The sequence below is a fragment of the Pseudomonas putida genome (assembly GCF_028682635.1).
Lineage (GTDB): Bacteria > Pseudomonadota > Gammaproteobacteria > Pseudomonadales > Pseudomonadaceae > Aquipseudomonas > Aquipseudomonas putida_AE.
In genome coordinates, this window is record NZ_JANHLK010000040.1 from 1 (window position 1) to 41,543 (window position 41,543).

At 62.2% G+C, this 41,543-nt stretch carries 34 protein-coding genes and 3 pseudogenes; 24 read left to right on the forward strand and 13 right to left on the reverse strand.

Annotated elements, in window-relative coordinates:
- Window positions 1-240 precede the first annotated feature (240 nt).
- The 4 genes from NPS56_RS28735 to NPS56_RS28750 all read right to left on the reverse strand — a co-directional run bounded on the left by NPS56_RS28735 (window position 241) and on the right by NPS56_RS28750 (window position 5,458).
- On the reverse strand, window positions 241-1,296 hold the full coding sequence (locus NPS56_RS28735; RefSeq protein WP_274077783.1) for an alpha/beta fold hydrolase: 1,056 nt from the start codon (window positions 1,294-1,296) through the stop codon (window positions 241-243).
- Between the two features lie 167 nt (window positions 1,297-1,463).
- Window positions 1,464-2,729, reverse strand: coding sequence for an MFS transporter (locus NPS56_RS28740; RefSeq protein WP_274077784.1), 1,266 nt, complete (start codon window positions 2,727-2,729; stop codon window positions 1,464-1,466).
- A 38-nt stretch (window positions 2,730-2,767) separates the two neighbouring features.
- Window positions 2,768-3,838 (reverse strand): sugar phosphate isomerase/epimerase family protein, encoded by a 1,071-nt coding sequence (locus tag NPS56_RS28745; RefSeq protein ID WP_274077785.1) that lies wholly within the window; start codon window positions 3,836-3,838, stop codon window positions 2,768-2,770.
- Window positions 3,839-3,949: 111 nt separating this feature from the next.
- On the reverse strand, window positions 3,950-5,458 hold the full coding sequence (locus NPS56_RS28750) for a PLP-dependent aminotransferase family protein (protein ID WP_274077786.1): 1,509 nt from the start codon (window positions 5,456-5,458) through the stop codon (window positions 3,950-3,952).
- A 234-nt stretch (window positions 5,459-5,692) separates the two neighbouring features.
- Between NPS56_RS28750 and NPS56_RS28755 the strand changes: the two genes are divergently transcribed.
- The 7 genes from NPS56_RS28755 to NPS56_RS28785 all read left to right on the forward strand — a co-directional run bounded on the left by NPS56_RS28755 (window position 5,693) and on the right by NPS56_RS28785 (window position 12,078).
- Window positions 5,693-6,673, forward strand: coding sequence for a quinone oxidoreductase family protein (locus NPS56_RS28755; protein ID WP_274077787.1), 981 nt, complete (start codon window positions 5,693-5,695; stop codon window positions 6,671-6,673).
- A 13-nt stretch (window positions 6,674-6,686) separates the two neighbouring features.
- Window positions 6,687-7,535 (forward strand): TauD/TfdA dioxygenase family protein, encoded by an 849-nt coding sequence (locus NPS56_RS28760; RefSeq protein ID WP_274077788.1) that lies wholly within the window; start codon window positions 6,687-6,689, stop codon window positions 7,533-7,535.
- Window positions 7,536-7,622: 87 nt separating this feature from the next.
- Window positions 7,623-8,675: a 3-keto-5-aminohexanoate cleavage protein gene (locus NPS56_RS28765; protein ID WP_274077789.1), complete on the forward strand. Its 1,053-nt coding sequence runs from the start codon at window positions 7,623-7,625 to the stop codon at window positions 8,673-8,675.
- Window positions 8,676-8,763: 88 nt separating this feature from the next.
- Entirely contained in the window at window positions 8,764-10,089 is a 1,326-nt protein-coding gene (locus NPS56_RS28770; protein ID WP_274077790.1) for an MFS transporter, read from the forward strand.
- Entirely contained in the window at window positions 10,086-10,748 is a 663-nt protein-coding gene (locus tag NPS56_RS28775; protein ID WP_274077791.1) for a DsbA family oxidoreductase, read from the forward strand. The genes NPS56_RS28770 and NPS56_RS28775 overlap by 4 nt, the downstream gene beginning before the upstream one ends.
- The gene (locus NPS56_RS28780; RefSeq protein WP_274077792.1) at window positions 10,745-11,071 is read left to right on the forward strand and encodes a Rieske (2Fe-2S) protein; all 327 of its coding nucleotides are present in this window, start codon (window positions 10,745-10,747) and stop codon (window positions 11,069-11,071) included. Before NPS56_RS28775 ends, NPS56_RS28780 begins: the two co-directional genes overlap by 4 nt.
- Window positions 11,068-12,078 (forward strand): YeiH family protein, encoded by a 1,011-nt coding sequence (locus NPS56_RS28785; protein ID WP_274077793.1) that lies wholly within the window; start codon window positions 11,068-11,070, stop codon window positions 12,076-12,078. Before NPS56_RS28780 ends, NPS56_RS28785 begins: the two co-directional genes overlap by 4 nt.
- Window positions 12,079-13,419: 1,341 nt before the next feature.
- Here NPS56_RS28785 and NPS56_RS28790 read toward each other — a convergent pair.
- A complete protein-coding gene (locus tag NPS56_RS28790; protein ID WP_274077794.1) occupies window positions 13,420-14,463 on the reverse strand; it encodes an AraC family transcriptional regulator in 1,044 nt (347 codons plus the stop codon).
- 353 nt (window positions 14,464-14,816) lie between these two features.
- Here NPS56_RS28790 and NPS56_RS28795 point away from each other — a divergent pair, with 353 nt between their 5' ends.
- The 7 genes from NPS56_RS28795 (at window position 14,817) to NPS56_RS28825 (ending at window position 26,172) form a co-directional block, all read left to right on the forward strand.
- Window positions 14,817-15,383: an RBBP9/YdeN family alpha/beta hydrolase gene (locus NPS56_RS28795; RefSeq protein ID WP_274077795.1), complete on the forward strand. Its 567-nt coding sequence runs from the start codon at window positions 14,817-14,819 to the stop codon at window positions 15,381-15,383.
- A 123-nt stretch (window positions 15,384-15,506) separates the two neighbouring features.
- Window positions 15,507-17,510: a DUF1302 domain-containing protein gene (locus NPS56_RS28800; RefSeq protein ID WP_274077796.1), complete on the forward strand. Its 2,004-nt coding sequence runs from the start codon at window positions 15,507-15,509 to the stop codon at window positions 17,508-17,510.
- Window positions 17,511-17,551: 41 nt separating this feature from the next.
- Entirely contained in the window at window positions 17,552-18,910 is a 1,359-nt protein-coding gene (locus NPS56_RS28805; protein WP_274077797.1) for a DUF1329 domain-containing protein, read from the forward strand.
- Window positions 18,911-19,091: 181 nt separating this feature from the next.
- Complete coding sequence (locus tag NPS56_RS28810; RefSeq protein ID WP_274077798.1) at window positions 19,092-20,168, forward strand: WD40/YVTN/BNR-like repeat-containing protein; 1,077 nt, start codon at window positions 19,092-19,094, stop codon at window positions 20,166-20,168.
- Between the two features lie 31 nt (window positions 20,169-20,199).
- On the forward strand, window positions 20,200-22,719 hold the full coding sequence (locus tag NPS56_RS28815; protein WP_274077799.1) for an efflux RND transporter permease subunit: 2,520 nt from the start codon (window positions 20,200-20,202) through the stop codon (window positions 22,717-22,719).
- Window positions 22,720-22,725: 6 nt separating this feature from the next.
- Window positions 22,726-24,504 (forward strand): acyl-CoA dehydrogenase C-terminal domain-containing protein, encoded by a 1,779-nt coding sequence (locus tag NPS56_RS28820; RefSeq protein ID WP_274077800.1) that lies wholly within the window; start codon window positions 22,726-22,728, stop codon window positions 24,502-24,504.
- 24 nt (window positions 24,505-24,528) lie between these two features.
- Window positions 24,529-26,172 (forward strand): fatty acid--CoA ligase, encoded by a 1,644-nt coding sequence (locus tag NPS56_RS28825; RefSeq protein ID WP_274077801.1) that lies wholly within the window; start codon window positions 24,529-24,531, stop codon window positions 26,170-26,172.
- A gap of 218 nt (window positions 26,173-26,390) precedes the next feature.
- Here the strand turns inward: NPS56_RS28825 and msrA are convergent, their stop codons facing one another.
- Genes msrA through NPS56_RS28840 form a run of 3 tightly spaced genes read right to left on the reverse strand, consistent with a single transcriptional unit; the run spans window position 26,391 to window position 28,044 of the window.
- A complete protein-coding gene (gene msrA / locus NPS56_RS28830) occupies window positions 26,391-26,897 on the reverse strand; it encodes a peptide-methionine (S)-S-oxide reductase MsrA (RefSeq protein ID WP_274077802.1) in 507 nt (168 codons plus the stop codon).
- Between the two features lie 53 nt (window positions 26,898-26,950).
- Window positions 26,951-27,439, reverse strand: coding sequence for a copper chaperone PCu(A)C (locus NPS56_RS28835; protein WP_274077803.1), 489 nt, complete (start codon window positions 27,437-27,439; stop codon window positions 26,951-26,953).
- A complete protein-coding gene (locus tag NPS56_RS28840; protein WP_046818741.1) occupies window positions 27,439-28,044 on the reverse strand; it encodes an SCO family protein in 606 nt (201 codons plus the stop codon). The genes NPS56_RS28835 and NPS56_RS28840 overlap by 1 nt, the downstream gene beginning before the upstream one ends.
- Before the next feature lie 242 nt (window positions 28,045-28,286).
- Between NPS56_RS28840 and NPS56_RS28845 the strand changes: the two genes are divergently transcribed.
- The gene (locus tag NPS56_RS28845) at window positions 28,287-28,487 is read left to right on the forward strand and encodes a YbdD/YjiX family protein (protein ID WP_274077804.1); all 201 of its coding nucleotides are present in this window, start codon (window positions 28,287-28,289) and stop codon (window positions 28,485-28,487) included.
- A 508-nt stretch (window positions 28,488-28,995) separates the two neighbouring features.
- On the opposite strand, the pseudogene NPS56_RS31465 reads toward NPS56_RS28845, so the two are convergent.
- Window positions 28,996-29,067: pseudogene (locus NPS56_RS31465) on the reverse strand (DUF6124 family protein); the annotation flags it as partial.
- Between the two features lie 421 nt (window positions 29,068-29,488).
- On the opposite strand from NPS56_RS31465, the gene nirB reads away from it, so the two are divergent.
- The 3 genes from nirB to NPS56_RS28860 are packed head-to-tail and all read left to right on the forward strand — an operon-like array spanning window position 29,489 to window position 32,890.
- The gene (nirB, locus tag NPS56_RS28850; RefSeq protein ID WP_274077805.1) at window positions 29,489-32,050 is read left to right on the forward strand and encodes a nitrite reductase large subunit NirB; all 2,562 of its coding nucleotides are present in this window, start codon (window positions 29,489-29,491) and stop codon (window positions 32,048-32,050) included.
- Window positions 32,050-32,424 (forward strand): nitrite reductase small subunit NirD, encoded by a 375-nt coding sequence (gene nirD / locus NPS56_RS28855; RefSeq protein ID WP_274077806.1) that lies wholly within the window; start codon window positions 32,050-32,052, stop codon window positions 32,422-32,424. Before nirB ends, nirD begins: the two co-directional genes overlap by 1 nt.
- Before the next feature lie 25 nt (window positions 32,425-32,449).
- Window positions 32,450-32,890 (forward strand): CBS domain-containing protein, encoded by a 441-nt coding sequence (locus tag NPS56_RS28860; RefSeq protein ID WP_274077807.1) that lies wholly within the window; start codon window positions 32,450-32,452, stop codon window positions 32,888-32,890.
- Between the two features lie 88 nt (window positions 32,891-32,978).
- On the opposite strand, the gene NPS56_RS28865 is transcribed toward NPS56_RS28860, so the two are convergent.
- Complete coding sequence (locus NPS56_RS28865; RefSeq protein WP_274077808.1) at window positions 32,979-33,410, reverse strand: nuclear transport factor 2 family protein; 432 nt, start codon at window positions 33,408-33,410, stop codon at window positions 32,979-32,981.
- A 171-nt stretch (window positions 33,411-33,581) separates the two neighbouring features.
- Here NPS56_RS28865 and NPS56_RS28870 point away from each other — a divergent pair, with 171 nt between their 5' ends.
- The 3 genes and pseudogenes from NPS56_RS28870 to NPS56_RS31475 all read left to right on the forward strand — a co-directional run bounded on the left by NPS56_RS28870 (window position 33,582) and on the right by NPS56_RS31475 (window position 35,966).
- The gene (locus tag NPS56_RS28870) at window positions 33,582-34,256 is read left to right on the forward strand and encodes a DUF2238 domain-containing protein (protein WP_274077809.1); all 675 of its coding nucleotides are present in this window, start codon (window positions 33,582-33,584) and stop codon (window positions 34,254-34,256) included.
- Between the two features lie 39 nt (window positions 34,257-34,295).
- Window positions 34,296-35,108, forward strand: a pseudogene (locus NPS56_RS31470) (MCP four helix bundle domain-containing protein); the annotation flags it as partial.
- Window positions 35,109-35,240: 132 nt separating this feature from the next.
- Entirely contained in the window at window positions 35,241-35,966 is a 726-nt protein-coding gene (locus tag NPS56_RS31475) for a methyl-accepting chemotaxis protein (protein WP_406592618.1), read from the forward strand.
- Between the two features lie 122 nt (window positions 35,967-36,088).
- Here NPS56_RS31475 and ilvD read toward each other — a convergent pair whose 3' ends face one another.
- Entirely contained in the window at window positions 36,089-37,771 is a 1,683-nt protein-coding gene (gene ilvD, locus NPS56_RS28880) for a dihydroxy-acid dehydratase (protein WP_274077811.1), read from the reverse strand.
- Between the two features lie 363 nt (window positions 37,772-38,134).
- Between ilvD and mqo the strand changes: the two genes are divergently transcribed.
- Window positions 38,135-39,778, forward strand: coding sequence for a malate dehydrogenase (quinone) (gene mqo, locus NPS56_RS28885; protein WP_274077812.1), 1,644 nt, complete (start codon window positions 38,135-38,137; stop codon window positions 39,776-39,778).
- Between the two features lie 69 nt (window positions 39,779-39,847).
- Window positions 39,848-39,982 (forward strand): annotated as a pseudogene (locus NPS56_RS28890) (outer membrane lipoprotein carrier protein LolA); the annotation flags it as partial.
- 244 nt (window positions 39,983-40,226) lie between these two features.
- Here the strand turns inward: NPS56_RS28890 and NPS56_RS28895 are convergent.
- Window positions 40,227-40,679, reverse strand: a complete 453-nt coding sequence (locus tag NPS56_RS28895; RefSeq protein ID WP_274077813.1) for a hypothetical protein — start codon at window positions 40,677-40,679, stop codon at window positions 40,227-40,229.
- A 19-nt stretch (window positions 40,680-40,698) separates the two neighbouring features.
- Here NPS56_RS28895 and NPS56_RS28900 point away from each other — a divergent pair, with 19 nt between their 5' ends.
- Window positions 40,699-40,884 (forward strand): hypothetical protein, encoded by a 186-nt coding sequence (locus NPS56_RS28900; RefSeq protein WP_274077814.1) that lies wholly within the window; start codon window positions 40,699-40,701, stop codon window positions 40,882-40,884.
- Between the two features lie 16 nt (window positions 40,885-40,900).
- Here NPS56_RS28900 and NPS56_RS28905 read toward each other — a convergent pair whose 3' ends face one another.
- A complete protein-coding gene (locus NPS56_RS28905) occupies window positions 40,901-41,395 on the reverse strand; it encodes a PaaI family thioesterase (protein ID WP_274077815.1) in 495 nt (164 codons plus the stop codon).
- Window positions 41,396-41,543 lie beyond the last annotated feature (148 nt).

Here is a 41,543-nt window from a genome sequence, read left to right on the forward strand (position 1 = left end):
ACCTGCGCAAAACCTGTAGGAGCTGGCTTGCCAGCGATGGCGGCATCACGGCCACCATCGCATCGCCGGCAAGCCGGCTCCTACGGATTTGCGTGACGCCACCAATTCAACTTACCTGCGCAAAACCTGTAGGAGCTGGCTTGCCAGCGATGGCGGCATCACGGCCACCATCGCATCGCTGGCAAGCCAGGTCCTACAGTGATTGGGTACAGCCGCGAGAAATGGGGCGGCTGTCAGGCCTCAAAGATGATCCGCATCGATCACCGCCTTGGCGAACGCCTGCGGATCTTCCTGTGGCAAGTTGTGGCCGATGCCGCCGCTGATCAGGCGGAACTGGTATTTGCCGGTAAAGCGCTTGGCGTAATCCTCGGGGGCCGGGTGCGGGGCGCCGTTGGCGTCGCCTTCCAGGGTGATGGTCGGCACACTGATGGAAGGTGCCGTGGCCAGTTTCTGCTCCAGTGCTTCGTATTGGCTTTCGCCCTGGACCAGGCCCAGGCGCCAGCGATAGTTGAACACGGTGATGTCGACATGGTCGGGGTTGTCCAGCGCCTTGGCGCTGCGGTCGAAGGTGGCGTCGTCGAAGGCCCATTTTGGCGAGGCCAGTTGCCAGATCAGCTTGGCGAAGTCATGGGTGTTTTTCTCGTAGCCGGCGCGGCCGCGGTCGGTGGCGAAGTAGAACTGGTACCACCACTGCAGTTCGGCCTTGGGCGGCAGCGGGTTCTTGCCGGCGGCCTGGTTACCGATCAGATAGCCGCTGACCGACACCAGGGCCTTGACCCGTTCCGGCCACAGCGCCGAAACGATGTCGGCGGAACGCGCGCCCCAATCATAACCACCGAGCACGGCTTGCTTGATCTTCAGGGCGTCCATGAAATCGATGACGTCGCTGGCCAGCGCGGCCGGTTGGCCATTGCGCAAGGTCTTGTCGGAGAGGAAGTGCGTATCGCCGTAGCCGCGCGCATAGGGCATCAACACGCGATAACCCTTGGCCGCCAACAAGGGCGCGACTTCGTCATAGCTGTGGATGTCGTACGGCCAGCCGTGCAGCAGAATCACCACCGGGCCGTCGGCCGGGCCCGTTTCGGCGTACGCCACGCTGAGCAGGCCCGCGTTGACATGCTTGAGCGGACCGAACGGCGAGGGCGCCGCCTGCGTGGTGCCGGCAGGGGGGGCGGCAGGGGATGTCTGCGCGTGAGCTACACCCAGAACGCCCAACAGACTCAGGGCGAGGATCGACGAGCCGACCAGGCGGCGGCGAGGGTTACCGGTTCTGTCGTTGTGCTGTGCCTTCTTCATGTGATGTCTCCTGTTCAAGCCGCTGGCCAGGGGATCGGGCCGATCCCCTTTAAACCCTGCCTGCATTTGAACGCGAAGACGTATCTGGCCTGTGTCGAAGAGCGGGGCCGGTGTCAGCCCCTGTATCCCGCTGCTGTCCAGATACACAGTGATACACAGCGTCAGGATCAAGCCTGTGCTGCACTCACCTTGCCCGTGACGGTGGCGTTTCTGCGCACCGATTGATACAGCAGGCTGGACACCAGGAAGCCCACGATCGCCAACCCGCTCATCAGGCTGAACACATAGTTATAGCCTTGCTGGCCGGGGAAGTGGTCGAGGATGGCGCCGTAGATCACGTAGGCGAACATGCCCGGGGCATAGCCGATCAGGCAGCCGATGCCGAAGGCCGAGCCGGTGATGTGCTGGGGAATGCCGACTTCACCCATGGGCGCCCAGAACACGCCGCGCATGGAAAACACGATCAGCGCGAAGGACAGGGTGGCGGCCATGCCGGCATAGATGAAGCTCGGGCTTTTCGGAATCAACAGGATCACGGCCATCAGCGGCAGCAGCGCCAGGAACGCCCACTTCAGGTAGCGGCTGGTGCTCTTGAACTGTTTGTCGGCGATGAAACCGCCGGCAGGGCCGCCGAGGATCTTCAGGAAGTACTGGTTGATGATGCCGTAGGCGCCCACCAGGGCCACGGGCAGGCCGTACATTTCCTTGAGGTAGGGAATGAAATAGGTCAGGCCGCAGTAGACGATGTAGACCATGAACACATTGAGGCTGACCAGCCAGATGCCCGGCACCTTGATGGCTTCGAACAGGTTGGCCAGGCCGTTGCCGGGCTTGGCGGTCGACTGGGTGGCGCCGCTCTTGAGCAGGAACCAGGTCAGGGTGCCGGCCAGGATGTCGATCACCGAGTAGAACAGGATCGCCGACTTCAGGCCGGCTTCGCCCGAGCCCATGGCGATGAACACACCCAACGCGCAGAAGGCCACCAGGGTATCGACGACACCACGCCCGCCTTCGAGCAGGCCGAACAGCCGACCCTGTTCCTGATCGTCACCGAGGTTGCGGATGGCCTTGAGCAGCGACGGCCAGAAGAGGCAGTCGGCGCACACCGCCAGCAGGCTGAACACGATCAGCAGGTTGCTGAAGGGAGGAAAGGTCGCCAGGTACAGCCCCAGGCCGCCGGTGCCGATCAGGCCGAGGGGGATCAGCTTGCGGGTGTCGTAGCGATCGGCGAGCAGGCCGCCGACCACGAACAGCGCGGTGGCGATGATCGCGTTGGCGCTGAGCAACATGCCGATTTCAGTGTGGCTCAGGCCCATGAATTCCTGCATGGGCACATAAAAGGCGTCCTTGAGGTTGGCCAGTTTGTAGATGGTGCCGCCACCGAGGATGAGGATCAGGAATCGCAGCCATTTGGCCTTGTTTTGCATTGTCATTATTGTTCTCCGGGCGTAATCGGTTCGTAGCGTCGGGTTCAGGCGTTGCAGGTATCGGCGAGGGTGAGTTCGGCCAGGGTGCGCAACTCGGCCAGCACACCGCGGACATAGGCGACCTGGTTGTTCGCCCAGCGGTGTTCGTCGGCAAGCATTCGTTCGAGCGAGAAGCCTTCAGGCAGCGGTGTATCACTCATTTCCCGGTAGGCAATGAACGGGTCGGCCGCCTCAAGGGTCTGGCGGAACGCCGGGGCCACGTAGTGGTTTTCCTGCTCGAGGATGAAGGCGATGACCTGCGGGCTGGTGTCGCCCAGCATTAGCAGCTCGAACAGCAGGCGGGCACTGGGCAGGTCGTCTTCGGCGCTGCCCTGCAGGACGCCGTAATGGCCGAAGCCGTTTTGCTCGGGGACCACGCGCACGCCCTTGAGGTGCGCCTGGCGGATGTGCGGCGCCAGGTTGCGCAGCGCCTGCAGGGGTTGTTCGCAGGCATTGATCATGTTGCCGAAGTCGAACAGGGCATGCAGGCGAGGGTGGTTGAGGCGGGTCAGCAGTTGCGCGATCTCGGCGCTCTTGAGCTCTTCATGCTGCTCGAAGTCGAAGTACAGGTCGTGCTTGTCGGCCTGCTGCGCGAGGTAGTGCAGGTCGGTTTCGATCACGTCCATCACTTGCGACAGCGTGCCCTCGTAGCGCGAGTAGACGCGGATGTTGCGCACGCCCAGGGCGAGGGCGATGGCGATCACCTGGTCGACGTCCTTTTTCCGCGTGCTGCTGATTTCCAGATGCACATCCAGGCCCAGGGCCCTGGCCTTGGCGGCAAATACCTGCAATTGCGCGGGCGTCATCTGGCTCAGGCTGTTCTGCTCGCCGTCGAGCAAGTGCAGGCTCAGGCCTTGCAGTTCGTGGCGATAGGCGAAGTCGAGCAGGTCGGCGGGGGTGACACGGCCGTGGGTGAGGTTGGTCAGCAGCGGGTAGGCGTGGGCGAACAGGCGCAGTTGCCTCAGGCGGTCGAGCAACCGGCGGGCCAGTGCGTCGGTCAGCACGGGAGCGGTGCCGTCCTCGACCACGTTGTGGCCGAGCAGGGCGTTGAAGCGTTCCTGGATCTTATTGTTCATTCGAGTCGTTCCTGGTTCAGACGCTGGGTCTTGCGACGCAGCCTTTATCGCGCCAGTCAGGAACTCTCGATAGATCCATTATCAGTTAATTGATAAGACCACTTGCGGGCTTCAAGTGGCCTGCGTCAGGCACCCCATTGCGTCCAGCGCCCGGGCCAGCGCCGCGACGCGTTCCCGGGCCTGGTGTTCAGGGGTGCCGGCAAAACCGATCAGCAGGGCCGGCGGCAGCACGTGCCCGATGCAGTAGTCGGAGAGGGCGTAGGTGTGGATGTTGTGCCGGGCCAGTTGCTTGGCAATGGCGTCGTCGTCGAGCGCCGGGGGGAGCCAGGCGATCAGGTGCATGCCGGCGTCCACCGGGGTGATCCTGAAGAATCCGCCGAGCTGTTGTTGCAACTGCTCGACCAGGGCCTGCTGGCGAGCCTGGTACAGTGTGCGCAGGCGACGGATGTGCCCCAGGAAGTGGCCTTCGACCATGAAGTCCGCTGTGGTCGCCTGCAGCAGGGTGGGCGGGCTGCGATCCATCACCGCGCGCAAGGTGCAGAAGGGTTCGACCAAGGCCTGGGGCAAGATCACGTAGCCCAGGCGCAGCGACGGGAACAGCACCTTGCTGAAGGTCCCGACGTAGATCACCCGCGCCATCTGGTCCATGGCATAGAGCGCGGGCAGCAGGCGGCCGCTGTAGCGCAGTTCGCTGTCGCAATCGTCCTCGATGATCCAGCTTTGCTGGCGTGCCGCCCAATCGATCAGGGCCTGGCGTCGCGCATAGCTGAGGGTCACGCCCAGGGGATGCTGGCGCGAGGGGGTGGTGAACACCAGGCGCGCATCGGGGCATTGGGCCAGCCCTTGCTGGACATCGATGCCCTGTTCATCGACGCGCAGCGGCACCACCTGCGCGCCCTGGGCCTGCAAGGCGATGCGCGCGGCGATGTGCCCCGGGTCTTCCATCCACACGCTGTCCTGCGGATTGAGCAGCAGCATGCCCAGCAGGTTGAAGGCTTGCTGTGCACCGGAAACGATCACCACTTGCCCGGCGTCGCAGTCGATGCCCCGGGCGTCGAAGACGTACTCGGCGATGGCTGTGCGCAAGGCCTGCAAGCCTTGCAGCTCGCCATAACCGAGCATGGCCTTGCTCGGCTTGAGCAGGTGGCGGTTCATCAGGCGCCGCCAGATCGCTTGCGGGAAGGCGTCGTAGGTGCTGTGGCTGGGCAGGAATGAGGTCGGGGTCGAAGGGTCCCAATCGGCATAGGACACCCCGCGAAAATGATCGCTGCGCAGCGACAGCATCGACTGGCTCAGGTCGGACAGGCGAGGCGGCTGGCGCGCCTGCCCGTCGTCGACCATCGTGCGCTGTTCCCACTCGGTGCCGACGTAGGTGCCGGCCCCGGTGCGCGAGGCCAGGAAGCCTTCGGCGATCAACTGATCGAAGGCATTGAGGATGGTGATCCGCGACAGAGCCAGCTCCTTGCTCAGGGTGCGCGTCGACGGCAGGCGCACGCCGCCCTGGATGCGGCCGCCGAGGATCTGCTTGCGAATCTGCAAGTAAAGCTGGCGGTACAAGGGGATGGCGCTGGCACGGTCCAGCTCGATGGCCGACAGCAACAAACCTGCGGGGGATTTCATGACGCGCTCGTCTGGACGGAGTGTGGGTGGTCCCGCGCCGGCTGGCGCCGAGGTGTGCAGGGTAGCGAGCGGCAGCGGATAAGTCATCCACCGCCGGGAACGCCACGGCGGGCACTGTCATGAAATGAAAAGCCATTGTCGTCTGATGAGAAGCGGCTGTTTGGGCGTCATCCTACAGTCCAATCAGCGCAAATCGACGCAGCAGCCAATATTGCAGACTGGAGAACAAGAAAAATGGCCAAAGCCGTACGCTTCTACGAAACCGGTGGTCCCGACGTCCTTCGTTATGAGGATGTCGAAGTCGGCGACCCCGGTCCTGGTCAGGTACGTCTGCGTCATGTAGCGGTCGGCCTGAACTATGCCGACACCTACTTTCGCAACGGCACCTACCCGATCCCGATGCCCAACGGCATGGGCGTCGAGGCGTCCGGTGTGGTCCAGGCCATCGGCGAAGGCGTGACCAACGTCCAGGTGGGGGACCGCGTCACCTATACCGGTTTCCTCAACACCCTCGGCGCCTACAGCACCGAACGACTGATCGCGGCCGCGCCGCTGATCAAGCTGCCGGAAACCATCAGTTTCGAAACCGCCGCGGCCATGACCATGCGCGGCCTGACGTCGTCGTACCTGATGCGCCGCATCTACGACTTCAAGGAAGGCGACAGCATCCTGCTGCACGCCGCCGCCGGTGGCGTTGGCCTGATCGTTTCGCAGTGGGCCAAGTTGCTCGGCCTGAACGTGATCGGCACGGTGTCGACCGAGCAAAAGGCTGAAATCGCCCGTGCCCACGGTTGCGACCATACTATCAATTACAGCCATGAAGACGTCGCCGCTCGCGTTCGCGAATTGACCGACGGCGTGGGCGTCAACGTGGTGTTCGACAGCGTTGGCAAGAACACCTTCATGGGTTCGCTGGATTCGTTGAAACCCCGTGGCCTGATGGTCTGCGTGGGTACCGCATCCGGGCCTATCCCGGCGTTCGATCCGGTGATGCTGGCGATGAAAGGTTCGCTGTTCCTGACCCGTCCGGCCCTGGCCAACTACATCAGCGATCCTGCGGAAAAAGCCGCCCTGGCCGGTGAGTTGTTCGACCACGTCGGCAGCGGCCGCATCAAGATCGAGATCAACCAGCACTACGCGTTGCAGGACGCGGTGCAGGCGCATCGCGATCTTGAGTCGCGCAAGACTACCGGCTCGTCGATTTTCGTCATTTAAGGAGCTGCCAGCCATGAAAGTCGAACAATTGACCTGCAGCATCGGTGCCGAACTGATCGGCGTGAACCTCGCCGACGCGGTGCATGACGACGGTCTGTTTGCCGAGATTCGTGCCCAGTTGCTCAAGCACCGAGTGGTGTTCCTGCGCGACCAGGACATCAGCCGCGCCGACCACGTGGCCTTCGCCCGCCGCTTCGGCGAGCTGGAAGACCACCCGGTGGCCGGCAGCGATCCGGAGCATCCGGGGCTGGTGCGCATCTACAAGAATCCTGACCAGCCGATGGACCGCTACGAAAACGCCTGGCACACCGATGCGACCTGGCGCGAAGTTCCGCCGATGGGTGCCGTGCTGCGTTGTGTTGAATGCCCGCCAGTGGGCGGCGACACCATGTGGACCAACATGGTCCAGGCCTATGCGAACCTGCCGGAAGACGTAAAGCTCAAGATCGCCGACCTGCGTGCCCGCCACAGCATCGAAGCGAGCTTCGGCGCGGCCATGCCGATCGAAAAGCGCCTGGGACTCAAGGCGATGTACCCGGACGCCGAGCACCCGGTGGTGCGCACCCATCCGGAAACCGGCGAGAAGGTGCTGTTCGTCAACGCCTTCACCACTCATTTCAGCAACTATCACACCCCTGAACGGGTGCGCTTCGGCCAGGACGCCAACCCTGGCGCCGGCGAGTTGCTGCGCTACCTGATCAGCCAGGCGTACATCCCTGAGTATCAAGTGCGCTGGCGCTGGAAGCCCAACAGCATCGCCATCTGGGACAACCGCAGTACCCAGCATTACGCCGTCATGGACTACCCGCCGTGCCATCGCAAGATGGAGCGCGCCGGGATCATCGGCGACAAGACTTTCTGATCCAACCCTTCTGCATACGCACTCGTAGACACGTCTGCCCGGCCACGACCCGGGCGGACGGGACAATCATAAGAACTGGAGTAAACCATGCAATTCTTCGACGATTCCCTGCACCCCGAAAACATGGAAAAGGTGGTCATCACCGTGGCCCCGTACGGCCCGGAATGGATGCCTGAAGACTTCCCGGAAGACATCCCGCTGACCATGGACGAGCAAGTCCAGAAAGCGGTTGAATGCTATGAAGCCGGTGCCACGGTTTTGCACCTGCACGTGCGTGAACTGGATGGCAAGGGCTCCAAGCGCCTGTCCAAGTTCAACGAGCTGATCGCCGGTGTGCGCGAAGCCGTGCCGGACATGATCATCCAGGTCGGCGGCTCGATTTCCTTCGCCCCGGAAAGCGACGGTGAAGCGGCCAAGTGGCTGTCCGACGACACTCGCCACATGCTGGCCGAGCTGACGCCGAAACCGGACCAGGTCACGGTGGCCATCAACACCACCCAGATGAACATCATGGAGCTGCTGTATCCGGAATACCTGGAAGGCACCTCCCTGGCCAACCCGATGGTCCAGGCCGCCTACAGCGAAATGACCGTACCGGCAGGTCCAGCCTGGGTTGCCGAGCACCTCAAGCGCCTTATGGACAACGGCATCCAGCCGCACTTCCAGCTGACCGGCATCCATGCCTACGAAACCCTGGAGCGCCTGGTGCGCAAGGGCATCTACAAGGGCCCGCTGAACCTGACCTGGATCGGCATCGGCGGTGGTTTCGACGGTCCGAACCCGTTCAACTTCTTCAACTTCATCCACCGTGTTCCGGATGGTTGCACCCTGACCTCCGAGTCGCTGCTCAAGAACGTGCTGCCGTTCAACACCATGGCCATGTCCATGGGGCTGCACCCGCGCGTGGGCAACGAAGACACTATCATTGATCACAAGGGCGAGCGTTTCGGCTCGGTTGCGCAGATCAAGCAAACCGTACGCATCGCCCACGAACTGGGTCGCGAAATCGCCACCGGCAAAGAAGCCCGTGAGATCTATCGCATCGGTGTGCAGTACGACAGCATCGAAGACACCCTGCTGGCCAACGGAATGTCCCCCAACCGCAAGGCTGGGCAAAAAGGTGTGCCGCAACGCGGCTGACCCGTGGCGCGCACGAGGGGCCGTGACCGCTCGTGCGCACTGCAAAACGCTTGATAACAAAAATAAATAAAAGCTTTGAGGAGGCTGCATGGCCTTTCACCCAATCGCCGACGATGACGACGCTGGTTGCGTCAACGTTGCGCGTAAATATGCCTGGATTGTCTTTGCACTGACGTTCGGCCTGTTGATTTCCGATTACATGTCACGCCAGGTGCTCAATGCGGTGTTCCCGCTGCTCAAGAGCGAGTGGTCCCTGAGTGACGGCCAACTGGGTTTGCTCAGTGGCATTGTCGCCCTGATGGTCGGCCTGCTGACGTTCCCGCTGTCGCTGATGGCCGACCGCTTCGGCCGGGTCAAGAGCCTGGCGCTGATGGCGATGCTGTGGAGCGTGGCAACCCTGGGTTGCGCGTTGGCCCAGGATTACCAGCAGATGTTCATCGCCCGGTTCATGGTGGGCGTTGGCGAGGCGGCCTACGGCAGCGTCGGCATCGCGGTAGTGATTTCGGTGTTTCCGAAACACATGCGCGCCACCCTGGCCAGTGCCTTCATGGCGGGCGGGATGTTCGGCTCGGTGTTGGGCATGGCCTTGGGCGGTGCGATCGCGGCCAAGCTCGGCTGGCGCTGGTCGTTCGCCGGCATGGCGCTGTTCGGGCTGCTGCTGGCGATGCTTTACCCGATCATCGTCAAGGAAGCGAAGATTGCACCCAAGCGCGCAGCCCAGCTGGCGAACAAGGTGGCCGCGGTCAAGCGTCCATTGAGCACGTTGTGGTCCAGCCGTTCGGTGGTGGCGACCTATTTCGGCAGTGGCCTGCAGCTGTTCGTCGGCGGCACGGTGATGGTGTGGATTCCCAGCTACCTCAATCGCTACTACGACATGCCCACGGACAAGGCGGGCGGCATGGCCGCGATCATCGTCCTGTGCAGCGGCGCCGGGATGATCCTGTGCGGCATGCTCAGCGATCGGCTGTGCCGTAATTCGCCGGAACGCAAGGTCAGCCTGGCCATCGGGTTTTGCCTGGGCAGCTGCCTGCTGCTGTCGGCGGCGTTCGCGCTACAGGCAGGGCCCCTGCAACTGGCGCTGATCTGCCTGGGCATGCTGATTGCCACCGGTACCACCGGCCCGGCGGGCGCGATGGTCGCCAACCTGACCCATTACTCGGTCCACGGCACAGCCTTCGCCACGCTGACATTGGCCAACAACATGCTGGGCCTGGCGCCTGGGCCGTTCATCACTGGACGGGTGTCGGACCTGATCGGCCTGCATGCCGCGTTCCAATTGGTGCCACTGGTCAGCCTCGCGGCAGCGGCGGTGTTCTTTTATGCCAAGTGTCATTACCACAAAGATATTGCCCGCCTTCAGGGTCAGAGCGTGCCTGACCCCGTCAACCAGGCCGGGTTAGAGGTGAAGTTGTGAGTCGTCGTCTACAAATTGATGTGTTTTTCGATTTTATCTGCCCTTGGTGCCTGATCGGCAAACGCCAGCTGGAGCATGCGCAGGTGCAGTTTCGCAATCGCCATCCGGATGTGCAGATCAACACCCGGTGGCATGGGGTGCAGTTGCTGCCGCATTTGCCGGTAGAAGGTGAGCCCTTCGCCGATTTCTACCGCAAGCGCCTGGGCAATGCCGATGCCGTGACCATGCGCCAGGCCCAGGTACAGCAGGCTGCCGCGGCGGTAGGACTGACCATCGACCTCAGCCACATCGAGACGATGCCCAACACCGCCGACGCCCATCGCCTGTTCGAGCGAGCCAGTGCACTGGGTAATGTTGCCCAGCGTGAAATGCTGCTCGAACGGCTGTTCGCCGCTTATTTCCGCAAGCGCGAAAACCTCGGCTGCCGCGAGACCTTGCTCGCCATTGCCCGCTCCTGCGGCATCGATGCGGATGCGTTGCTCGATTGCCTGAAGGGCGACGGCACGCCCTTCGAGGGATCTCCCGGTGCGACCAGTGGCGTGCCGAGCTTTCAGTTCAACGGCCGCATGACGGTGATCGGTGCCCAACCTGCCCAGGCGCTGCTCGGGGCCATGAACGAAGCACTCAAGGAAAATGAACGCGAGCGGCAGCCGGCATGACCCGGCGCATACCCGTACCTGCCGGCAAACACCCGCAGGCCGGCGGCCGGGCGCTGTTCGAGTTCGACGACAAGAGCCTGGCGTTGTTCAACGTCGACGGGCAGCTGTTCGCCATTGACGACAGTTGCCCGCACCAGGGCGCCTCGCTGTGTGGCGGGCGTCTTGAGGGGCGAGTGATTCAATGTTGCGCCCATGGTTTGCGCTTCGATTTGCACAGCGGCTACCTGCTCAATTCCAGGCAGGTGAAAGTCAACAACTACCCGGTCGAGATCATCGACGGCCAGGCGTTCATCGTCATCGTTCCCGAGGAGGCCGCGCCATGAGCGCCATCGCCCTTACCCGTATCCATAGTCGCACGCGCGAATTGGCCCCGGGGTTTATCGTCAGTCTGATCGTGGCCGCCGCCGCCTCGTTTTTGTCCGAGCACTACGGTGCCCCGGTCATGCTGTTCGCGTTGCTGCTGGGCATGGCCCTGAATTTCCTCGCCGGTGACGGCGTCTGCAAGGCCGGCATCGAATTCACCGCGCGCACCGTGTTGCGCATCGGCGTGGCGCTGCTGGGCATGCGCATCACCCTCGAGCAGATGGCGGCGCTGGGCTGGAAGCCGGTGGCCCTGGTGGTGATCCTGGTGGTGGTGACCATCGGCGTGTCGGTGATCGCGGCCAAGGCGCTGGGCTTCCAGCGTTTGTTCGGCATGCTCACCGGTGGCGCCACCGCGATCTGCGGCGCATCGGCCGCGTTGGCCCTGGCGGCAGCGCTGCCTAACCACCCGCAGAAAGAACGCGCGACCCTGTTCACGGTGATCGGTGTCTCGGCGCTGTCGACCATGGCGATGATCGTCTACCCGATGATCGCCAACTGGCTGCAACTGTCGCCGCAGGTGGCGGGCGTGTTCCTCGGCGCGACCATCCACGACGTGGCCCAGGTGGTCGGTGCCGGCTACAGCATGTCCACCGAGACCGGTGACACGGCCACGGTCGTCAAGCTGATGCGGGTCGCCATGCTGCTGCCGGTGATCGTCACCGCCGCCATGATCACCCGTATGCAAGGCGCCGATCCGACCGGCAAGCGACCACCGTTGCTGCCATGGTTCGCCGTCGGTTTCCTGATCCTGGCGTGCATCAACAGCACCGGCTGGATTGCTCCGGTGGTGCAGGGTTCGGTCAATGAACTGTCGCGCTGGTGCCTGGTGGTGTCCATCAGTGCCCTGGGCATGAAGACCCAGCTCAAGGAGCTGGCGGCGGTGGGCATCAAGCCGATCCTGCTGATGGTGGGGGAGACGGTATTCCTCGTCGTGCTGGTGCTGTTGTTGCTGCGCTGGGGGCTCTGAGGGCAGGTCTTCCACAGGTTTTATCGCAGGGCTTCACTGGGCTGGCTCCTCGTCACAGTGAAGCGCTCGACCGGTGTTACCCGCACCGGTCTTTATACGGCGACTGTACCAGCAGTCGCCGTTTTTTTTGCCGGGTCAACCAAGGTGCATTCGCACCGGGCACACCCTGTAGGAGCCCGGCTTGCCGGCGAAGGCGGCCTCACAGCCAACCCATCTCTCACGGCTGTACCCGATCCACTGTAGGAGCTGGCTTGCCAGCGAAGACGGCCTCATAGCCGACCCATCTCCCACGGCCGTACCCGATCCACTGTAGGAGCCCGGCTTGCCGGCGATGACGGCCTCACAGCCGACCTATCTCTCACGGCTGTACCCGATCCACTGTAGGAGCCCGGCTTGCCGGCGATGACGGCCTCACAGCCGACCCAACTCCCACGGCCGTACCCGATCTACTGTAGGAGCAAGCTTGCTCGCGATGGAGGTCAACGATGACGCGGGAAGCCTGACACCCCGCGGTGCTCTCAGGTTTTTCGCGAGCAAGCTCGCTCCTACATGGGCCCACTACGCAGAACCTCCACTTGGCCTCACGATGTGGCAAGAAAATCAAAAGCCAATTCAAAAGCAAAAGCGAGGCGGCCTACGAGCCGACCTGATCCCAAGTGAACGCATCCCCCCTGTAGGAGCTGGCTTGTCGGGTCGCCGCATCGCAGCGATGGTCGTCAACGATGACGCGCGCTGTCTGAATGAATGCGTTGTCCAGACGTTTTTCGCGAGCAAGCTCGCTCCCACAGTAGATCGGGTACGGCCGTGGGAGATGGGTCAGCTTTGAGGCCGCCATCGCCGGCAAGCCGGCTCCTACAGTGGATCGGGTAGGGCCGCGAGTGATGGGTCGGCTGTCAGGCCGCCTTCGCCGGCAAGCCGGCTCCTACAGTAGATCGGGTAGGGCCAAGAGTGATGGGTTGGCTTTGAGGCCGCCATCGCCGGCAAGCCGGGCTCCTACAGTGGATCGGGTAGGTCCGCGAGTGATGGGTCGGCTGTCAGGCCGCCTTCGCCGGCAAGCCGGCTCCTACAGTAGATCGGGTAGGGCCAAGAGTGATGGATTGGCTGTGAGGCCGCCATCGCTGGCAAGCCGGCTCCTGCAGTAGATCGGGTAGGGCCGCGAGAGATGGGGTGGCTGTGAGGCCGCCTTCGCCGGCAAGCCGGCTCCTACAGTAGATCGGGTGTGGCCGGAGGAGATGGGGTGGCTTTGAGGCCGTCATCGCCGGCAGGCCGGCTCCCACAGTTGATTGGGTGCAGGCGTGAGTGATGGGTCGACGGTCACGCCGGTTTTTTTGCGCCGCGATATCAGGAGATCTTGGGTGGGACAGCATCCGCCGGAGCTTTTGTCGAACCCTGCTTCTGCGCTCGCCACGCCGCCGGCGGCATGCCGAACTGGCTGATGAACCAGCGGGTAAACGAACTCGCCATCGCATACCCGAGCATGTCGGCGATCCTTCCGAGCGAGTAGTTCGGATTCTCCAGATAACGCAGCACCAAATCCCGGCGCACATCATTGATCAGGTCGTTGAAAGCACAACCATCGTCCTTGAGACGACGTTGCAGGGTGCGCACGTTCATGCCCTGGCTCTGGGCGATCTGCTCGATGGTGGCGCGGCCCATGGGTAGCAGCAGGTAGATGGCCTTGCGCACTTCGAACAGCATCGACGTGCTTTCGGTGCTTTGCAACGAGTCGAGGTAGCTCTGGGCGTAGCGGGCCATGGCCGGGTCGGCATTGGGGTTGGTCATGTCCAGGCTGGCGCCTGTGCAGACGATGCCGTTGAACTCGCTGCCGAACTCCAGGGTGCAGCCGAACAGGCGCCGGTGCAGCTGCACGTTGTCGGGGGCCTGGTGGGTGAAATTGACGCTGTAGGGATGCCAGTGGGCGCCGAGCAGGGCGGCGCACAGGCGGAACATCACGCCGATGGCAAGCTCAGTGGCCTGGCGGCTGGCCATCGGCGATTCGGTGACCACCTCTTCGCGAATGATCACCATCTTGCCGGCCTCTTCGATGAAGATCGCCAGCGAATCGTTCATCAAGTGCCGGTAATGCACCACCACCTGCAAGGCATCGCGCAGCGTGCGCTGATGGCTGAGCAGCAGGGCGACCACGCCGAAATCCGAGAGCTGGCGTGACTCGGCCATGCTCAAGCCGAACGTCTGGCAACCGCTGGCGGCGGCCGAATCCTCCAGCAGGCGTACGGCGGCATCGATGGGAATACGGTGCCCGGGGGCTTGCAGCTGGGCCTTGGTCAAGCCGACGCCGGCCAGTACATCGTGCGGGTTGAAACCCAGGTATTGAGTGACCTCAAGGTAGTTGGTCAAGACGGCGGCGCGAACAAGCTTGGGCATTCGAAGGTCTTTCCTTAGCCAATTGCGATCAATTGAACCTGGCGACTATATCCAGCACATCAGCACTTGAACAGTTGTGCGATTGACGACAGTGCACGCCCGATTCTGCCCGGCCGACAACCGTTATCGAAGGGCGGTCGACGCTCCCCATTGATTACAGTGACCCGCAGCGATCCCGTGGGGTTATTCGACCAGCGGTCAGGAGCATCCGGTGGCGAAAAAACCTGTCATCAAATGAAAAGTGCCTGACGTCCAATGAAAAGCGCCAGGGGGGGGCGATCTTTAATGTCAGTCCTACAAAAAGCCCCTGGCCACAGAGCCAGTCGAGTCATCGAGAAAGCGTAGGTGTTGAATTGAACAAACTGCAAACCGCCGCAACCGTTCTGATCGTACCGGGCCTGCGCGAGCACGTTGCCGAACATTGGCAAACGCTGCTTGAAGCCAGGCTGGAAAAGGTACGCAGTGTGCCGCCACTGGAAACCGACAAGCTCGATTGCAATGCCCGCGTCCGGGCGATCCAGCACCAGCTGGAACAGATCGACGGGCCGGTCATCCTGGTCGCCCACAGCGCCGGTGTGCTGATGGTCGCCCACTGGGCTGCGCAATTCAGTCGTCCGATCAAGGGTGCCCTGCTGGCCGCGCCACCGGATCTCGAGGCCGCCTGGCCCGCCAACTATCCATCCCCTGAAACCCTGCGCAGCAGCGGTTGGGATCCTCTGCCAACCGGGCCGTTGCCATTCCGTAGCCTGGTGGCCGCCAGCACCAACGATCACCTGGCCAGCCTGGACGCCGCCACTAGACTTGCCCAAGGCTGGGGCGCCGAATTGCTCAATCTGGGCGATGTCGGCCACCTCAATCCGGCGGCGGGTTTCGGTCACTGGCCTGAGGCTGAAGCACTCATCCTCGAGCTGGACCGCTAGTACAGGAGCCGGTCGGGCCGCATCCCGACCAGCACTCGCCCTCATCCCTGAACACGCAGGCCCCACCGGGTCGCGCGAGGGCTGCTGCGCTTAAAACAAATACAAAAAGGCGGAGACAACGCAATGCACAACAATAAGAATCACGGCTTCACCACCGCACGCTACACCTTGTTGGCCTCGGCCATCCTGGCCGCCATGATGCCGGCCGCCCATGGCGCAGAAATCGAGACCGGTAACCCGGACTGGAACGTTCGCCTGGACAACACCATCAAGTACAACTATGGCGTGCGCACCGAAAGTGCCGACAAGCGCATGTTGGGCACTCCGAACAACAACGACGGCGACTACAACTTCCGCAAGTCCGGCACCAACATCACCAACCGTGTCGACCTGCTGACCGAGATGGACGTGGTCTATCAGAACCACATGGGCTTCCGTGTCAGCGCCGCCACCTGGTACGACAAGGCCTACGATAACACCGGTTCGAACTCCAACCCGTTCGTCAACGGCAACGGTTCGACCTCGGGCCTGATCGCCAACGACCCGCGCCTGGCCGGTGTCACCAACGACAACGTCGGCAATGGCAGCCCGCACCTGAGCAACTACGCCCAGCGCTACTACAGCGGCCCGTCCGGCGAAATCCTCGACGCCTTCGTGTTCTACAGCACCGAAGTGGGCGAAGAGTCGATGCTCAGCGTCAAGGCTGGTCAGCACAACGTGTTCTGGGGCGAGACCATTCTCAATCCGGTGCATTCGATCAGCTACGGCCAGTCCGGCCTCGACCTGGCCAAGCTCGCCGCGTCGCCGGGCACTGAAGCCAAGGAACTGTTCGTCCCGCGCAACCAGCTGTCGATGACCTTCACCGTCAATCCGGAATTGACCGTGGGCGCCCAGTACTTCCTCGATTGGGACGCCGCGCGCCTGCCGGAAGCCGGCACCTACTACGGCGGTTCCGACCTGGTCGGTTTTGGTGCGCAGTCGTTCCTGTTGGGCAACACCAACGCCGTGGTCCCGGGCAGCCCGCTGGGCTGTGGCCTGGCGCCGTGCAACGGCTTGACCAACGTGCGTCGCGGGCATGACCTGACGCCGGACAAGCGTGGCGATTGGGGCATCATGGCCAAGTGGTCGCCGGCCTGGCTGGATGGCACCCTCGGTGTCTACTACCGCGAAACCTCGGAAATCCTGCCGCAAGCCTGGCTGGATGCTCGCGGCCTGAGCTCGGCCAACGCCAACGGCACCCGTCCGGCCGGCCAGGTACCCGCGGTGATCAACACCCTCAACTCGCTGAGCACCGCCACCTATCAAATGGCCTATGCCGACAACGTCAAGATCGTCGGCCTGAGCCTGTCCAAGGACGTGGGCGGTGTGAGCGTGGGCTCGGACCTCAACGTTCGGCACAACATGCCGCTGGCCAGTATTCCGGCGGTCGTCAGCACCAACAGTCCGCTGGGCCTGGGCCAGGGTCTTGGCCTTTTGCCGGCGCGCACGCCCGGCACCGGCATCGTCTATGACACCCCGGAAAAGGGCGACAGCATGGCCGCCACCGGCGACACCCTGCACTGGACGCTCAACGGCCTGATGACCATGCCGAAAACCCCCGTGTTCGATTCGGCGACCCTGCTCGCCGAGTTGTACTACAGCAACTTGCTCAAGCTCGATAGCAAGAACGAGGCGCTCTACAAAGGCAAGGATACCTATCGCGGCATCGACCAGCCGACCCGGGACAACTGGGGTATCGCGGTGAACTTCACACCGACCTGGTACCAGGTGTTTCCCGGTGTCGACCTCAACGCGCCGATGTCCATCAACCTCGGTCTCGACGGCGTGTCACCGGTCTCCGGTGGCGGTGCCAAGGATACCGGTAACTACGCAGTCGGCCTCGGGGCCGTTGTGTACAACAAATACTTTGTCGACCTGAAGTACGTGGATTCTTTCGGCAAAGCCGACAAGTGCAATGTCAGTGGTGTGAGTACCGGCCCCAACGGAGGTGACGGCGCTGCGCCGAACGCCTTCAGCGGTAACGAAAACTACGCCTGCTACGCCGGTGGCTACTCAGCCTTTTCCGGTGGTGGTGCAACGACTGAGGACCGTGGCGCCGTTTACCTGACGATGAAAACCACTTTTTGATTCACCACTGATTTGCTCAACGCAAGCAGGAGAATAACAACATGAAATTCGTCAAAACCGTGTTGGCCGCTTCGCTGGCCATGGTCCTTGCCGCCCAGGTACAGGCCGCTGTTTCAACCCAGGACGCTGCCAAGCTGGGCACCAGCCTGACCCTGGTGGGCGCCGAGAAGGCCGGGAACGCTGATGGTTCCATTCCGGCCTACAACGGTGGCCTGACCACGCCGCCAGCCAGCTTCAAATCCGGCGACAGCATGCGCCCGGACCCGTTCGCCAGTGAAAAACCACTGCTGGTGATCGACGGCAAGAACGTCGATCAGTACAAGGGCATGCTCACCGCCACCACCGTGGAACTGGCCAAGCGCTTCCCGACGTTCCGTGTCGATGTGTTCCCGACCCACCGCACCGTGTCGCTGCCCAAGGCGATCCTCGATAACGGCGTGAAGAACGCCAGCGGCGCCAAGTCCCTCGAAGGCGGCTTGGCCATCGACAACGTGCTGCCGGGCGTACCGTTCCCGATCCCGCAGTCGGGCAACGAAGCGATGTGGAACTTCCTGTTGCGTTACCAGGGCGTGAGCATCAACTCCAAGTACGACTCCTGGAACGTTGACTCCGCCGGCGTACCAAGCCTGGCCACCACCGGGCAGGCGTTCATTTCCTACCCGATCTACGAAAACCTCGCGCAGCCGATCAGTAGCGCCGACGTTTACTACCAGATGAAGCTGTCGTACACCGGCCCCGCGCGTCGTGCCGGCGAAGCGGTGATGCTCAAGGACGCCGCCAACCCGCTGACCCAACCGCGCCGCGCCTGGCAATACCTGCCTGGCCAGCGTCGGGTGAAACTGGCTCCGAACCTGGCGTACGACACGCCTAACCCGGGCACTGCCGGTGCCGGTACCTACGACGATGTGTTCGTGTTCAACGGTGCGCTGGATCGCTACGACTGGAAGCTGGTCGGCAAGCAGGAAATGATCGTGCCCTACAACACCTACAAGCTGACCTACGTCCAGGATCCGAAGTCGATCACTACACCGAATCACCTGGCACCGGAGTTCGTTCGCTGGGAAAAACACCGCGTGTGGGTCGTCGAAGGTACCCTCAAGTCGGGCGCCCGGCACATCTATGCCAAGCGTCGCTTCTACCTCGACGAAGACAGCTGGACCGCTCTGGCCTCGGATCAATATGACGCCCGTGGTCAGCTCTATCGCGGTTCCTTCGCCTTCCTCAGCCAGAGCTATGACAAGCAGATCCCGGACTCCACGCCGTTCATGATCTACGACCTGGTCGGTGGTTCCTACAACATCAACGGTGTAGTCGGCCCTTACGGCGGCATCAAGTACATCGATCCGCTCTCCAAGGCCCAGTGGTCTTCGGAATCCCTGGCCGGCAGCGGCATTCGCTAAACCAACCGCAAGCAGACGCTCGCACGATCCACTGTGGGAGCGAGCCTGCTCGCGATGGACCTGAGGGCGACGCGGGCATCCAGACAGCACGCGTAATCGTTAACGTCCATCGCGAGCAGGCTCGCTCCCACATGAGCTGCACGGCGCGAGGTGTGGCGCGGTTTTCCGAAGAGGACGCGGTATGTGTTCGTATAAAAATAATATGTTGAAGCTGGCGTTTGGCATTGCGCTCTGTCTGTCGCAGGGCGTCAGCCAGGCGTCCGATTACGTCGACGTGCTGGACCTGCCTGCCAAGGTCAGCGCCTTGGCCATCAAGAGTCCGTTGTCCGGCATGGCCCGCGCCGGTGAGCGCGTGATCGCCGTTGGCCAACGCGGCCATATCCTGTTTTCCGATGATTCCGGTCAGCACTGGCAACAGGCCGCCGTGCCGGTGAGCGCCGACCTCACCGCCGTGAGTTTCCCGACCGACAGCCAGGGCTGGGCGGTGGGCAATGACGGCGTGGTATTGCACAGCAGCGACGCTGGCGTGACCTGGAACAAACAACTCGACGGTCGCCAGATCGGCGATCTGCTGGTCAAGCATTACACGGCGTTGGCCAGTGCCGAACCGGGCAATGAACAATGGCCGTTGCTGGTCGCCGAAGGCCAGCGCCTGGTGGAGCAGGGCGCCGACAAACCGCTGCTCGATGTGTGGTTCGCCAATGACAAAACCGGCTATGTGGTCGGCGTGTTCAACCTGATCCTGCGCACTGACGATGGTGGCCAGAGCTGGACGCCGTTCCAGGATCGCACCGACAACCCGCAAGGCTTCCACCTCAATGCCATCGCCTCCACCGGCGATGCGCTGTACATCGCCGGCGAGCAGGGCCTGCTGCTCAAGTGGGATGACAACGCCCAACGCTTCGCCGCCGTGTCGACGCCTTACCAGGGCAGCTTCTTCGGCGTGGTCGGCAAGCCTGGCGAAGTGCTGGTCTACGGCTTGCGCGGCAACGTGCTGCGCAGCACCGACGGCGGGCAGAACTGGACCGCGCTGGACAGTGGCCTGCACGTCAGCATCACCGCCGGCCTCATCGATGCCCGTGGCAATTACCGCCTGTTCACCCAGGGCGGCCAGATGCTGGTCAGCCAGGGCACTGGCGCGCAATTGCATTTGGTGCAGCAACCGGCACGTACCCCGGTCGCCGGTGCCACCCAGTCCGCCACAGGCGCCCTGGTGGTAGCGGGTAGCCGTGGTGCACAGGCACTGTCCGTCGATTAAGACCTCGAAAATTCAGAGCGAGAACCCAGACATGGGCAATATCAAACAAGACGCCATGCCGGTGATCCGCGAGCTGCGTGATTTCGACCGCCGCTCCGGCAACCTGCTCGAACGGCTGGTGTTCAACTATCGGCCGCTGTTCATGCTGCTCATGGCCCTGGCCACCGTGGTCCTGGGCTTCATGGCCGTGACCCGCCTGGAGCTGCGTCCCAGCTTCGAGAAGATGATTCCGCAGAGCCAGCCGTACATCCAGAATTTCCTCGAGAACCGCGCTTCGCTGCGCGGCCTGGGCAACTCGGTGCGGGTGGTGGTCGAGAACACCCAGGGCGATATCTTCGACCCTGAGTATCTGGACGTGCTCAAGCAGGTCAATGACCAGCTGTTCCTCACCGAAGGCGTCGACCGTGCATGGATGAAATCCCTGTGGAGCCCGGCGGTGCGCTGGACGGAAGTCACCGAGGAAGGTTTCCAGGGTGGCCCAGTGATGCCTGATACCTACTCGGGGCAGCCTGAACAGATCGAGCAACTGCGCCAGAACATCTCCCGCGCCGGTATCGTCGGCAGCCTGGTGGCCAGCGATTTCAAGTCGACCATGCTGATCGTGCCGCTGCTGGACAAGGCCGCCGCCGGTGGCCAGCGCATCGACTACCACGCCTTTTCGCAGATGCTCGAAGAGCAGTTGCGCGACAAGATCGAATACGCTGGCGACAGCGCCGCACGCAAGTCCGGTGTCGAGGGCAAGGGCCACTACAAGGTCCGGGTCATCGGTTTTGCCAAGCTGATGGGCGACCTGATCGACGGCCTGATCCAGGTGATGATGTTTTTCGGCCTGGCCGTTGTCACTTCGCTGGTCATCATCTATGCCTACACCCGTTGCGTGCGCAGCACCTTGCTGGTGGTAGGCTGCTCGTTGATTGCGGTGGTCTGGCAACTGGGTATCGTCGCCTGGCTGGGCTACGCCATCGACCCGTATTCGGTGCTGGTACCGTTTTTGATCTTCGCCATCGGCGTGTCCCACGCGGCGCAGAAGATGAACGGGATCATGCAGGACATCGCCCGTGGCACCCACAAGCTGATCGCCGCGCGCTACACCTTTCGCCGTCTGTTCATCGCTGGCGTTACCGCGCTGCTGGCTGACGCCGTCGGCTTCGCCGTGTTGATGCTGATCGACATTCCGGTGATCCAGGACCTGGCGATCACCGCCAGTATCGGCGTCGCGGTACTGATCTTCACTTCGCTGTTGCTGATGCCGGTGGCGCTGTCCTACATCGGCGTCGGCCGCAAGGCCGCCGAGCGTGCGCTGAAAATCGACACCCGTGCCGAGCACCACAAAGGCTTCGGTAAACTCTGGGACTTGCTCGATCGCTTCACCACCCGCAAGTGGGCCACTGGCGCCGTGTTGGTCGCGGTGCTGATGGGCATCGGCGGTTTCATGGTCAGCCTGCAGTTGAAGATCGGCGACCTTGAAAGCGGGGCGCCGGAGTTGCGCGCCGACTCGCGCTACAACCGCGACAACGCCTACATCACCAGCCACTACGCGCTGTCCAGCGACCTGTTCGCCGTGATGATCAAGACCGCGCCGGAAGGCTGCCTGAACTACAAGACCCTGGTCCTCGCCGATCGCCTGGCCTGGGAACTGCAGCAGTATCCGGGCGTGCAGGCCACCGCTTCGCTGGTCAACGCGGTACGCCAGATCACCGCCGGCACCTATGAGGGCAACCCCAAGCTCAACAACATCCAGCGCAACCAGGACGTGCTGAACTATGCCGCGCAGCAGGCCTCGGTCAACTCGCCGGAGCTGTTCAACAACAACTGCTCGCTGATGCCGGTGATCGCTTTCCTCAAGGATCACAAGGCGGAAACCCTCGACGCCGTGGTAGCGATTGCCGACAAGTTTGCCAAGGAAAACAGCACCGACGATCGCCAGTTCCTGCTGGCCGCCGGCAGTGCCGGCATCGAAGCGGCGACCAACATCGTGGTGCGCGAGGCCAACCGCACCATGCTGCTGTACGTCTACCTGGCGGTGACGCTGTTCTGCCTGATCACCTTCCGCAGTTGGCGCGCCACGCTGGTGGCGCTGTTGCCGCTGGTGCTGACCTCGATCCTCTGCGAAGCGCTGATGGTCGCCATGGGCATTGGCGTGAAGGTCGCGACTCTGCCGGTGATCGCCCTGGGCGTGGGGATCGGCGTCGACTACGCCTTGTACCTGCTCAGCGTGCAATTGCACTTCCAGCGCCAGGGCCTGCCGCTGTCCCAGGCCTACCGCAACGCCGTGTCGTTCACCGGCCGGGTGGTCGGGCTGGTCGGTATCACCCTCGCTGCTGGCGTGGTGTGCTGGGTCTGGTCGCCGATCAAGTTCCAGGCCGACATGGGCATCCTGCTGACCTTCATGTTCCTGTGGAACATGCTCGGCGCGCTGATCCTGATCCCGGCCCTGTCGTACTTCCTGCTGCGTGAACGGGCACCCCAGCCCGGTGCTGTCGCGGCAACCGAGAACACTGAATCCACTGAACGTCCTGGCATGCCGCATGCCGTGACCACTTCCGAGTAAGCCAAGATGTCTGATTACAAAGCTCCCCTGCGCGACATGCGCTTCGTACTCAACGAGGTTTTCCAGGTGTCCCGGCTCTGGGCCAGGTTGCCTGGCCTGGCCGAGGTGATCGATGAAGAAACCGCCGCCGCGATCCTCGAAGAAGCCGGCAAGATCAGTGGCGAAGTCATCGCCCCCTTGAACCGCGCCACCGATGAGCAGGGCTGTACCTGGAGCAAGGGTTCGGTCACCGCGCCAGACGGTTTCGCCCAGGCTTATCAAGCCTTCGCCGAAGGTGGTTGGGTGGGTGTCGGCGGTGATCCGCAATACGGCGGCATGGGCATGCCCAAGGCCATTTCTGCCCAGGTCGAAGAGATGGTCAACGCCGCCAGCCTGTCGTTCGGCCTGTACCCGATGCTGACCGCCGGCGCCTGCCTGTCGATCAAGGCCCATGCCAGCGAAGAGCTCAAGGAGCGTTACCTGCCCAACATGTACGCTGGCACCTGGACAGGTTCGATGTGCCTGACCGAGGCCCATGCCGGTACCGACCTGGGCATGATCCGCACCAAGGCCGAGCCCCAGGCCGATGGCAGCTACAAGGTCAGCGGCAGCAAGATCTTCATCACCGGCGGTGACCACGACCTCACCGAGAACATCATCCACCTGGTGCTGGCGCGACTGCCGGATGCACCGGCGGGGCCGAAAGGCATCTCGCTGTTCCTGGTGCCGAAAGTGCTGGTCAATGCCGACGGCTCCCTGGGCGAGCCTAATTCGCTGTCCTGCGGTTCCATCGAACACAAGATGGGCATCAAGGCCTCGGCCACTTGCGTGATGAACTTCGATGGCGCCACCGGCTACATCATCGATGCACCGAACAAGGGCCTGGCGGCGATGTTCACGATGATGAACTACGAACGCCTGGGCGTGGGCATCCAGGGCCTGGCCCAGGGCGAACGTTCCTACCAGAACGCCTTGGCGTACGCCCGTGACCGCCTGCAGAGCCGTGCGCCAACCGGCGCACAGAACAAGGACAAGGCCGCCGACCCGATCATCGTCCACCCCGACGTGCGCCGCATGCTGTTGACCATGAAGGCCCTGAACGAAGGCGGTCGCGCGTTCTCCAGCTACGTCGCCCTGCAACTGGACATCGCCAAGTTCAGCGAAGACCCGACCGAGCGTTCCCGCGCCCAGGACCTGGTGGCCTTGCTGACCCCGGTGGCCAAGGCGTTCCTCACCGACATGGGCCTGGAAACCACCTTGCACGGGCAAATGGTGTTTGGCGGCCACGGCTTCATCCGCGAGTGGGGCCAGGAGCAACTGGTGCGCGACGTGCGCATCACGCAGATCTACGAAGGCACCAACGGCATCCAGTCCCTGGACCTGGCCGGGCGCAAGATCGTCGGCAGCGGCGGGGCGCTTTACCGCCTGTTCGCTTCGGAGATCCGCGACTTCACCGCCAGCGCCAGCACTGACCTCGGCGAGTTCACCCAACCCTTGAACGCCGCCGTGGACACCCTCGACGAACTGACCGCGTGGCTGCTGGACCGGGCACAAAACAACCCGAACGAAATCGGCGCCGCCTCGGTCGAGTACCTGCAGGTGTTCGGCTACACCGCCTACGCCTACATGTGGGCGCGCATGGCCAAGGCCGTCATGAGCGGCGATGCCGAGGACGATTTCTACATCAGCAAACTGGCCACCGCGCGTTTCTACTTCGCAAGGTTGCTGCCGCGTATCCACTCGTTGAGCGCATCGGCCAAGGCCGGCAGCGCCTGCCTCTACGAGCTTCAAGCCGATCAGTTCTGATCGAAAGGACAAGGAATCTTTATCATGATGGCGACAAAAATAATTCCACCCGCCGACGGCGCCTACGCCTATCCCTTGCTGATCAAGCAATTGCTGCTGTCCGGGGTGCGCTACGAACCGGGCCGGGAAATCGTCTACGCCGATAAGCTGCGCTACAGCTACCAGACCCTCAACAAGCGCATCCGCCGCCTGGCTAATGCGCTGACCGCGGCCGGGGTCAAGGCCGGGGACACCGTGGCCCTGCTCGACTGGGACAGCCACCGTTATCTGGAATGCTTCTTCGCCGTGCCGATGATCGGCGCGGTGCTGCACACGGTGAACATTCGCCTGTCGCCGGAGCAGGTGCTGTTCACCATGAACCACGCCGAAGACGATGTGGTGCTGGTGCATGACGATTTCCTGCCGCTGGTGGAACAGATCCAGGATCGGTTGACCACGGTCAAAGGCTTTGTCCAGCTCACCGAAGACCAGGCGAGCGACACTTCGTTGCCGGTGCTGGGCGAGTACGAGCAGTTGCTGTCGCAGTGCCCGGACCAGTACGACTTTCCCGATTTCGACGAGAACTCGGTAGCGACGCTGTTCTACACCACCGGCACCACCGGCGACCCCAAGGGCGTGTATTTCACCCATCGCCAGCTGGTCCTGCACACCCTGAATGCCGTGGGCTCGTTGGGCGTCTACCAGGGCGCGCCACTGCTGCGTTCCGACGACGTGTACATGCCGATCACGCCGATGTTCCACGTGCATGCCTGGGGTGTGCCTTACGTCGCGACCCTGATGGGCATCAAGCAGGTGTACCCCGGCCGCTACGAACCCAACAGCCTGGTGCGGCTGTATCAGGAGGAGAAGGTGACCTTCTCCCACTGTGTGCCGACCATCCTGCAGATGATCCTCAATTGCGAGCAAGGCAAGTCCGCCCGTTTCGACGGCTGGAAAATGCTCCTGGGCGGCAGCGCGCTGCCCCTGGGGATTGCCAGCGAAGCCAGTGCCAAGGGCATCGTGGTACACGCCGGCTACGGCATGTCCGAGACCTGCCCGCTGCTGTGCCTGACTTACCTGCGCGACGAAGACCTCCAGCAGCCCATGCAGGCGCAACTGCCGACGCGCATCAAGACTGGCACGCCGGTGCCGATGGTCGACCTGAAGATCATCGACGCCAGTGGCAATGACGTTGCTCATGACGGCGAGTCCCTGGGCGAGATCGTGGTGCGTGCGCCCTGGCTGACCCAAGGCTATCTGAAGGAGCCGCAAAAGGGCGCCGAGCTGTGGCAGGACGGCTGGCTGCATACCGGCGACATGGCATCCATCGATCCGTTGGGCGGCGTGGAAATCAAGGACCGGATCAAGGACGTGATCAAGACGGGCGGGGAGTGGATCAGCTCGCTGGAACTGGAAAGCCTGATCAGCGAACACGAGGCGGTGCTGTCGGTCGCGGTGGTCGGCATTGCCGATGAGCAGTGGGGCGAACGGCCCATGGCGCTGGTGGTCTGTGAGCCTGGGCAATACCTGGATCGCAAGATCCTCGAGGCGCACCTGCAAGGGTTTGTGGAGCTCGGCCGCATCAACAAGTGGGCGATCCCCAAGCAGTTCAAGTTCGTCGCCGAGATCCCCAAGACCAGCGTCGGCAAGATCAACAAGAAACTGATCCGCGAACAAGAGTTGGCCTAGGGTTTTGCGCTCAACGCAAAAAACATTGTAGGAGCTGGCTTGCCAGCGAAGAGGCCCGAAAGATCGATGCAATACTCGAGGGCGCCTTCGCCGGCAAGCCGGGCTCCTACAGATCCGCGGTGGCCACGGACTCACGTGCGGCGCAAAACATTGTAGGAGCTGGCTTGCCAGCGAAGAGGCCCTCAAGGACACCATAGCCAGCAGCCAGCGCCCACAAATCATTTACGCTTGGGCAACGTCCAGTTCGGTCGTATGAAGTGGCAGGTGTAGCCGTTGGGGTAGTGCTCGAGGTAGTCCTGATGCTCAGGTTCCGCCTCCCAGAACGGCCCGGCGGGTTCGATCTCCGTGACCACCTTGCCCGGCCACAGGCCAGAGGCATCAGCGTCGGCCACGGTATCCTCGGCCACGCGCTGTTGCGCTTCATCCAGATAATAGATCGCCGAGCGATAGCTCATGCCGATATCGTTGCCCTGACGATTGAGGGTGCTCGGATCATGGATCTGAAAGAAAAACTCAAGGATCTGCCGATAACTGATCTGCTCCGGGTCGAAGACGATTTCGATCGCTTCGGCGTGGGAGCCATGGTTGCGATAGGTCGCATTGGGCACATCACCACCGGTGTAGCCCACCCGCGTGGAGATCACGCCAGGGTAGCGCCGCAGCAGATCCTGCATGCCCCAGAAGCAGCCGCCGGCGAGGATGGCGGTTTCGGTGTTCGTCGTCATCAGTACGCACCTCCCATCAAAGCGCGGCCTCCGGAGGGGAGGCCGTCAGTCCCTCAATGCATCTTGCTGTGATCCATGTTGCCGTGATCCATCGTACCCAGTGCCCGGGCCTCGGCGTCAACCTTGATCGTCTCTTTCTCGCCCTTGGCGTTTTCCACGGTCAAGGTCAACGGCACTTTGCTACCTTCCTTGATCTGGCCCGTCAGGTCCATGAGCATGATGTGGTAGCCATGGGGATCGAAGCTCACCGGCTTGCCGGCCGGCAACGCCACGGACTCGACCTGCTGCATGCTCATCACATCGTCTTTCATGCTCGACTGGTGAATCTGCACCAACTTCGCCACCGGCGACTGCACGCTGAGCAGCTTGCTGTCAGTGTCGGCCTGCAAGGTCATGAAGGCGCCGCTCGAAGGCTGGCCGGCCACCGTCGCCCGGACCCAGGCGTCGTTGACCTGGGTTTGCGCGGACACCTGCCACGCCATGCCGATCAGGGTCAGGCCCAGGGCCAGTTGTTTGAAACGGGGTGCGCAAAACAAAGTCATCAGCAGACCTCCATGACGGTGAGCAGGTCTTCTGCGCACTCTTGAGCGGTAAGGGACGCGGACAGGCCGAGGCGCAAATTGCCCCGGGAGTCGAACACGAAGCTGGTCGCGGTATGGGACAGGGTGTAGGTATCGCCGCTGGGGACTTTCTCGAAGAATACGCCGAACTCCTTGGCGGTGGCGGCGGTTTCTTCCAGGGTGCCGGACAGCGCTTCGAAACTCGGGTCGAAGGCCTTCACGTACTTGTCGAGCAACTCGGGGGTATCGCGCTCGGGGTCCAGGGTGATGAAGATCACTTGCAGGCGCTCGCCATCGCGGCCCATCAGTTTCTTTGCCTGGGCGGCGCGGGCCAGCGTGGTCGGGCAGACGGCCGGGCACTGGGTGAAACCGAAGAAGATCATCGGCATCAGGCCCTGGTAGCTGCCGAGCATGCGGGTTTCGCCGTCGGCATCCTTGAGCTTGAAGGAACGCCCCATGATCTTGTCGCTCAGGTCCTTGCCGTACTTGAACGACAGCTTGCTGCTGTCATCACAGCCGGCGAGCAGGCCGAGGCTCAGCAGGCTCATGCCTTGCAGGACCGTGCGGCGGGAATACAACGTACTCATGGAAAAAAGCATCCTGTGTAGCGACTGGAAATCTACAGTGGCTGATCTCTGAGACGAGAAAAAGCGCGTGGATGTTAACAAACTGTTGCCCGTTGGCGCTCAATCGATGGCCAGCCGGTCATGCGCCAAAAGGTCGCGGTCGGTGTAATACATGAAAATACAAACGCGGCGGATGCCGACACATTGCAGATACAAACTTGCGATTAGATGGCGCTTTCCAACGAGTTGAAGCGAGCATCGTCATGATCCGTAAACTGCAGCAAGCCGCCCGTTTCCTTGGCCAGAGTGCGCGTTTGATGGTGGGCGTACCTGATTACGACAACTACGTTGCGCAGCGGGCGATCACCCATCCGGGGGAGCCGGTGATGAGCCAGGAGGCGTTTTTTCGTGAGCGTCAGGAGGCGCGTTTCGGTCGTGGGAAATGTAATACGCGGTGTTGCTGATGCTGCAAACTCCCGCTTATGGCCCCGATCCACTGCAGGGCTGGCTCGCCCGAGATGGCCTCATAACGGCCACCATCGCATCGCCAGCAAGCCGGCTCCTACGGATATGCGTCACGCCAAAAATTCAACTTACCTGCGCGAAACCTGTAGGAGCTGGCTTGCCAGCGATGGCGGCATAACGGCCACCATCGCATCGCCAGCAAGCCGGCTCCTACGGATATGTGTCACGCCACAAATTCAACTTACCTGCACGAAACCTGTAGGAGCTGGCTTGCCAGCGATGGCGGCATAACGGCCACCATCGCATCGCCAGCAAGCCGGCTCCTACGGATATGCGTCACGCCACAAATTCAACTTACCTGCGCGAAACCTGTAGGAGCTGGCTTGCCAGCGATGGCGGCCTGACAGCCAACCCGTCTCTCGCGGCTGTACCCGATCTACTGTGGGAGCCGGCCTGCCGGCGATGGCGGCCGAAAGACCAGCCCATTATTGAAGGGCGGAACACCTATCAAGGCGGATCAATCTGATCCAGCACCCGATTCGCCGTAATCTCCGCCAGCATTACACGGTTTGAAATCCCGGCAGTGCAATCGGCCGCTGCATGCACTTTTAAAGCGCCCTGCCTGACAACGTGCACCAGTGCGAAGCGGTTTGCCGAGTTTTTCTATCGCAAGCTGCAACAGCCTTCCGACCCGCTCAATCCGCCAGAAACACGCCTGACTCGCAGTCATCACGCCAGTTTTCACGACCGTGGAAGTATCAATCAGCAATCTGGCACAAACACTGCATCATCCCCCTCAAGCCCCTCTGAAAAAGAAGGGCAGCCCTCTCGGTCAACGACGATCGACTGGCCGCACAGGTCGTGGGCAACATCGGTGGATCAGGCATGGCCGTCTGGTTTCGACACCGCAAAAGAACAGGCAAAGACGCCTGGAACCGCAAGGTTTCAGGCGTTTTTTTTTGCTTTTTTTCACCGTGATGGGCTTTGGGCAGGGTCGTATATGAATTCCAATGTAGCCAGTTTGAACAAGCTGCAAACGCTGATCGTGATCGGCAATGGCATGGTCGGGCATCATTGTGTCGAGCAGTTGATCGAGCGCGGCGCGCTTGATCGCTATCGGCTGCACGTCTTCAGTGAAGAGCCGATGCGTGCCTACGACCGCGTGCATCTGTCCGAATACTTCTCCGGTCGCGATGCCGAGTCGCTGGCACTCAGTGACGCGGCGTTGTACCAGACGCCCGGCGTCACCCTGCACCTGGGGGTGCCGGTGTTGGAAATCGATCGTGCCCGGCGCCAGGTGATCACCGCGCAAGGCTGTGTGGCCTACGACAAGCTGGTCCTGGCCACCGGGTCCTACCCGTTCGTGCCGCCGATCGAAGGCGCCGAAGGCGATTCGCGGCTGGTCTATCGCACCCTGGAAGACCTCGATGCCATTCGTGCCGCGGCGGCCAATGCCCGGCGCGGTGTGGTGGTTGGCGGTGGCCTGCTCGGCCTGGAAGCCGCCAACGCCCTGAAAAGCCTGGGACTCGAAGCGCACGTGGTGGAATTCGCGCCACGGCTGATGCCGGTGCAACTGGATGACCTCGGTGGGCTGGCGCTCAAGGCGCAGATCGAGCGGCTGGGCGTCGGTGTGCACCTGTCCCGCGCCACGCAATCGATCAGCGCCGGCGAGCAGTACCGCTACCGGATGAACTTTGCCAACGACGAATTCCTCGAGACCGACCTGATCGTGTTCTCCGCCGGGATTCGTGCCCAGGACGCGCTGGCCCGGCAATGCGCGCTGGACATCGGCCCGCGCGGTGGCGTGGTGATCGACGACACCTGCCTGAGCTGCGACCCGCACATCTACGCCATCGGCGAGTGCGCATCGTGGAATGGCAGCCTGTTCGGCCTGGTCGCCCCCGGCTACCAGATGGCCCGCAGTGTCGCCGCGCGCCTGTGTGACGATGCCGCCGAGCCGTTCCAGGGCGCCGACATGTCGACCAAGCTCAAGCTGCTGGGCGTCGACGTCGGCTCCATCGGCGATGCCCACGCCAACACGCCGGGCGCCCGCAGCTATCAGTTCATCGACGAAACCAGTGCCAGCTACCGGCGCCTGGTGGTCGACGCCAGCGGTAAACAGGTGCTCGGTGCAGTGCTGATCGGCGACAACAGCTACTACGACACGCTGCTGCAATACATGCAGAACGCGATCGCATTGCCTTCCGAGCCCGCCGCGCTGATCCTGCCTTCGTCCGAAGGCGCACCGACCCTCGGCCCTGGCGCCTTGCCGGAAACCGCCACGGTCTGCTCCTGCCACAACGTGACCAAGGGCGCCATCTGCTCGGCCATCGACGGCGGTTGTACCGACCTCGGCCTGCTCAAGTCACAAACCAAGGCCTGCACCGGTTGCGGCGGTTGCGCAGGCTTGCTCAAGCAAGTCTTCGAGCATGAGCTGATCGCCCGTGGGGTCAGCGTCGACAAGAGCCTGTGCGAACACTTCGCCTACACCCGCCAGGAGCTGTATGCGCTGGTGCGGGTGGAAGGGGTGATCAGTTTCGAAGAACTGCTGGCCAAGCATGGCCGTGGCCACACCGGTTGCGACGTGTGCAAGCCGGCGGTGGGCTCGATCCTGGCGTCCTGCTGGAACCAGCCGATCATGGACCCGTCGCTGGTGCCGCTGCAGGACACCAACGACACCTTCATGGCCAACATGCAGAAGAACGGCACCTATTCAGTGGTGCCGCGCATTCCCGGTGGCGAGATCACCGCCGACAAGCTGATTGCAATCGGCGTTGTAGCGAAGAAATACGACCTCTACACCAAGATCACCGGTGGCCAGCGTATCGACCTGTTCGGCGCCCAGTTGCATCAGTTGCCGGACATCTGGAGCGAACTGATCGAAGCAGGCTTCGAAACCGGCCACGCCTACGGCAAGTCGACCCGTACGGTGAAGTCCTGCGTCGGCAGCACCTGGTGCCGCTACGGCGTGCAGGACAGCGTGCAAATGGCCCTGACCATCGAAGACCGCTACAAGGGCCTGCGCTCGCCGCACAAGCTCAAGTTCGCCGTGTCCGGTTGCACCCGTGAATGCGCCGAAGCGCAAAGCAAGGACGTCGGCGTGATCGCCACCGAGAAGGGCTGGAACCTCTACATCGCCGGCAACGGCGGCATGCGCCCGCGCCATGCCGAGCTGTTCGCCACCGACCTCGACGACGCGACCCTGATCCGCTACATCGACCGCTTCCTGATGTTCTACATCCGCACCGCCGACAAGTTGCAGCGCACCTCGGTCTGGCGCGAAAGCCTGGAAGGCGGCCTGGACTACCTCAAGGACGTGATCATCCACGACAGCCTTGGTCTGGGCGCCGAGCTCGAGTCGCAGATGCAGCTGGTGGTCAATCGCTACGAATGCGAGTGGGCCAACGCCCTCAAGGACCCGGAAAAGCTCAAGCGCTTCCGTACCTTCGTCAACGACAAACGCGCGGACCCGGACATCCACTTCGTCCAGGAACGCGGCCAGCGCCGGCCGATCATGGCGGCCGAACTCAACCTGATCCCTGTTACCGAGGAGAGCGTTTGATGAACCAGTCCAATAGCCAACGCGTTGAAACCACTGCGTCTGCCACCTGGCAATCGGTGTGCAGCCAGCAGGACCTGGTCAATGACTCCGGCGTGGTGGTGTGGCTGGACGGTGCCCAGGTGGCGCTGTTCTACCTGCCGGGCATGGAGGGTAAAAACCTCTATGCCATCGACAACCACGACCCGCAATCCGGGGCCAATGTCATCGGCCGCGGCCTGGTGGGCAGCATCAAGGGCGACCTGGTCGTTGCCTCGCCTATCTACAAGCAGCATTTCCGTCTTGAGGACGGCAGTTGCCTGGAGTACCCGCAACAGCGCTTACGGGTATGGCCGGTGCGGCTGAACGACGGGGTGGTGGAAGTCGCAGTGGCCTGAGTGCCTTTTTCAGCAGGAGACGGACATGAAGACAGCCGCACAGTTGCTCAAGCTCAAGGTCGTGGAAAACCAGCAGGTGCACAGCATCGCCCCGGACGCCATGGTGTTGGAGGCCGTGCAGAAAATGGCCGAAAAGAACGTCGGCGCGTTGCCGGTGATCGACAAGGGCCAGGTCGTCGGGGTGATCAGCGAGCGCGACTATGCGCGCAAGGTGGTCTTGCTGGGACGTTCGTCAGTCGGCACGCCGGTCAGGGCCATCATGAGTTCCCCGGTGGTCACGGCCGACAGCCAACAGAGCATCGAGCATTGCATGGCGGTCATGACGGACAGCCATTTGCGGCACCTGCCGGTGGTGGAGAATGGCGAGCTGATCGGGTTGCTGTCGATTGGTGATCTGGTCAAGGAGGCCATTGTCGAGCAGGCCGACCTGATCCGGCAGTTTGAACATTACATTCGCGGGCACTGAAACCAGCGGGTGAGTCAGCGCAACACAAAAGGGGGCGAAGGGCGGGTAGACGCCGATTCGCCCCCTTTTTTTCGGGATCAGCCAACCATCAGAACTTGAATGCCTGGCGTCCTACCAGCAGCCATTTTCCGTCTTGTTTCTGCCAGATCTGGAAATTCTCGATTTCCGTCGGGACCACCTCGGTGCCTTTGAGGGCCTGGGCCGAGAAGTGATGGCGGACCAGCGCGACATCGCCGGAGACGGTGATGGTCTGGTTCTGCATCTCCAGGGTCTTGAAGGCGCTTTTGCCGGTTTCGATATCGGCGATGAAGGCTTTCTTGTCCTGGATCTTGCCGCTGGAATGGCCGTAGGTGAGGTTCTCGGCGGTCAGCGCCTTCAGTTCAGCAATGTCCTTGTGCAGCATCGCCTGGGTCAAGTGGTCGACGGCTTGCGCCACGTCCTTGTCCCCAGCAGCCGGGGTGGCGGCCACGTAGCCGCTGAACAGGCACAGAAAACCGATCAGCATTTTTGCTTTTTTCATGTTGTTTCCTTGTTGTTGTGGGGGAGCGGATCGACGAGCATCAGATTGCTCATCGGTCATCGTACAACCTAGCATGGGGCGGAGGAAAAAAGCGAACTTGCACCCTGGTTTTGTCTCAAAGTTAAAAGGTGTTGCGACTTCAATGGTGCCAGGGTTCGAGGACTTCAAAACATGCAGCCCAAGGAACATCCGCGATACGAATTGACGCTGCTCATCCTGTTTCTGCTGATCGTCATCGCCTTGGGTTATGCCCCACGCAGCCGGGTGGATTGGGCGCTGGAAAACCTGCTGGCGCTGCTGCTGGTGGGGACATTGGTGGTGTTTTATCGCCGCTTTCGCCTGTCTGCGGCCTCACTCACCCTGGTGTTCGTGTTCTTGTGCATCCACGAACTGGGAGCTCATTACACCTATTCCCTGGTGCCGTACGACCGTTGGTGTTCGGAACTGACCGGGGTCAGCTTCAACAAGAGCCTTGGCCTGCACCGTAATCACTACGACCGCCTGGTGCATTTGAGTTACGGGCTGTTGATGGCCTGGCCGGTCCGCGAAGTGCTGCTGCGGCTTACCCCGTTGCGCGGGCGCTGGCTGTTTTTCGTGGCCCTGAACATCATGCTGTCGACCTCGGCCGTCTACGAACTGGTGGAATGGATCGGTGGCGCTTACCTTGGCGACGACACGGCAAAAGCCTTCGTCGGCGCGCAAAACGACCCCTGGGATTCGCAAAAGGACATGGCGCTGGCCGTCGCCGGTGCATTCGTCAGCCTGCTATTGGTTTCCCTGCTCAATACGGCAGACAAAGCCGCTTTACCTACCGCATGTCGCAAAAACCGCAATCAGTGGCAATAGCCTTCAATTCGCGCAGAGACCCGTCGATAACCTCTTGAGATGCCATTCGCGGTGGCCGTTGGCCGCCAACCCACGTGTCAGAAGAGGAACCACAGCGTGTCCATTAAACTGCGTTTACTGTTGCTGATAGGGACCGGGTTACTCACCGCGTTGGTCATGGGCCTGGTCGGTTACCTGGGGACGGCCCGGATGGGGGAGGCGGTGCAGGACAACGAAGTGGGCATGACCGTGCTGCGCAACCACATGGAAGCCGACATGATGCACGACGCGCTGCGCGCCGACGTGTTGTCGGCGATGCTGGTCGGGCTGGGCAAGAGCACCAGCAGCCAGGCCGAGGTGCGCACGTCCATCGAAGAGCATGCGGCGCACTTTCGGCAAGTGCTCGGCGACAACCTCAAGCTGCCGGTCAACGACACCCTGAAAACCGCGCTGAACAGGATCAAGCCCAGCCTTGACACCTACATCAGTACGGCCGAGCGCATTGTCGGCATGGCCCTGGAAAATCCCGAGGCCGCGCAAAAGGAACTCGGCACCTTCAACAGCGCGTTCAGCCAACTGGAAGAGCAGATGGCCGCCCTCAGCGAGCTGATTGAAAGCAACAGCCAACAGGCCAGTGCAGGCACCCGCCAGGTACTCGGCAGCGCCAACCTGACCCTCGGCGCCGTGCTCATCGCCAGCCTGTTGTTGTTGCTGGCCCAGGGCCGCTGGGTGATCCTGAGCATCATGGGGCCGTTGCGCACGGCCAGCCGCATTGCCGAGAGCATCGCCCACGGCAACTTGAGCGAACCCATTGTCGAGCCGACCCGCACCGACGAAGCCAGCCTGTTGATTCGCAGCCTGGCGACCATGCAGCGAGATTTGCGCGGCATGATCGAAGTGGTGCGCAGCAACGCCCATGGCGTCAGCGGCATGAGCACACGCCTGAGCAATGGTTGTCACGAAGTGGCCGGCAGCAGCCAGCAGCAAAGCGCTGCCGCCAGCACCATGGCCGCCGCCGCCAGCGAAATGACCGCGAGCATCGAGGAAATCACGCGGCATGCCGGGCGAGCGCTGGACATGGCCAACCAGGCCGAGGCGCTGGCCAAGGATGGCGGACGGGTGATCCATCAGGTGGTCAACGACATGGACGGCATCGCCCGTTCGGCGCAGCAGTCGGCGCAGGTGATCCGCACGCTGGACAAGGAATCCGAAGGGATTTTCAGCATCATCCAGGTGATCAAGGGCATCGCCGACCAGACCAACCTGCTGGCGCTCAACGCCGCCATCGAGGCCGCCCGCGCCGGCGAGCAGGGCCGTGGTTTTGCCGTGGTGGCCGACGAGGTGCGCAGCCTGGCAGGCCGCACCAGCGCCTCGACCCAGGAAATCGCCGCGATGGTCTCGCGCATCCAGCAAAGCACCCGCGAGGCGGTGATCAGCATGGAGGAGGGCGTCGCCCAGGTCGACAAAGGCATGGCCGTGACCGCCGACGTCGAGCGCGCCATCCGCGAAATCCTCGAGGCCACGCTCAACACCACGCAACTGGTCAACGACATCAGCCGCACCATCGGCGAGCAGAGCCTGGCCAGCAATGAAATCGCCCATCAGGTGGAGATGATTGCCGGGATGTCTGAGGGCAACAGCAAGGTAATTGGGCAGACGGCTTCGACCACGGATGAGTTGTCGAGCCTGGCGGGGCAGTTGTCGCAGTCGGTGGATCGGTTTCGGCTCTGAGACCTCTCGCTGTCTTTAAGGGCCTCTTCGCGAGCAAGCCCGCTCCCACAATGGAATGCATTCCAAATGTGGGAGCGGGCTTGCTCGCGAAGGCGGCGGTTCAGACAACATAAACCTACGGGCTAAAGATACTTGTCAGTCACCGCACCCTCCGAAGCACTGCACACCGTCTTCGCATACTTGGCCAACACCCCACGCTTGTACTTGGACTCAGGCCTCACCCAACGGCTCTTGCGCTCAGCCAGTTCTGCGTCGGACACATCAACGGTAATCTGCCGGGTTTCAGCATCAATCGTGATCCGGTCGCCATCTTCGACCAACGCTATCGGCCCGCCCTCAAACGCCTCGGGCGTGATATGCCCCACCACGAAACCATGGGAGCCGCCGGAAAAGCGCCCATCGGTGATCAGCGCCACTTCCTTGCCCAGGCCCTTGCCCATCACCGCCGAGGTCGGCGAGAGCATTTCGCGCATGCCCGGCCCGCCCTTGGGCCCTTCGTAGCGAATCACGATCACATCGCCCACCTGCACTTCGCCGTTGAGGATGCCGGCCAGTGCGCCTTCCTCGCCGTGGTACACCCTGGCCGTGCCTTCGAAGCGCAGGCCCTCCTTGCCGGTGATCTTGGCCACGGCGCCGGTGGGCGAGAGGTTGCCGCGCAGGATCACCAGGTGCGAGTCCTTCTTGATCGGTTGATCGAAGGGCAGGATCACGTCCTGGTCGACGGGGTAGTCGGGCACATTTTCGAGGTTTTCGGCCAGGGTCTTGCCGGTCACGGTCAGCACATCGCCATGCAGCATGCCGGCCGCCAGCATGCGCTTCATCAAGGGCTGGATGCCGCCGATGGCCACCAGCTCGCTCATCATGTATTTGCCGCTGGGGCGCAGGTCCGCGACCACCGGAGAGATCTTGCCCAGCTCGACGAAGTCGTCGAGGGTCAACTCGACGTCCACGGCATTGGCCATGGCCAGCAGGTGCAGCACGGCGTTGGTCGAGCCGGCGAGGGCGATCACCACGCGGATCGCGTTTTCGAAGGCCTTGCGGGTCATGATGTCCCGGGGCTTGAGGTCGAGCTTGAGCAGTTCCATGACTTGCTGGCCGGCGCGGTAACTGTCCGACGCCTTGTCGCTGCCCACCGCGTCCTGGGAACTGGAACCGGGCAGGCTCATGCCCAGCGCTTCGATGGCCGAGGCCATGGTGTTGGCGGTGTACATGCCGCCACAGGAACCGGGGCCGGGGATCGCCACTTCCTCGATCTGCTTGACCTGGATCTCGCTGATGTCCCCGCGGGCGTGCTGGCCCACGGCTTCGAACACGGAAATGATGTCGGTGTGGCCGGCGCCGGGGCGAATGGTGCCGCCATAGACGAAAATCGACGGGCGATTGAGCCGCGCCATGCCGATCAGGCAGCCGGGCATGTTCTTGTCGCAACCGCCCACGGTCACCAGCCCGTCAAAGCCTTCGCAACCGACCACCACTTCGATGGAATCGGCAATCACCTCACGGGACACCAGTGAATATTTCATGCCTTCGGTGCCGTTGGCGATGCCGTCGGAAATGGTGATGGTGTTGAAGATCACGCCTTTGGCACCGGCGGCGTTAGCGCCTTTTTCCGCTTCGATCGCGAGTTTGTCGATGTGCATGTTGCAGGGCGTGACCATGGCCCAGGTAGAGGCGATGCCGATTTGCGGTTTCTTGAAGTCTTCGTCGGTAAAGCCCACGGCACGCAGCATGGCGCGGGCGGGCGCGGCCTCGACACCGTCGATGACCTGGGAGGAATATTTGCGCAGATCGTCTTTATCGCTCATGGCTCTTTCCCCACATGTTCAACTGGTGACCACTGAGTATAGACACCCATCCACGGCAACCAACCCGCGCGGGCTGGCCTTGTCGTGATATTCTTGGCAACAACTTGGTTTGATCCATTCAGTTTTCCTGTCCTTGAGACGGGCGAGCAGAATCACTGTCGCTCAAGTAGCTGAAGCCAAAAAAGATAAGAAGTCAGTTCAGTAGGGACATATAACTGGGGTCGATGCATTCAATCGGCCTTGCGTGCCCACCCTCCAGACATCATGTGCGAGAACCCGCGGCAGACTTGCCTGAATGCCGTGAACAAGCGGCTCGCGATTGCAGATGGAGGGGCGGATGGCGTTTTATCATAGGTGCTACAGATGTTTAAGAAAGTGAACACGGCCCTGCTGGGGCTGGCCTTGTCGTTGGGGATGACGACAGCCCAGGCCGAAGAAGCCAGGAAAGTCGACGTGCTGCTGATTGGCGGCGGCATCATGAGTGCGACCCTGGGTGTGTGGCTCAACGAGCTGGAACCCGGCACTTCGATGGAAATGATCGAGCGCCTCGACGGCGTCGCCCTGGAAAGCTCCAACGGCTGGAACAACGCCGGTACCGGTCACTCGGCCCTGGCCGAGCTGAACTACACCCCGGAAGACGACAAGGGCAACGTGTCGATCCCGAAGGCCGTTGAAATCAACGAGGCGTTCCAGATCTCCCGTCAGTTCTGGGCCTGGCAGGTTCAGCAAGGCGTGCTGAAGAACCCGCGTTCGTTCATCAACTCCACACCGCACATGAGCTTCGTGTGGGGCGATGACAACATCAAGTTCCTGAAAAAGCGCTACGAAGCCCTGCAGGCGAGCCCGCTGTTCGCCGGCATGCAGTACTCCGAAGACCCGGCCGTGATCAAGAAGTGGGTCCCGCTGATGATGGAAGGGCGTGACCCGAACCAGAAAGTCGCGGCCACCTGGAGCCCGATCGGCACCGACGTGAACTTCGGCGAGATCACCCGCCAGTTCGTTGCGCACCTGCAAACCACGCCGAAATTCGACTTGAAGCTGTCCAGCGAAGTCCAGGACATCACCAGGAACGCCGACGGCAGCTGGCGCGTCAGCTACAAGAACCTGAAGGACGGCAGCAAGTCCGAAACCGACGCCAAGTTCGTGTTCATCGGCGCCGGCGGCGGTGCCCTGCACCTGCTGCAGAAGTCGGGCATTCCTGAAGCCAAGGAATACGCAGGCTTCCCGGTAGGCGGCTCGTTCCTGGTGACCGAGAACCCGGCCATCGCCGAGCAACACCTGGCCAAGGCCTACGGTAAAGCGTCGGTTGGCGCTCCGCCGATGTCGGTTCCGCACCTGGACACCCGCGTGCTGGACGGCAAGCGCGTGATCCTGTTTGGCCCATTCGCGACCTTCAGCACCAAGTTCCTGAAAGAAGGTTCGTACCTGGACCTGCTGACCACCACCACCACGCACAACGTGTGGCCGATGACCAAGGTTGGCATCAAGGAATACCCGCTGGTGGAGTACCTTGCCGGTCAGCTGATGCTGTCGGATGAAGACCGCCTCGACGCCCTGAAGGAGTACTTCCCGAACGCCAAGGCCGAAGACTGGCGCCTGTGGCAAGCCGGCCAGCGCGTGCAGATCATCAAGCGCGACGAAGCCGCCGGTGGCGTGCTGAAACTGGGCACCGAGATCGTTGCTTCGCAAGACGGCAGCATCGCCGGCTTGCTGGGCGCATCCCCAGGCGCTTCGACTGCCGCACCGATCATGCTGACCGTGCTGCAGAAAGTCTTCAAGGACAAGGTCGCGACCCCGGCCTGGCAGGAAAAACTGCACCAGATCGTGCCGAGCTATGGCACCCAGCTGAACGCCAACCCGCAAAAGGTTGCCGAGGAATGGGCCTACACCGCCAAGGTGCTGGAACTGACTCCGCCACCGGCGATTGGCCAGGCCGTTGCTCCAGCTGTCGAGGCAGAGAAGGCCAAGGCACCGAAAGAGAATGCTGCGGCAGACATGGCGCTGTAACTGAGCGCCTGATCAGCAAGCCCACTGCGCCAGGGATGGCCGGTGGGCTTTTTTGTGTCCGCTATCTCCCTGTCCCCCTGTCCCCCTGTCCCCCTGTCTTCTGTAGGAGCGAGCTTGCTCGCGAAGGTCGTCAACGATAACGCTTTAAACCTGACACACCGCAGCGTGCTCAGGTTTTTCGCGAGCAAGCTCGCTCCTACAGTTCATCAGTTCATCAGTTCATCAGTTCCATCTGATCCGTATTTTCCAGCGCTTTCTGCCCCTGTTATGCATTCAGCCCAACCCCCACAATAACGGCAAGTTTCGCCGCCTTGGCCGCGGTGCACCGTATTTTCGAAATGTTGGAGGCTTTATGGGCAAGATGGCGTTTTTCCTCGGTGGTTTCCTGGTGTTGACCATTCTGATCGGCATCCTGGCGACGATTTCGCCGGTGTGAGCTCCGTGGCGGCTACTTCACCGGGTCTTTATGCTTGATGTCCCCGCAGAAAATATCGACGTTGCCATCCGTCGCTGCGGTTCGCACGACGACGTGATAGTCACCGGACAGCAAGACCGGCAAGGCCACGGGCACGCTTCTTGAGAACGTCCAGCCGCGAATCGGTTGGCGCTCGGTGTTGACTCTGTCATTCATGGCGTAGGCGACGGGCCCGGGTTGCTCGCAGCTGCCTTTATTGATGAAGCTGTAGAGGCGCAGGGGCAGGGTGGCACCGCTTGGCGCACCGCTGATGAAGAAACTGAGTCCGGTTTGCTGGTCCCAGGCGGACAACGCGACATTGCCGATCTGGCCGGTGTTCTGCCGGGTAGCGACCAGGGTGACCGACACGCTCTGGTTTGGTGAATTTGTGCAGCCGAACAGGCTGGCGCAGACCATCAGCGCCGCCAGGGAATGTCTGAGTTTCATTGCAAAACTCCTTTTTCATGTGAACGAACCGGACTTCCAGCAGCGAATCCGCGAGGCGCTGCAGGATTATCGCCTGTCGCTGCCCCATGACCAGGCCATCGGCACGTTTGCCGTGGCCTATGCCAAGCAGAATGCCAAGGACTATGCCGCGCTACTGGCCGCGTACAGGTCCGGGCGGATCACCGCGCTCATGGAAGAAGATTGACCCGCGACCGTTGCACCTAGCGCCCGTGGGCGTTGTCTGCCAGTTGCGCGGTATCGACCCGGACGAAAATGGAATCGCCCACCGCGGTCAGCACGTCCCCGGCGAAGACTTCGCAGATGACTCGCGTCTTGCGCCCGACTTCACCTTCCACCCGCGCCCGCAGGGTGAGCGGGATGCCCATGGGCGTCGGCTTGATGAACTTGATGCCGAGGTTGCCGGTGACGCAATTGATCCGCGGCAGGCTCGCGACTTCACGGTTTTCCGCGCGGTAGTGATAGGCCATGACCGCCCAGTTTGAATGGCAATCGACCAACATGGCGATCAGCCCGCCATAGACCAGGTCCGGCCAGCCGCAGTATTTGGCATCGGGCACGTGCTCGGCCATGACATGCACGCCGTCTTCATGCCAATAGCTCTTGATGTGCAGCCCGTGGGGATTGCTGCTGCCGCAGCCGTAGCACACGCCATCGGGCGCGGCGGTGTCTTGCAGGGAGGTATCGAGTTGGGACATGTCGTGTTATCCGAAAAATGAGCCAGACCTGATGGACGTTAACGCTCAATCATAATCGGTGAGGCCTGCGGGGGAAATGTTTTGAGGCACAACGCGCCTCTGTAGGAGCCGGCTTGCTGGCGATGCGATGGTGGCCGTTATGCCGCCA

Coding starts and splice junctions, on each gene's coding strand:
- NPS56_RS28760 (WP_274077788.1), top strand. CDS start 6,687: ATGAAAGTCGAACAATTGACCTGCAGCATCGGTGCCGAACTGATCGGC.
- NPS56_RS28770 (WP_274077790.1), top strand. CDS start 8,764: ATGGCCTTTCACCCAATCGCCGACGATGACGACGCTGGTTGCGTCAAC.
- mqo (WP_274077812.1), top strand. CDS start 38,135: ATGTTTAAGAAAGTGAACACGGCCCTGCTGGGGCTGGCCTTGTCGTTG.
- NPS56_RS28785 (WP_274077793.1), top strand. CDS start 11,068: ATGAGCGCCATCGCCCTTACCCGTATCCATAGTCGCACGCGCGAATTG.
- NPS56_RS28805 (WP_274077797.1), top strand. CDS start 17,552: ATGAAATTCGTCAAAACCGTGTTGGCCGCTTCGCTGGCCATGGTCCTT.
- NPS56_RS31475 (WP_406592618.1), top strand. CDS start 35,241: ATGGCCGCCGCCGCCAGCGAAATGACCGCGAGCATCGAGGAAATCACG.
- NPS56_RS28765 (WP_274077789.1), top strand. CDS start 7,623: ATGCAATTCTTCGACGATTCCCTGCACCCCGAAAACATGGAAAAGGTG.
- msrA (WP_274077802.1), bottom strand. CDS start 26,897: ATGACGACGAACACCGAAACCGCCATCCTCGCCGGCGGCTGCTTCTGG.
- NPS56_RS28865 (WP_274077808.1), bottom strand. CDS start 33,410: ATGAAAAAAGCAAAAATGCTGATCGGTTTTCTGTGCCTGTTCAGCGGC.
- NPS56_RS28780 (WP_274077792.1), top strand. CDS start 10,745: ATGACCCGGCGCATACCCGTACCTGCCGGCAAACACCCGCAGGCCGGC.
- NPS56_RS28870 (WP_274077809.1), top strand. CDS start 33,582: ATGCAGCCCAAGGAACATCCGCGATACGAATTGACGCTGCTCATCCTG.
- NPS56_RS28740 (WP_274077784.1), bottom strand. CDS start 2,729: ATGACAATGCAAAACAAGGCCAAATGGCTGCGATTCCTGATCCTCATC.
- NPS56_RS28860 (WP_274077807.1), top strand. CDS start 32,450: ATGAAGACAGCCGCACAGTTGCTCAAGCTCAAGGTCGTGGAAAACCAG.
- NPS56_RS28895 (WP_274077813.1), bottom strand. CDS start 40,679: ATGAAACTCAGACATTCCCTGGCGGCGCTGATGGTCTGCGCCAGCCTG.
- NPS56_RS28905 (WP_274077815.1), bottom strand. CDS start 41,395: ATGTCCCAACTCGATACCTCCCTGCAAGACACCGCCGCGCCCGATGGC.
- ilvD (WP_274077811.1), bottom strand. CDS start 37,771: ATGAGCGATAAAGACGATCTGCGCAAATATTCCTCCCAGGTCATCGAC.
- NPS56_RS28810 (WP_274077798.1), top strand. CDS start 19,092: ATGTGTTCGTATAAAAATAATATGTTGAAGCTGGCGTTTGGCATTGCG.
- NPS56_RS28745 (WP_274077785.1), bottom strand. CDS start 3,838: ATGAACAATAAGATCCAGGAACGCTTCAACGCCCTGCTCGGCCACAAC.
- nirB (WP_274077805.1), top strand. CDS start 29,489: ATGAATTCCAATGTAGCCAGTTTGAACAAGCTGCAAACGCTGATCGTG.
- NPS56_RS28735 (WP_274077783.1), bottom strand. CDS start 1,296: ATGAAGAAGGCACAGCACAACGACAGAACCGGTAACCCTCGCCGCCGC.
- NPS56_RS28820 (WP_274077800.1), top strand. CDS start 22,726: ATGTCTGATTACAAAGCTCCCCTGCGCGACATGCGCTTCGTACTCAAC.
- NPS56_RS28800 (WP_274077796.1), top strand. CDS start 15,507: ATGCACAACAATAAGAATCACGGCTTCACCACCGCACGCTACACCTTG.
- NPS56_RS28790 (WP_274077794.1), bottom strand. CDS start 14,463: ATGCCCAAGCTTGTTCGCGCCGCCGTCTTGACCAACTACCTTGAGGTC.
- NPS56_RS28845 (WP_274077804.1), top strand. CDS start 28,287: ATGATCCGTAAACTGCAGCAAGCCGCCCGTTTCCTTGGCCAGAGTGCG.
- NPS56_RS28825 (WP_274077801.1), top strand. CDS start 24,529: ATGATGGCGACAAAAATAATTCCACCCGCCGACGGCGCCTACGCCTAT.
- NPS56_RS28840 (WP_046818741.1), bottom strand. CDS start 28,044: ATGAGTACGTTGTATTCCCGCCGCACGGTCCTGCAAGGCATGAGCCTG.
- NPS56_RS28750 (WP_274077786.1), bottom strand. CDS start 5,458: ATGAAATCCCCCGCAGGTTTGTTGCTGTCGGCCATCGAGCTGGACCGT.
- NPS56_RS28835 (WP_274077803.1), bottom strand. CDS start 27,439: ATGACTTTGTTTTGCGCACCCCGTTTCAAACAACTGGCCCTGGGCCTG.
- NPS56_RS28815 (WP_274077799.1), top strand. CDS start 20,200: ATGGGCAATATCAAACAAGACGCCATGCCGGTGATCCGCGAGCTGCGT.
- NPS56_RS28755 (WP_274077787.1), top strand. CDS start 5,693: ATGGCCAAAGCCGTACGCTTCTACGAAACCGGTGGTCCCGACGTCCTT.
- nirD (WP_274077806.1), top strand. CDS start 32,050: ATGAACCAGTCCAATAGCCAACGCGTTGAAACCACTGCGTCTGCCACC.